This window comes from Microbacterium californiense (genome assembly GCF_047246625.1).
Taxonomy (GTDB): Bacteria; Actinomycetota; Actinomycetes; order Actinomycetales; family Microbacteriaceae; genus Microbacterium.
In genome coordinates this window covers 2,067,747-2,123,749 of the sequence record NZ_JBFOKQ010000001.1, presented here as the reverse complement: position 1 = coordinate 2,123,749, position 56,003 = coordinate 2,067,747, and the positions used below count along the sequence as shown (strand labels likewise).

At 70.4% G+C, this 56,003-nt stretch carries 54 protein-coding genes and 1 tRNA gene (1 of these 55 only partly in view); 22 read left to right on the top strand and 33 right to left on the bottom strand.

Translation table 11 applies throughout. From position 1 onward, the window contains the following. Positions 1-759, top strand: partial view of an IniB N-terminal domain-containing protein gene (locus tag AB3M82_RS10140; RefSeq protein WP_412957601.1) — the 3' portion only. The gene continues 42 nt to the left of window position 1, outside the view; the window shows 759 of its 801 coding nt (coding positions 43-801); the start codon falls outside the window, past its left edge; it ends in the stop codon at positions 757-759. Positions 760-1,297: 538 nt separating this feature from the next. Here AB3M82_RS10140 and AB3M82_RS10135 read toward each other — a convergent pair. From AB3M82_RS10135 to AB3M82_RS10115, 5 genes are all read right to left on the bottom strand, one after another. Then, a complete protein-coding gene (locus tag AB3M82_RS10135) occupies positions 1,298-2,878 on the bottom strand; it encodes a dynamin family protein (protein WP_412957599.1) in 1,581 nt (526 codons plus the stop codon). Further along, positions 2,875-4,725 (bottom strand): dynamin family protein, encoded by a 1,851-nt coding sequence (locus tag AB3M82_RS10130; RefSeq protein ID WP_412957597.1) that lies wholly within the window; start codon positions 4,723-4,725, stop codon positions 2,875-2,877. The genes AB3M82_RS10135 and AB3M82_RS10130 overlap by 4 nt, the downstream gene beginning before the upstream one ends. A 94-nt stretch (positions 4,726-4,819) precedes the next feature. Then, positions 4,820-5,041 carry a hypothetical protein gene (locus AB3M82_RS10125; RefSeq protein ID WP_412957595.1) on the bottom strand — a complete coding sequence of 74 codons (222 nt, stop codon included), beginning with the start codon at positions 5,039-5,041 and terminating at the stop codon, positions 4,820-4,822. Positions 5,042-5,177: 136 nt separating this feature from the next. Next, the gene (locus AB3M82_RS10120) at positions 5,178-6,179 is read right to left on the bottom strand and encodes a hypothetical protein (RefSeq protein ID WP_412957593.1); all 1,002 of its coding nucleotides are present in this window, start codon (positions 6,177-6,179) and stop codon (positions 5,178-5,180) included. Between the two features lie 212 nt (positions 6,180-6,391). Continuing rightward, the gene (locus AB3M82_RS10115; protein WP_412957590.1) at positions 6,392-10,573 is read right to left on the bottom strand and encodes a PQQ-dependent sugar dehydrogenase; all 4,182 of its coding nucleotides are present in this window, start codon (positions 10,571-10,573) and stop codon (positions 6,392-6,394) included. Positions 10,574-10,780: 207 nt separating this feature from the next. On the opposite strand from AB3M82_RS10115, the gene AB3M82_RS10110 reads away from it, so the two are divergent. Together AB3M82_RS10110 and AB3M82_RS10105 are read left to right on the top strand one after the other, a co-directional pair. Beyond that, entirely contained in the window at positions 10,781-11,026 is a 246-nt protein-coding gene (locus tag AB3M82_RS10110) for a ribbon-helix-helix domain-containing protein (RefSeq protein WP_412957588.1), read from the top strand. Further along, entirely contained in the window at positions 11,023-11,343 is a 321-nt protein-coding gene (locus AB3M82_RS10105; protein WP_412957585.1) for a type II toxin-antitoxin system RelE/ParE family toxin, read from the top strand. Before AB3M82_RS10110 ends, AB3M82_RS10105 begins: the two co-directional genes overlap by 4 nt. Positions 11,344-11,387: 44 nt before the next feature. Here AB3M82_RS10105 and AB3M82_RS10100 read toward each other — a convergent pair whose 3' ends face one another. From AB3M82_RS10100 to AB3M82_RS10060, 9 genes are all read right to left on the bottom strand, one after another. Beyond that, complete coding sequence (locus AB3M82_RS10100) at positions 11,388-12,506, bottom strand: glycerate kinase (RefSeq protein ID WP_412957583.1); 1,119 nt, start codon at positions 12,504-12,506, stop codon at positions 11,388-11,390. 64 nt (positions 12,507-12,570) lie between these two features. After that, complete coding sequence (locus AB3M82_RS10095; RefSeq protein WP_412957581.1) at positions 12,571-13,455, bottom strand: sugar phosphate isomerase/epimerase family protein; 885 nt, start codon at positions 13,453-13,455, stop codon at positions 12,571-12,573. Beyond that, entirely contained in the window at positions 13,452-14,654 is a 1,203-nt protein-coding gene (locus AB3M82_RS10090) for a DUF993 family protein (protein ID WP_412957579.1), read from the bottom strand. Before AB3M82_RS10090 ends, AB3M82_RS10095 begins: the two co-directional genes overlap by 4 nt. Before the next feature lie 5 nt (positions 14,655-14,659). Next, on the bottom strand, positions 14,660-15,856 hold the full coding sequence (locus AB3M82_RS10085) for a Gfo/Idh/MocA family protein (RefSeq protein WP_412957578.1): 1,197 nt from the start codon (positions 15,854-15,856) through the stop codon (positions 14,660-14,662). Positions 15,857-15,923: 67 nt separating this feature from the next. Continuing rightward, entirely contained in the window at positions 15,924-16,667 is a 744-nt protein-coding gene (locus tag AB3M82_RS10080) for an ABC transporter ATP-binding protein (RefSeq protein WP_412957577.1), read from the bottom strand. Beyond that, entirely contained in the window at positions 16,657-17,409 is a 753-nt protein-coding gene (locus AB3M82_RS10075) for an ABC transporter ATP-binding protein (protein ID WP_412957576.1), read from the bottom strand. The genes AB3M82_RS10080 and AB3M82_RS10075 overlap by 11 nt, the downstream gene beginning before the upstream one ends. After that, complete coding sequence (locus AB3M82_RS10070; RefSeq protein ID WP_412957574.1) at positions 17,406-18,551, bottom strand: branched-chain amino acid ABC transporter permease; 1,146 nt, start codon at positions 18,549-18,551, stop codon at positions 17,406-17,408. The genes AB3M82_RS10075 and AB3M82_RS10070 overlap by 4 nt, the downstream gene beginning before the upstream one ends. Then, entirely contained in the window at positions 18,535-19,419 is an 885-nt protein-coding gene (locus AB3M82_RS10065) for a branched-chain amino acid ABC transporter permease (RefSeq protein WP_412957572.1), read from the bottom strand. Before AB3M82_RS10065 ends, AB3M82_RS10070 begins: the two co-directional genes overlap by 17 nt. A 10-nt stretch (positions 19,420-19,429) precedes the next feature. Continuing rightward, positions 19,430-20,668 (bottom strand): amino acid ABC transporter substrate-binding protein, encoded by a 1,239-nt coding sequence (locus AB3M82_RS10060; RefSeq protein WP_412957570.1) that lies wholly within the window; start codon positions 20,666-20,668, stop codon positions 19,430-19,432. Positions 20,669-20,795: 127 nt separating this feature from the next. On the opposite strand from AB3M82_RS10060, the gene AB3M82_RS10055 reads away from it, so the two are divergent. The 3 genes from AB3M82_RS10055 (at position 20,796) to AB3M82_RS10045 (ending at position 23,123) form a co-directional block, all read left to right on the top strand. Next, on the top strand, positions 20,796-21,809 hold the full coding sequence (locus AB3M82_RS10055) for a LacI family DNA-binding transcriptional regulator (RefSeq protein WP_412957569.1): 1,014 nt from the start codon (positions 20,796-20,798) through the stop codon (positions 21,807-21,809). A 98-nt stretch (positions 21,810-21,907) separates the two neighbouring features. Further along, complete coding sequence (locus AB3M82_RS10050) at positions 21,908-22,567, top strand: alpha/beta fold hydrolase (RefSeq protein WP_412957566.1); 660 nt, start codon at positions 21,908-21,910, stop codon at positions 22,565-22,567. 43 nt (positions 22,568-22,610) lie between these two features. Beyond that, positions 22,611-23,123: an O-acetyl-ADP-ribose deacetylase gene (locus tag AB3M82_RS10045; RefSeq protein ID WP_412957564.1), complete on the top strand. Its 513-nt coding sequence runs from the start codon at positions 22,611-22,613 to the stop codon at positions 23,121-23,123. A 130-nt stretch (positions 23,124-23,253) separates the two neighbouring features. Here AB3M82_RS10045 and AB3M82_RS10040 read toward each other — a convergent pair whose 3' ends face one another. Then, entirely contained in the window at positions 23,254-23,655 is a 402-nt protein-coding gene (locus AB3M82_RS10040; protein WP_412957562.1) for a thiol-disulfide oxidoreductase DCC family protein, read from the bottom strand. A gap of 1 nt (position 23,656) precedes the next feature. Continuing rightward, entirely contained in the window at positions 23,657-24,352 is a 696-nt protein-coding gene (locus AB3M82_RS10035) for an SOS response-associated peptidase (RefSeq protein WP_412957560.1), read from the bottom strand. Positions 24,353-24,461: 109 nt separating this feature from the next. Between AB3M82_RS10035 and AB3M82_RS10030 the strand changes: the two genes are divergently transcribed. The 3 genes from AB3M82_RS10030 (at position 24,462) to AB3M82_RS10020 (ending at position 28,262) form a co-directional block, all read left to right on the top strand. Further along, positions 24,462-25,334, top strand: a complete 873-nt coding sequence (locus AB3M82_RS10030; protein WP_412957558.1) for an alpha/beta fold hydrolase — start codon at positions 24,462-24,464, stop codon at positions 25,332-25,334. 183 nt (positions 25,335-25,517) lie between these two features. Continuing rightward, a complete protein-coding gene (locus AB3M82_RS10025; RefSeq protein WP_412957556.1) occupies positions 25,518-26,966 on the top strand; it encodes a basic amino acid/polyamine antiporter in 1,449 nt (482 codons plus the stop codon). A 39-nt stretch (positions 26,967-27,005) separates the two neighbouring features. Then, positions 27,006-28,262, top strand: a complete 1,257-nt coding sequence (locus AB3M82_RS10020) for an arginine deiminase (RefSeq protein ID WP_412957553.1) — start codon at positions 27,006-27,008, stop codon at positions 28,260-28,262. Positions 28,263-28,317: 55 nt separating this feature from the next. Here AB3M82_RS10020 and AB3M82_RS10015 read toward each other — a convergent pair whose 3' ends face one another. Further along, entirely contained in the window at positions 28,318-29,241 is a 924-nt protein-coding gene (locus AB3M82_RS10015) for a PASTA domain-containing protein (RefSeq protein WP_412957551.1), read from the bottom strand. A 580-nt stretch (positions 29,242-29,821) separates the two neighbouring features. On the opposite strand from AB3M82_RS10015, the gene AB3M82_RS10010 reads away from it, so the two are divergent. The 5 genes from AB3M82_RS10010 to AB3M82_RS09990 all read left to right on the top strand — a co-directional run bounded on the left by AB3M82_RS10010 (position 29,822) and on the right by AB3M82_RS09990 (position 32,205). Further along, the gene (locus tag AB3M82_RS10010) at positions 29,822-30,262 is read left to right on the top strand and encodes a hypothetical protein (protein ID WP_412957550.1); all 441 of its coding nucleotides are present in this window, start codon (positions 29,822-29,824) and stop codon (positions 30,260-30,262) included. Positions 30,263-30,339: 77 nt separating this feature from the next. Next, complete coding sequence (locus AB3M82_RS10005; protein WP_412957547.1) at positions 30,340-30,609, top strand: type II toxin-antitoxin system VapB family antitoxin; 270 nt, start codon at positions 30,340-30,342, stop codon at positions 30,607-30,609. Next, positions 30,606-31,010 (top strand): PIN domain-containing protein, encoded by a 405-nt coding sequence (locus AB3M82_RS10000; RefSeq protein ID WP_412957545.1) that lies wholly within the window; start codon positions 30,606-30,608, stop codon positions 31,008-31,010. Before AB3M82_RS10005 ends, AB3M82_RS10000 begins: the two co-directional genes overlap by 4 nt. A 24-nt stretch (positions 31,011-31,034) precedes the next feature. Beyond that, the gene (locus AB3M82_RS09995; RefSeq protein WP_412957543.1) at positions 31,035-31,718 is read left to right on the top strand and encodes a DUF1345 domain-containing protein; all 684 of its coding nucleotides are present in this window, start codon (positions 31,035-31,037) and stop codon (positions 31,716-31,718) included. 58 nt (positions 31,719-31,776) lie between these two features. Then, the gene (locus tag AB3M82_RS09990) at positions 31,777-32,205 is read left to right on the top strand and encodes a hypothetical protein (RefSeq protein ID WP_412957542.1); all 429 of its coding nucleotides are present in this window, start codon (positions 31,777-31,779) and stop codon (positions 32,203-32,205) included. Positions 32,206-32,287: 82 nt separating this feature from the next. On the opposite strand, the gene AB3M82_RS09985 is transcribed toward AB3M82_RS09990, so the two are convergent. Both AB3M82_RS09985 and AB3M82_RS09980 read right to left on the bottom strand, forming a co-directional pair. Continuing rightward, positions 32,288-33,334, bottom strand: coding sequence for an NAD(P)-dependent alcohol dehydrogenase (locus AB3M82_RS09985; RefSeq protein ID WP_412957541.1), 1,047 nt, complete (start codon positions 33,332-33,334; stop codon positions 32,288-32,290). 197 nt (positions 33,335-33,531) lie between these two features. Then, complete coding sequence (locus AB3M82_RS09980) at positions 33,532-34,047, bottom strand: putative immunity protein (RefSeq protein WP_412957539.1); 516 nt, start codon at positions 34,045-34,047, stop codon at positions 33,532-33,534. 47 nt (positions 34,048-34,094) lie between these two features. Between AB3M82_RS09980 and AB3M82_RS09975 the strand changes: the two genes are divergently transcribed. Next, the gene (locus tag AB3M82_RS09975) at positions 34,095-34,436 is read left to right on the top strand and encodes a hypothetical protein (RefSeq protein ID WP_412957537.1); all 342 of its coding nucleotides are present in this window, start codon (positions 34,095-34,097) and stop codon (positions 34,434-34,436) included. A gap of 169 nt (positions 34,437-34,605) precedes the next feature. On the opposite strand, the gene AB3M82_RS09970 is transcribed toward AB3M82_RS09975, so the two are convergent. Together AB3M82_RS09970 and AB3M82_RS09965 are read right to left on the bottom strand one after the other, a co-directional pair. Next, a tRNA-Ser gene (locus AB3M82_RS09970) sits at positions 34,606-34,696 on the bottom strand. Positions 34,697-34,753: 57 nt separating this feature from the next. Beyond that, positions 34,754-35,800 carry a hypothetical protein gene (locus AB3M82_RS09965; protein WP_412957535.1) on the bottom strand — a complete coding sequence of 349 codons (1,047 nt, stop codon included), beginning with the start codon at positions 35,798-35,800 and terminating at the stop codon, positions 34,754-34,756. A gap of 109 nt (positions 35,801-35,909) precedes the next feature. Here AB3M82_RS09965 and AB3M82_RS09960 point away from each other — a divergent pair, with 109 nt between their 5' ends. Continuing rightward, complete coding sequence (locus tag AB3M82_RS09960; protein WP_412957534.1) at positions 35,910-36,686, top strand: hypothetical protein; 777 nt, start codon at positions 35,910-35,912, stop codon at positions 36,684-36,686. A gap of 138 nt (positions 36,687-36,824) precedes the next feature. Here the strand turns inward: AB3M82_RS09960 and cydC are convergent, their stop codons facing one another. The 5 genes from cydC to AB3M82_RS09935 all read right to left on the bottom strand — a co-directional run bounded on the left by cydC (position 36,825) and on the right by AB3M82_RS09935 (position 43,316). Further along, complete coding sequence (cydC, locus tag AB3M82_RS09955; protein ID WP_412957532.1) at positions 36,825-38,525, bottom strand: thiol reductant ABC exporter subunit CydC; 1,701 nt, start codon at positions 38,523-38,525, stop codon at positions 36,825-36,827. Next, positions 38,522-40,147, bottom strand: a complete 1,626-nt coding sequence (cydD, locus tag AB3M82_RS09950) for a thiol reductant ABC exporter subunit CydD (RefSeq protein ID WP_412957529.1) — start codon at positions 40,145-40,147, stop codon at positions 38,522-38,524. The genes cydC and cydD overlap by 4 nt, the downstream gene beginning before the upstream one ends. Next, the gene (gene cydB, locus AB3M82_RS09945) at positions 40,144-41,172 is read right to left on the bottom strand and encodes a cytochrome d ubiquinol oxidase subunit II (RefSeq protein ID WP_412957526.1); all 1,029 of its coding nucleotides are present in this window, start codon (positions 41,170-41,172) and stop codon (positions 40,144-40,146) included. The genes cydD and cydB overlap by 4 nt, the downstream gene beginning before the upstream one ends. A 14-nt stretch (positions 41,173-41,186) precedes the next feature. Then, on the bottom strand, positions 41,187-42,602 hold the full coding sequence (locus AB3M82_RS09940; protein WP_412957525.1) for a cytochrome ubiquinol oxidase subunit I: 1,416 nt from the start codon (positions 42,600-42,602) through the stop codon (positions 41,187-41,189). 87 nt (positions 42,603-42,689) lie between these two features. Further along, positions 42,690-43,316: a helix-turn-helix transcriptional regulator gene (locus AB3M82_RS09935; RefSeq protein ID WP_412957524.1), complete on the bottom strand. Its 627-nt coding sequence runs from the start codon at positions 43,314-43,316 to the stop codon at positions 42,690-42,692. A 192-nt stretch (positions 43,317-43,508) separates the two neighbouring features. Between AB3M82_RS09935 and radA the strand changes: the two genes are divergently transcribed. Then, positions 43,509-44,879 carry a DNA repair protein RadA gene (radA, locus tag AB3M82_RS09930; protein ID WP_412957522.1) on the top strand — a complete coding sequence of 457 codons (1,371 nt, stop codon included), beginning with the start codon at positions 43,509-43,511 and terminating at the stop codon, positions 44,877-44,879. A 27-nt stretch (positions 44,880-44,906) separates the two neighbouring features. Here radA and AB3M82_RS09925 read toward each other — a convergent pair whose 3' ends face one another. From AB3M82_RS09925 to AB3M82_RS09910, 4 genes are all read right to left on the bottom strand, one after another. Next, complete coding sequence (locus AB3M82_RS09925) at positions 44,907-45,308, bottom strand: SseB family protein (protein WP_412957520.1); 402 nt, start codon at positions 45,306-45,308, stop codon at positions 44,907-44,909. A 341-nt stretch (positions 45,309-45,649) separates the two neighbouring features. Beyond that, the gene (locus AB3M82_RS09920; protein ID WP_412957518.1) at positions 45,650-46,303 is read right to left on the bottom strand and encodes a hypothetical protein; all 654 of its coding nucleotides are present in this window, start codon (positions 46,301-46,303) and stop codon (positions 45,650-45,652) included. A gap of 9 nt (positions 46,304-46,312) precedes the next feature. Continuing rightward, the gene (locus tag AB3M82_RS09915; RefSeq protein WP_412957517.1) at positions 46,313-46,816 is read right to left on the bottom strand and encodes an amino-acid N-acetyltransferase; all 504 of its coding nucleotides are present in this window, start codon (positions 46,814-46,816) and stop codon (positions 46,313-46,315) included. Positions 46,817-47,029: 213 nt separating this feature from the next. Next, positions 47,030-49,555 carry an ATP-dependent Clp protease ATP-binding subunit gene (locus tag AB3M82_RS09910; protein ID WP_412957516.1) on the bottom strand — a complete coding sequence of 842 codons (2,526 nt, stop codon included), beginning with the start codon at positions 49,553-49,555 and terminating at the stop codon, positions 47,030-47,032. A gap of 194 nt (positions 49,556-49,749) precedes the next feature. Here AB3M82_RS09910 and AB3M82_RS09905 point away from each other — a divergent pair, with 194 nt between their 5' ends. Together AB3M82_RS09905 and AB3M82_RS09900 are read left to right on the top strand one after the other, a co-directional pair. Beyond that, complete coding sequence (locus AB3M82_RS09905) at positions 49,750-50,367, top strand: hypothetical protein (RefSeq protein ID WP_412957514.1); 618 nt, start codon at positions 49,750-49,752, stop codon at positions 50,365-50,367. After that, positions 50,364-50,600: a helix-turn-helix domain-containing protein gene (locus AB3M82_RS09900; protein WP_412957512.1), complete on the top strand. Its 237-nt coding sequence runs from the start codon at positions 50,364-50,366 to the stop codon at positions 50,598-50,600. Before AB3M82_RS09905 ends, AB3M82_RS09900 begins: the two co-directional genes overlap by 4 nt. Before the next feature lie 15 nt (positions 50,601-50,615). Here AB3M82_RS09900 and AB3M82_RS09895 read toward each other — a convergent pair whose 3' ends face one another. Next, the gene (locus AB3M82_RS09895) at positions 50,616-51,029 is read right to left on the bottom strand and encodes a YbjQ family protein (RefSeq protein WP_412957511.1); all 414 of its coding nucleotides are present in this window, start codon (positions 51,027-51,029) and stop codon (positions 50,616-50,618) included. A 107-nt stretch (positions 51,030-51,136) separates the two neighbouring features. Between AB3M82_RS09895 and AB3M82_RS09890 the strand changes: the two genes are divergently transcribed. Then, complete coding sequence (locus AB3M82_RS09890; RefSeq protein WP_412957509.1) at positions 51,137-51,484, top strand: hypothetical protein; 348 nt, start codon at positions 51,137-51,139, stop codon at positions 51,482-51,484. Between the two features lie 150 nt (positions 51,485-51,634). Beyond that, a complete protein-coding gene (locus tag AB3M82_RS09885; RefSeq protein WP_412957507.1) occupies positions 51,635-53,059 on the top strand; it encodes a dicarboxylate/amino acid:cation symporter in 1,425 nt (474 codons plus the stop codon). 160 nt (positions 53,060-53,219) lie between these two features. On the opposite strand, the gene AB3M82_RS09880 is transcribed toward AB3M82_RS09885, so the two are convergent. Both AB3M82_RS09880 and AB3M82_RS09875 read right to left on the bottom strand, forming a co-directional pair. Beyond that, complete coding sequence (locus AB3M82_RS09880; protein ID WP_412957506.1) at positions 53,220-54,950, bottom strand: cation:proton antiporter domain-containing protein; 1,731 nt, start codon at positions 54,948-54,950, stop codon at positions 53,220-53,222. Between the two features lie 27 nt (positions 54,951-54,977). Next, a complete protein-coding gene (locus AB3M82_RS09875) occupies positions 54,978-55,256 on the bottom strand; it encodes a MerR family transcriptional regulator (protein ID WP_412957503.1) in 279 nt (92 codons plus the stop codon). Between the two features lie 124 nt (positions 55,257-55,380). Between AB3M82_RS09875 and AB3M82_RS09870 the strand changes: the two genes are divergently transcribed. Further along, positions 55,381-55,803, top strand: a complete 423-nt coding sequence (locus AB3M82_RS09870) for an Hsp20/alpha crystallin family protein (protein WP_412957502.1) — start codon at positions 55,381-55,383, stop codon at positions 55,801-55,803. Positions 55,804-56,003: the final 200 nt, after the last annotated feature.

Below are 56,003 nucleotides of genomic sequence, written 5' to 3'. Positions count from 1 at the left end.
TTCATCCTGAGCCTGCTCCGTGATCCGGACGCGGCCGCGGAGTTCGAGGAGGATCCGCAGGGCGCGCTGGCCGCGCGAGGGCTCAGCGACGTCTCGCACATGGACGCCTGCGCCGTGGCGCCGATCGTGATCGATCGTCCCGACGTCGTGCCGCGCGTCGCCGATCCGGGACCGGCCGCGGTGACGGTGGTGCGCCCGACGACCAACACGGCGGTCAACGAGATCCAGAACATCGTCAACAACTTCGCGTGGCTGACGAACCACTCCACCGTCGTCGACCAGTCCACGAACCAGAACATCTGGGCGGGCGGCGACGTCACGCAGATCTTCGACCAGGAGGCCAACGTCGCCTCCGGCGAGGACTCCATCGCCGCGGGCGACGACGTCTCTATCGAGCAGACGCAGAACGACACCACGAACATCAACGCCGGCGACGACGTCAACATCGGCAACGACACCGACGTCACCGTGATCGACGACTCCTACAACCAGACGACCGACAACTCGCAGACGACCGACGCCTCCGAGACGACGACGGTCACCGACTCCGGCAACACCACCACGACCACGACCACGACCGCGGATGCCGGGGGCGACGACACCGCCGCCTCCTCCTCGGCGGCCCCGGTCGAGCCCATCGAGGCCGCTCCCGAGCCGGTGCCGGCGTACACCGAGACGCCGGTCGAGTCGTCGACGGACGACGCCGTCGAGGGCGACCTGGCGATGTCCGGCGAGATGCCGGTCGATGATGACATCTGACATCGCGCGCAACGAGCCGGCGGCGGATCCGCTGCCGACGCCGGTCTCGGCTGCCGACGCAGCCGCCCGCACCGCCACGGGCAGCACGCCGACCGGACGCAAGGCCCCGGCTCCGCCGCGCCCGTCGCTGGCGGGCAAGCCGGCGGCGCCGGTGATCGTGAAGAAGCCGCCGCCGTTCTCGGTCGGGGTCACGATGGTCTGCTGGGTGTCGAGCCTCGTCGCCGGCGCGGGCGCCGTGATCTACCTCATGGTGATCCGCACGGCCCAGCTCCCCGAGATCTCGAAGATCGTCGAGGGCGTCGACGCCGAGCGCGCCGAGGGCACCTACGAGACCGCTGCGGACATCGTGTTCTGGAGCATGTTCGGGGTGCTCGTCGCCGCGCTGCTCCTGCAGATCGCCTTCGTCGTCGCATTCGCGAACCGTCGCCCGAACATGCGCTGGTGGATGTTCGGCAGCCTGCTGCTCCTGGCCGTGGTGCTGCTGCTCGGGCGGGAGCTGGTGACGGTCGGCGAACGCGGCAGACCCGTCGAGATCCTGCTACTGGCGGAGGTCGGCCTGCTCGCGCTCGGCCTCCTGCTGAGCGTGCTGCCGCCGGCTCTGCGCTGGTCGGCCCGACGTCACGACGTCCGCCGCGGGGCGGACGCGGGCGTCGGCGGCGAGCTCTGACGCCGCCCCTTCGATGCTGCGGACGACGACGCCGCACTGCTCCGCCGTCGCGCGCGTCGCGAGCGGCGAGGCGGCGAGCGAGCGCCAGTGCGACAGCAGGTCGGCGACCCGGTCGCGGACCGCGTCGGCGCTGACGGCGTCACCCAGGTCGAGGCGGATGAGCGGGTCGGTGCCCGAACCGCCGATCAGCCGCTGCGCCTGCAGGGCGTCGGCCGCCGAGAGCGACGGGGCGCTCGTGCGCATCGCCGCCAGCAGCCCGAGCTCACGGAGCTCGTGCGCGCGCAGGATGCGCCGCTCGACGTCGCCGGCCAGCTCGCCGCCGCCCACGACCGGCCGCTCGCGCAGCAGCGCCTCGAGTCCGTGCAGGACCGCCCGCCCCTTCAGGACGGCGGCGCGGGCGCGGAACTGCGTGCCGACGAACGTCTGCAGCCGGAGGATGCCGCTCTGCTGCACCATGCGCTCCGAGAGGTCCGGCGCCGTGAGCGCGCCTCCTCGCACCAGCATGGCGCCGAGGCGCACGCCGAACATGCCGAACCGGGCCAGCAGCGCCCGGCGGTCGGCGACGCCCACCTTCAGCTCGTCGCCGCCACGCACGAACCGGTCGACCGAGACCAGCATCCGTTCGCGGGCGTCGCGCTCCAGATCCGCGATCGCACGGAACGCCGCGAACTCGCTCTCCCGGAGGGTGCGCGCGCCCTGCGCCAGGAGCCCGGCCACCGGGAGCACGTCGAGGGCCAGCGACCGCAGCTCGCCGTCGCGGCGGTAGCGGTCGGCGATGCGCGCGGCCGACAGCAGCGAGTCGATGCGCCCGGATCCGATCTCGTCCGCCCGCGACAGCACCGCGAGCGCGTTGACCGTCTGCGAGGCGCCGGCGGCGGTGTCGCGGAACGCCTCGAGGAAGTTGAGGTCGGAGGAGTGCACGTGCCGCAGCAGGTAGATGATGGCGTCGGCCTGGCTCGACGTGTCGTCCGGGACGAGGAACGAGCGCGACGTGGCCGAGGCGTGCGCGGTGAGCGAGGCGATGCCGGGGGTGTCGATGAGCACGGTGGAGCGCAGGTACTCGGCCGGCCAGCGCACGTCGATCCACGCCACCTCCTCCGCGGAGCGGCTGCCGAGATCGAGCACCAGCCTGCCGCGGTCCCGGCGCACCGGCATCCGCACCTCGGCGCCGTCCAGGAGGTGGATCGTGATCCGGGGCGAGCGGGCGTACCGGTACCAGGTGATCGTGCGGGTGCACTCCCCCGCGTCGGTGGGCGCGATATGCTCACCCAGCAGCGCGTTGAGCAGCGTCGACTTGCCCGCCTTCACCATGCCGGCCACCGCGAGGCGCAGGGGGTCGCGCAGACGGGCGGCGTGTGCGTCGAGCTGGGCCGTCGCGATCGGATCGTCCGCATACAGCGCACGCGCCCGCTCGACGAGGTCGGCGCTCTCGACGAGATCGGCGCGCTTCACGGCCGCGCCACCGCCACCGTGGAGGGGGTCTGGACGAGCACCCGCGGGATCTGCTCGCGCATCCGCTCGATGTGCGCCAGCTGCGCCTGCAACTGACGGATCCGCGCCTCCCGGTCGCTCTCGAAGGTGGCCGCGGCCTTCTTGGCGCCCAGCACGGATTCCGAGAGCGATCGGTGCAGCTCCTCCGCGATGCCGCCGAAGTAGTCGCGGCCGGTGCGCTGCACGAGCCGGAGCCGGTCCTTGAGCTGCTTGCCGACCTGGAAGATCACGTCCTCGATGTGGCGACGCACGAGGTTCTTCGCCTCCATCTGCCGCCGGAGGAGCCGCGACGACATGTCCTCGCGGTACGCCCGGCGTCCGACGAAGACGCCGGCCAGCAGCGACAGCGGATTGATGAGGCCGAGCCCGATGAGGCTGCTCGCCAGGCCGACCATGAGCACGCCGCCGTACGAACCGCGCACCCCGATGTAGATCTTCTCCGCCGAGCTGAGGCGGCCTTCCTCGAGCACCCGCAGCTGCTCGACCGAGTCGAGCACGCCCTCCGTGCGGCTGACGTCGATCACGGGAAGGTCGATCGCTCCGACGGCGAACTCCTCGGCGACCTGCTCGCACAGCCACTTCGAGCGCTCATCGGTCCACACGAACGTCTCCGACACCGCGGTCGCCACCCTCTGGTCGAGCCATTCCGCGATCTGGTCCCAGATCGGCCCCGGGTCGCCCTCGTCGATGGAGTTCTCCGCCTCCCGCTGCACCTTGCGCAGCCGGTCGCGCAGGTCGTGCTCGGTGTCGGCGATCAGATCGGCGATGCCGTCGCCGAGGGCCACCTGCCACCGGGACGAGCGGCCGCGGAACTCCTCCGCGCGGGCGCGCGCATCCTCCAGCCGCGCGATCATCTCGGGCGTCTGCTCGGGATTGCGGAGGGCGCTCAGCTCGGACTGCGCGGCGAGCGCCAGGTGATCGGCGACCGAGAGCAGGTCATGGGCGGCCGCGCGCTGCTGGACGAGCTCCGCCTGGCCGATGACATCGCGCCGCAGGTGACGCACGAGGCCGGGGAAGCCGGACTCGTCGTTCAGCTCGCCGTCCTGCTGCGTGGCGGCGAGCAGGCGGAGGTCGCTCGACACGGAGAACAGGGGGATCCCGCCGACCTCGTCGAGGTGGGCGCGGTCGATCTGCTCGATCGCGCGCCACTCCGGGTACACGTCGGTCTTGGAGAGCACGGCCGCCACGTTCGGGCACACCCGCATCGCGTGACGGAGGAACTGCATCTCGGGCTCGGTGTACTCCTGCGAGGCGTCCGACACGAGCAGCACGGCATGCGCGGAGGAGAGCGCCGTGAGCGTGCTCAGAGCGCGGGTGGACTCCAGCCCGCCGACGCCCGGGGAGTCGACGACCCGCAGTCCGCCCTTGAGCACCTCCCGCGGGAGCAGCACCTCGGCCTCGATCAGCTCGGGGATCTCGGCGACCGCGTCGTCGCGGCGCCGGTCGAGCTCCTCCAGCGAGATCGTGATGCGCTTCGCGGTCGGCCCGCCCGGGCCCTCCTCGCGCACGATCAGCGCGGCGGAGGCCTGCTCCGCGTAGCCCACCGACGTCGGGATGCTGGTGGCCAGGTCGTCGTCGACGGCACAGGCCGGCGCGTTGATGAGCGCGTTGACGAGCTTGCTCTTGCCCTGCTTGAACTGCCCGACGACGATGACGCGGATGTTCGGATCCTCGAGGCGGCTGCGCGTCTGCTCCAGGCGCTGCGTGAGGTCCTCCCGTCCGAGCTGCCGGGTGAGCGCCGTCGTCTGTTCGACGAGCGCGGCCAGATTCCGCAGGTCGGATGCCGTCGCGGTCAGCGCATCGGTCACCGGATCACCCCCAGGAGGCCGCTCCCATACGGCCTGGTGGTCACGGTACTCTCCTGCACCCGCCGACGAGAAGAGCGGATGCCGTCGACGCGGGTCACAGCGGCAGCTCGTCGTCCGACGGACCGAGGTCCGTGTCCATCGACGGCATGTCCTGTTCCGCTCCCCAGATGATGTCGGCGTCGACCGCCCAGTCGCTGGCGTCGATGCCGGCGAGCTCGTCCCCGAAGGCGTTCAGATCGATCGGCGACGTCAGTGCGTCGTCGGGGTCGGTGCCCGCGCCGGCATCCGGGTCGGGTCCGGAGAAGTGAGCGTCCACGATGGGGTCTTCCTGTTCGGATCACGGCGGGAGGCGCCCGCCGGCGATGATGTCCGGGAGAAAGGACTCCCGGTGGTCAGGACTCTGGCCCGGCCGCTCCGTCGAGTGGCCGGGCCGAGCACCGGACGTTCCCCCGTCAGAAGCTGACGTCCCCGTCGACGTCGGTCGCGGTGTTCCCCAGCACCGCGTCCAGGTCGACAGCCACATCGACGTCAGTGTCGAACGTCGCGGTGTCATTGAACGAATCCGTGACGGTGGTGTCGTAGTCGTCGTTGAACGAGTCCACGGCGATGTCATCGATGTGCACGTCCATCTCCTGGTTGTAGGAGTCGTCGATGTCCGTGTACGTCGAGTTGTCGGTGTTCACCGAGCTGTCGGTCCAGGTGTTGTAGGAGCCGACCACGTTGCTCACGTCGAACGTGCTGTTGAGGTTCAGGTCCCCACCCGCCGTCATGTTCGTCGTCTCGGTGAGCGTCGTCGTCTGTGTGACGTCTCCGGCCGCCGCGATCGAGTCGGTTCCCGACGCGATGACGGAGTTGCTGTGCTGGGCGAGGCTGACGTCTCCCCCACCGGAGAAGTTGTTGTTCGACGACTGGTCCGCGACCGTGTTGTGCACCTGGATCGATGCGGCCCCCGCCGCCGCTGCCGCGCCCGCGCCGCCCGAGCCGAAGTCGATGCCCGCGTTGTACGTGCGCATGCCGGCGCTGACCGAGTGGTCGTCCACGGAGTTGTCGTTGAACGAGTCGGAGAGGCTCACGTCGATCGAGTTGTCGGTCGTGGAGTTGTCGCTGTTGTCCGAGTTGTCCGAGTTGTCGCTGTTGTCCGAGTTGTCGGAGTTGTCCGAGTTGTCGGTCATCGAGTTGTCGGAGTTGTCGGTCATGGAGTTGTCGGAGTTGTCCGAGTTGTCCGTCCAACTGTTGTCCGTCGTGCTGTTGTCGCTGTTGTCGGAGTTGTCCGAGTTGTCGGTCGTCGAGTTGTCGGAGTTGTCGCTGTTGTCGCTGTTGTCCGTCGTGCTGTTGTCCGAGTTGTCCGAGTTGTCGGAGTTGTCCGAGTTGTCGGTCCACGAGTTGTCGGAGCTGTCGTTCAGCGAGTCCGCGATGGCGCCCGAGTTCTCGGCGTCGGTCAGTTCGATAGCCATTTCAGTGATCCCATCCCGGGGCTCGGCCCCGACTGATTGTGTGATGGGTACAGCCTCGTCTCGGCATCCGCCTCACGCATCGGGGACGCATCCGGGTATTCCCGCACCACCCTTAGGGGGAAGACCCCCTGCCGGGTGACCCGCCCCGGCAGGCACGGACGCAGGGAGCCCCCGGTCTCCCGGGGACTCCCTGTCGGTGGCGGCAGGCCGGCCTACTGCGCGGCGCCGGCCAGCGTGAACGGCACGGTCGTGGCGTTGCCGGCCACGTCGTACACGACCAGCGTGTTCGCCCCCGCCACGGCCCCGAACGCGCCCGGTGCGACGGCGTTGAGGTCCGACCAGACGTTGTCGGTCAGGTCCTTCGCCACGCCGTTGACCGTGAGCCGGTCGATCCGGTTCGCGTCGTGGAGCTTGAACGACACCCGGGCGTAGGCGCCGTCGGCGGCGGTCGACGAGCCGTCGGTCTTGACCGTCACGGTCGGCGCGGTCACGTCGAGCGTGAAGCGCACGGTCGTGGCGTTGCCCGCCGCGTCGTAGACCACCAGGGTGTTCGCACCCTCGACGGCTCCGAGCGACCCGGGAGCGACGCCGTTGAGGTCCGACCAGACGGCATCCGTCAGATCCTTCTCGACGCCGTTGAGCGTGAGCCGGTCGACGTCGCCCGCGTCGTTCAGCTTGAACGACACCTTCGAATAGACGCCGTCGCGGCCGACCGTCGCCCCCGGCTCGGCCTTCACCGTGACCGCCGGGGCGGCGGTGTCGGTCGCGGCGGCGGTGACGGTGAGGTCGCGCAGGCGCCCGAAGTTGTCGAACGAGCCGAAGCCCACCCGCCCCTCGGGGAACGTGGTGTCGTTCGCGGTCAGGAGCGGAGCATCGAGTCCGTCGACGTAGACGGCGATGTCCCCGGTCTCGGCGCAGCGGACGACGCGCACGTCGTGCCACTCCTCGTCGGTGACGGCGGGCGGCGCGCCGACCGTGCCGTCCCACTGGTCGTCGATCCGCTCGCGGTCGGCGTCGTCCACCTTGAAGATGCCGTTGTGCGGGTAGATCGTGTTGTCCTTCGACAGGTGCGCGTAGTAGTACTGCGTGTCGGACTGCCAGCCGAAGACGATGATGACGTCGCGGTTGTTGACCGACGCCTTCTCGTCGAGGCGCACCTGCGCGTCGAGGGCGAACGACCCGAGCACCGGCCCCTCGGTGAGCACGGCGTACTCGAACGGCCGGCGGATGCCGTCGTCGGGGTTCGTGCCCGGTTCGGTGAGCACGATCTCGTCGCCGGGGAACTCCCACTTCGACGGCGTGCGCGGCGCCCAGTCGTCGGCCGCCATCACGTCGGTGACGACCTCGCCGTCGGGCGTGCAGGCCGCGGGCGCGGGCGGCTCGACCGGAGGCACGGCGTACAGGGCGTACTGGGCGGCGATCTGCTCGGCGGTCGGCACCGTGTCGAGCAGCATCACGTCGTCCATCCGTCCGTGGAAGGGGTTCGCCTCCCGCGTGTTCTGCGGGAAGCTGCCGCCGATCTTGATGCCGGCCGGAGCGGTGTCGCTCGTGGCCCCGGCGCCCCACGGGTTCGAGGTCGTGTACTCGCCGGCGAGCTCGGCGCCGTTCATGAACAGCTTCATCTCGCCGCCCGCGAAGTCGAAGGTGGCCGCGAGGTGCACCCACTGCCCCTTCTTCAGGATCTCGTCCCACGGCAGGTCGGCGGCGAACGTCCAGGAGCCGGCGCCGTCGACGCGGCGTCCGAGGGCGACGAGCTTGAGCTCGCCGTCCACCGTGATCACCTCGAGCAGTGCCCGCACCGCGTGCCCGTCGGAGGTGCCCGTGAGCACGCCCGCCAGCCCGATCGCGTTGTAGACGTCGTCCGGGTTCGCGGTGCCGGAGTTCAGCGCCGGGTGGTCGCCCGTCGGCTTGAACCAGCCCATCACCGAGATCTCCTCGGCTCCGGCGAAGTCACCGAGCGTGTCGACGCCCGAGGCGTCGTACACCCCGGCCTTCCAGTCGTCGTTCGACGCCGTGGTCGGGCTCATCTGCTGGGTCTGCAGCGCCTTGCCGGCGCCCGGGTACGCGCGATCCGCGACCCGCTGCTCGACGCCGCCGTTGATGAGCGAGATGTCGGTGCCCGAGAGCCCCTGGTCGAGCTCGACCTTCGGATCGGCGGCCGGGTGGTCGAAGTCGTAGTGCGTCACCAGGTTCCGTGCGAGCTCCGGCAGCACGAACGGCGAGGCCGGTCCTGCCTCGCGGGCGCCGGTGACCTTCCAGATCTTGCCGTTCGCCTTCGACACCAGGTACAGCTCGCCGTCGGCATCCGACCCGAACCGCAGGTCGACGCGCGTGTCGCCGACCAGCTCCGGGAACGTCGTCTCGACCCCGTCGTGGAACACCCGGAGCTGCTCGATCGTGGCGAGGTCCTCGATGTCGCCGTCGCCTCGCACCATCTCGTCGGCCTGCGTGGACAGCACCCACCCGCGCACCAGGTCGGTGAACAGGTAGCGGCCCTGCAGCGCCTCGATCTCACCGCGGTACACGAACCCGCCGTTCACGGCCACGCCCGCGTCGCCGGTCTGCCCGGGGTCGCGATTGTGGTCGTAGGCGGCCACGGGGTACGTGAAGCCGTTCTCGGCGTCGTCCTCCGGCAGCGGGAAGATCTGCCGGTTGTCGGCGAGGAACGACCCCTCGCGCACCGACCATCCGAAGTTGTCGCCCGCCTCGACCGCGTAGATCGACTCGACCTGCCATTCGCCGATGTGGGCGAGGTACATGGTGTGGTCGCCCTCGGGGTCCCAGCTGATCCGGTGCGGGTCGCGCATGCCGACCGCGTAGATCTCGGACAGCGCCCCCTCCTCGTCGACGAACGGGTTGTCGTCGGGCACGCCGTACGCGCCGTTCTCGCTGTCGTCACCGGTGGGGTCGATGCGCAGGATCTTGCCCTGCGGCGTGGCGAGGTCCTGCGGGTTGCCGTTGCCGACCCCGTTGCCGCCGTCGCCGACCAGGATGTAGAGGATGCCGTCGTCGGCGCTCCCCGGCTCGGCGGTGGGGTTGAACGCGATCTGCTGGACGGTGTGCACGCGCCCGCCGAACGGGATGCGCATGACCTCGCGGTGCGAGCCCGCGAAGGTCTCGGCCGAGGGGTCCGACGCCTTCCACTCCGTGATGACGCTGTGGAACTGCGTGTTGCCGTAGGCGGGGAAGTCGGGGGTGTCCTGGGTCAGGGCCGTCCCGCCCTCGGTGTGCACGGTGTAGAACAGCCCGTTGTCGGCGAAGTCGGGGTGGAACTCGGCGGCACCGAGTCCCGTGCCCAGTCCGGCGCTGTTGTGGAAGTTGTCGACGAACTCGTCGCGGACGTTCAGGTAGGGCACGTGCGCGCCGGTCTCCTTGTCGACCAGGTAGAGGATCGCGTTGTTGTCGGGCACCATCAGGCGCCCCGAGCCGTCGGGGACCTCGTCGAGGTGGGTGATGCGGTTGTGCCGCACGAGCCGCGGGTCCTGCGTGGCCGGGGTCGTCTGCGACGCGGGCAGCTGTGCGAGCTCGGTCACCTCGATGCCGAGCGTCGCGAGCGCGGGATCGGGGAGCGGGTTCAGCAGCGGCTGCGCGGGGGTGTCGCCCGCCGCGCAGTCGCCGGCGTTGCCCGTCGCGATCGCCAGGTTCTCGCCCGAGGTGTCGACGGCGACGTCGTCGAGCAGCAGGCGTCCGGCGCTCGATGCCCCGTTCTTCCAGAAGAAGCGATCCAGGTCGCCGTTCACGGCCTGGCGGAACCCGAACTGCTGCTCGGTCCCCTCGGGCAGACGCGTGATCTCGTCGTAGGCGCCGCCCTGGCTGTAGACGGCGACCTTGTCGGTCGCGTTGTCGGCGACGATCCAGACGCACTGCCACGCGTCGCGCGACCAGACGCCGGCGGGCTTGAACGAGCCGCCGTCGCGCACGCGCAGCACGTCGTCGTTCTGGTTGTTGACGTAGGCGCGGCTGTGCACGTAGTCGTTCGGGGCGTCGACGTCGGTCAGCCCGAACGACGTGTCGACGCTCCCGATGCGGAGGAAGCGGAAGAAGAGCGTGCCCGTGGTGCCCTCGGCGATCGCCGGGATCGCGCGGACGGCCTGCTGACCACCGCCTACCGACTCGACGACCTGGTTGTTGCCGTTGAGCGGGTCGGCGACGACCTGTGGAGCAGCGGATGCCGTCCAGCCGTCCTGCCCGTTCAGAGCGGTGCGCGTGTACTGCTCGAAGTCGATCACCTCGGTGAACGGCTCGTCGGCGGCGGCCGGGGCAGCGGCGAACAGCGCCCCGATCATGGTGGTCGCGATGACGGCCGCCGTGGCCCTCCGCCGTCGTCGACCTGGGCGCGGAACGGCATCCGTCCGCCGGCTCGCCTTCGTGGACCGCTCGATTCGTTCCTGCATCAGAGACCTCTCAACGTCATCGTCGTGTGGTGTCGTGCCGATGTGGTGTCGCGCTCCTCCCCGGGGCGGCACTGCAGAGGAGAGGACGATCAGCGGCGCGTTCATTCGTGCGTAAGCGCTTTCGCAACCGCTTTCGTAGCAATGTAGCCCGTGACCACCGTGGGGGCAAGGGTTGGCAAACTTTGTCAATCGCCGTACCGTTGATACATGAGCACCATGAACATCTCGCTTCCCGAGTCCATGAAGGACTTCGTCGAAGAGCAGGTGGAGGCGCGGGGCTTCGGCACGAGCAGCGAGTTCGTCCGAGACCTGATTCGCACCGAACAGGATCGGACTGCTCTCCGCGCTCTGGTCGTCGACGGAATGAGATCCGGGCCGGGATCGGAGCTGGACGACGACTACTTCGAGCGCCTGCGACAGCGGGTTCGCTCGAACGAAACGCCCGCGGAGTGACAGCCCGTCGGGTCGTCACGTCCCGCCAGGCGGACGACGACATCGACTCGGCGCTGGACTACCTCCTCACCGCAGGACGCCCTGAGACGGTCCGCGCCTTCATCGACGAGTTGCAGCTCCTCCGCGATCTCCTTGCGGAGTTCCCCTCGATCGGATCCTCCCGCTTCGCGCTCGAAACCCACATCCCCGGGCTGCGTGACATCGCCATGAAGCGGTTCGACTATGTGATGTTCTCCACCGACGACGAGGACGCCGTTCGGGTGCATCGACTGTTGCACAGCAGCCGGGACATCCCCGCGACGCTCTCCGGCCGGTGAGACTCGGACGATCGGCTCGAGTCGTCCGCCCAAGTCGTTGACGGTCAGCGCGCCGCGAAACCGTGGGCGAGCACGGCGCCGGCGGCCTGCAGCCACTGTGCGGGATGGCGCATCGCGGCCTCGCCCGACCCCGCGAGTCCGGTGAGCGAGGCGACGGCGGCGAAGGCGCCGGTGTCGGCATCGGCCGCGATACGCCCGGCCGCGAGGAACGCGGGCACCTCGGCGGCGGCCGCCGCCGTCGCGACGTACGACGGCACCTTGCCGGCCCCCGACTGCCCGTCGAACGCCCCCTCTCCCGTGACGACGACCGCGGCATCGGCGAGCGCAGCGGGGAGGCTCACGAGCTCCCCCACCTCGCGCGAGCCGGCGACCAGCCGGGCGCCCCAGGCCAGCAGACCGAACCCGGTGCCGCCTGCCGCGCCCGCCCCCGGCGTGGCGGGATCGGCGGAGAGCAGCGCGGCGAGGCGTGCGAGACCCGCGTCGGCGCGCTGCACCCCTGGAGCATCCAGCCCCTTCTGGGGGCCGAACACCGCGGCCGCGCCGCTGGGCCCGAGCAGCGGGTTGGTGACGTCGCTCAGCACGACCACGCCACCCGGCGGCAGAGCATGCAGCCCGCTCGGATCAACGGATGCCGCGTGCCGCAGCCCCCGCGACCCCAGCGGGATCGGCGCACCGGCGTCGTCGAGGAAACGCGCGCCGAGGGCCGTGAGCATCCCGGCTCCTCCGTCGGTCGACGCACTCGACCCGATGCCGAGCACCAGCCGCGAGACCCCCGCGTCGAGGGCCGCGGCAACGGCCTGCCCGAAGCCCAGAGTGTGCGCGTCCTCCCCCAGGCGCCGGTCACCGAGCAGCTCGATGCCGCTCGTCGACGCGAGCTCGGCGACGCCCGTCCCCCCGGGCGCATCGGGCGTCGCGGGCAGGCGCAGCCACGCGGCATCCGTCGGCGCCCCGTCGGGTCCTGTCACGGTCACCGGCACGCGCACCGCGCCGTCGACGGCCGCGGCGAACGCGTCGAGCGTGCCCTCTCCCCCGTCGGCCAGGGGCCGCAGCACCCGCCGGTCGCCCGGTCGCACCGACGCCCACCCGGCGGCGAGCGCGGCCGCGGCGTCGGCGGCGGCGATCGTGCCCTTGAAGCTGTCGGGGGCGAAGACGACCGATGTCACGGTCACCACGCTACGCGCGCGCCGACGCCGCGCGGGCTCGCGCGGGCCGCGACCGGCGTCGCGGTCATGCGCGCGCCGCGGCGGGGGCGAGGAAGGGCGACACGCTGCGTCCGAACGCCTCGGCCGTCTTCCGCACGACCGCGGCCGGATCGTCGGCCCAGATGTCGGCGTGGAAGATCTCGACCTCGATGTCGCGGTCGTAGCCGGTCGCGACGACGGCCTCCGTCAGTGTCCGCAGGTCGATGACGCCCTCGCCCGGGTAGTGCCGGCTGAGCAGCACGTCGGCGGGCAGCGGCGTCTTCCAGTCGCACACCTGGTAGGTGGCGATGCGCCCCTCCCGGCCGGCGCGGGCGATCTGATCGAGCACCTGCGGGTCCCAGAAGATGTGGAAGGTGTCCACGGCGGCCCCCACCACGTGCGGGTCGAAGTCGGCGGCGATGTCGAGCGCCAGGCCGAGGGTCGAGACGACGCAGCGGTCGGTCGCGTACATCGGATGCAGGGGCTCGATCGCGAGGGTCACCCCGGCGGCCTCGGCGTACGGCGCCAGGTCGCCGATCGCATCGCGCACCCGCTCCCGGGCGCCCGCGATGTCGCGCGACCCCTCCGGGAGGCCGCCGGCGACGAGCACCAGCACGGCCGTCGACCCCGGCGCCCCGGCATCCGCCAGCGCCGCCGTCTCGTCGATCGCTGTCCGGTTGTCGTCGAGGGACGCCTGCCGCTGCCGGTCGTCGGATGCCGTGAAGAACCCGCCCCGACAGTGCGTGGTGAAGCGCAGCCCCGAGTCGGAGAGCATCGCGGCGGCGGTCGTCAGCCCGACGGCGTTGACCGGCTCGCGCCACAGCCCTATCGCCTGGATCCCCGCCCCGCGCGTGACGTCGAGCGCCGTCCGGAGGTCGGCGTGCTTGATCGTCGCCTGATTGATCGAGAGCCGGGGGTCGGGGGCGTTCATGCGATCACTCCGTTCAGCCGCAGCATCGCGTGCCAGCGCTCGGCGGCGAGTTCGGGCTGCTCCAGCGCGCGGGCCGCGTTGGCGAGCTCGACGATGCGGGAGAGGTGCGGAAGGCTGCGCGCCGAGTGCAGGCCGCCCACCATCTGGAAGGCCGTCTGATGGCCGTTGAGCCAGGACATGAAGGCCACGCCGGTCTTGTAGTAGAAGGTCGGCGCCGCGAAGATCTGCCGGCTGAGCGCCTCGGTCGGGCCGAGGATCTCGAGGTACCGGTCGGGGTCGCCGGCATCCAGCGCCTGGATCGCGGCGGATGCCGAGGTGGTGAGCGCCGCGAACGCCCCGAGGAGCGCGTCGGAATGGCTGCGCGGCGTCGCCGACGCGCTGACCGGCTGCGTCGCGGCGGGAACCTCGGCGCCGCCGATCAGCCCGACGTAGTTGAAGTCGTCGCCCGTGAACATGCGCACACCCTCGGGCAGCCGGTCGCGCACCGCCACCTCGGAGGCGGCGTCCAGCAGGCTCATCTTGACTCCCGCCACCCGGTCGGGGTTCTCCTCGATGATCTCGAGCAGCACGTCCGAGGCCAGACGCCAGTCGTCCGAGCCGAAGTAGCCCACCAGCTGCGGGTCGAACGCGGTGCCCAGCCAGTGCAGCACGACCGGGGTGGTCGCGGCGCCCAGCACCTCGCGGTACACCCGGCGGTAATCGTCGGCCGACTGCGCCGCGCGCGCCAGATGCCGCGAGGCCATGAGCACCGGACCCGCGCCCTGCTCCTCCGTGAAGTGGAGCTGCGACTTGTACGCGTCGATCACGGCATCCACGGAGATGTGCTCGTCGTCGATGTGATCGGTGTTGACCCCGACCACGACCGAGCCGCCCTCCTCCCGCGCGACCTCGGCCGAGCGGGCGATGAGCTCGCGGGTGGCCGCGGCATCCAGGCCCATGTTCCGCTGGGCGGTGTCCATGGCGTCGGCCACCCCCAGCCCCCACGCGTAGGCGTGGCGGCGGAAGGCGAGCGTGGCGTCCCAGTCCACGTCGGCCGGGCGCCCCGGCGTGTTGTCGCCGGAGGTCTTCGGCACCACATGGGCGGCCGCGTAGGCGACGCGACTGCGCAGGGCGCCGTCGGGTCGCGCGTACCCGGGCGCTTCCGCCAGGTCCGCCTCGGACGTCGTGCCGTCCGCGGCGAGCAGTGTCAGTCCGCGCATGCCGGTCACTCCAGCGCGAGCGGGGTCAGCTCGATCTTGCGGCCCTCACGCGCGGATTCCAGGCCGGCCTCGGCCAGCTGCACGCCGCGGGCGCCCGCGAGCAGATCGAACGCGTAGTCGGTGCCCTGCACGTACGACTCCAGGAACTCCTCCCACTGCTGGCGGAACCCGTTCTGGAACACGTCGTTCGTGGGCACCTCCGCCCAGTCCGCGTCGTAGTCGTGGTCGTCGGCCAGGTCGGGGTTCCACACCGGCTTCGGGGTCGCGTTGCGGTGCTGGATCTTGGCGCCGAACAGCCCGACGACCGCCGAGCCCAGGGTGCCGTCGACGTGGAACTCGACGAGCTCGTCGCGGTTCACCCGCACGGTCCACGAGGAGTTGATCTGCGCCACGATGCCGCCCTCGAGCTCGAAGATGCCGTAGGCGGCGTCTTCGGCGGTGGCGGTGTAGTGCTCGCCGTTCTCATCCCACCGGTCGGCGATGTGCACCGCCGCCTGCGCGTAGACGGTCTCGACCGTGCCGAACAGGTTCTCGAGCACGTAGTTCCAGTGCGGGAACATGTCGACGATGATGCCGCCGCCGTCTTCGGTGCGGTAGTTCCAGCTCGGCCGCTGCGCCGGCTGCCAGTCGCCCTCGAACACCCAGTACCCGAACTCGCCGCGCACCGAGAGGATGCGCCCGAAGAAGCCGGAGTCGATGAGCCGCTTCAGCTTCTGCAGGCCCGGGAGGTACAGCTTGTCGTGCACCACGCCGGTCTTGACGCCGGCCTCGCGGGCCAGCCGCGCGAGCTCCAGCGACTCCTCCACCGACTCGGCGGTGGGCTTCTCGGTGTAGATGGTCTTGCCGGCGGCGATGGCCTTGCGCAGCGCCGCCGCCCGGGCCTTGGTCACGAGGAAGTCGGCGTAGATCTCCCAGCGCGGATCGGCCAGCGCGGCGTCGAGGTCGGTCGTGTAGTCCTCGATGCCGTGGCGCTCGGCGAGCTCGGCGAGCTTCTGCTCGCTGCGTCCGACGAGCAGGGGGCGCACGGTCACGCGCGTGCCGTCCGAGAGCTCGATGCCGCCCTGGTCGCGGATCGCGAGGATCGAGCGCACGAGGTGCTGCCGGTAGCCCATGCGTCCGGAGACGCCGTTCATGATGATGCCGATCTCCCGCGTCTTCGCGGGAGCGGGCGCCTCGGTCGAGGCGGTGGTGGTAAGGGACATCTCGTTCCGTTCTTGCGTCGTGGATGTGCGGTGCACGGTGTCGGGGGTCCGCGTCGTGAGCGGGAGCTCAGCGGGCCGCGGGCTTGCCGCCCAGGTAGAGCGCGGCCAGGGTCGGATCGGCGAGCAGCTCGGATGCCGGGCCCGAGATGTGCACGCGTCCGAGGTCGAGCACGCAGCCGATGTCGGCGGTCTCGAGCGCGCGCCGCGCGTTCTGCTCCACGAGCAGCACGGCGGTGCCGGCATCCCGCATGCGCACGACCTGCTCGAAGACCTTCTCGGTCGTCTTGGGGTCGAGGCCCATGGAGGGCTCGTCGAGCAGCACGACCTTCGGGCTCACCATGAGCGAGCGCGCGAACTCGACCTGCTTCTGCTGGCCGCCCGACAGGAGTCCGGCGAGCTGCTTCCACCGCTCCCCCACGATGGGGAAGAGGTTCTGCACGAACTCGACGCGCTCCTGGATCACCTTCTGGTCCTTCAGGGTGAAGGCGCCGAGCATCACGTTCTCGCCGATCGTCATCTCGCGGAACACGCTGTGGCCCTGGAGCACGTGCGCGAGGCCGTTGCGCAGCATCGACTGCGGACCGTCGCCGGTGATGTCGCGCCCGTCGACGCGGATGCTGCCCGACCGGGGCTTGAGCATGCCGCTGGCGACCTTGAGCACGGTCGACTTGCCCGCGCCGTTCGGCCCGACGAGGCAGACCACCGATCCCGGGGGCACCTCGACGGTGAGGCCGCGGAGCACGAGCGCCGCTCGGCCGTATCCGGCTTCGATGTCGCGCAGCTCCAGCAGGTACTTCGCTTCAGACTCCAAGGTAGGCCTCCAGGACTCGCGGGTCTTGCTGGATGATCTCGGGGGTTCCTTCGGCGATCGGACGGCCGCGGTCGAAGACGACGACGTGGTCGCAGAGGCTCATGACCATCTCCATGTTGTGCTCGACGATGATGAACGTCTTGCCCTCCTCGTTGAGCTCGCGCACGAGGGTGGCGATGCGCCCGATGAGGGCGGGGTTCACGCCGCCCGCCGGCTCGTCGAGCATGATCGTGTCGGGTTCGCCCATGAGCACGCCCGCGAGTTCCAGCAGCTTCTGCTGGCCGTAGCTGAGGTTGCGCGCCTCGGCGTGCTCGAGGTGGTCGATGCCGACGCGGCGCAGCCATCCGCGCGCCCGCTCGAGCTCGTCGGGGTCGTGGGCCGAGCGCAGCTGACGGCGGATGCTCGTGCTGCGGACGGCGACCAGCAGGTTCTCCATCACGGTCATCCGCGGGAACACCCGGCACAGCTGGAAGCTGCGCCCGATCCCGGCCCGCGCGATACGGTCGGGCGACTTCCGGGTGATCTCCTGGCCGCGGTAGCGGACCTCGCCGGAGTCCGGCTTGATCATGCCCGTGACGCAGTTGAAGAAGGTCGTCTTGCCCGAGCCGTTCGGCCCGATCAGTCCATTGACCTTGCCCTCGTGGAAGGCCACCGAGGCGCCGTCCACCGCGGTGACCCCGCCGAAGGACTTCGTCATCGAGGCCGTGCTCAGGCTCTCGAGCGTGGTGGTGGCGGCGTTCATGATGACCTCTCCTCGGTCGAGGCATCCGCTGTTCGCGTCGATGCGGGGACGGTGGCCCGACGCGACTCGTTCTGCTCGAGCAGCTCGGCGGCGGTGATCTCGCGGATGGACGCCTGGTCGGACTTGCGGCGCAGCAGCGACATGACCGACGGGATCACGCCGTCCGGCATGAACAGCACGACGATGCCGAGCAGGATGCCGGTGGCGATCAGGTGGAACTGGGTGTCGCCGAACTCGAGCTTGAAGTACTCCAGCGCGACGCCCACGACCACGGCGCCGAGCAGCGGACCGAACAGATTGCGCACACCGCCCAGGAGCGCCATGAGCACCATGTACGACCCGATGAGGATCGAGAACTGGAAGATCGGGTCGAGGTCGCCGAACCACAGCGCGTAGAGCCCGCCGCCCAGCGCCACGAAGAACGCCGAGAGGATGTACGCGATGAGCTTGTAGCGGGTGGTGGGCACGCCCAGCGACTGGGCCTTGTCCTCGTCCTCGCGGATCGACTTCAGGGCGGTGCCGAACTTCGACCGGTCGATGATCCACCACGTCAGCAGCGCGATCGCGAGGATCAGCACGAACAGGTAGAAGAAGATCCGGTGGTGGTCCGGGCGGAGCATCCCCGGGAAGGGCCGGGGGACGTTGAGCCCCTCGGAGCCGCCGGTGACGTCGCGCCAGCTCTGGAACACGAGCAGCATGATGAGCACGAAGGCGATCGAGACGATCACGAACGAGGCTCCGCGCACCCGGAGGGCGGCGATGCCGATCGGGATCGCGACCACCGCGACCAGCACCGTGGCGAGGATCCAGGCGACGAAGCCGGGGAGCGCCAGATACTTGATCAGCAGGCCCGTGCCGTAGGCGCCGAGCCCGAAGTAGGCGGCGTGTCCCAGGGAGATGTACCCCGTGAACCCCCCCATGAAGTTCCACCCCGTCGACAGGACGGCGTAGTTCAGGATCACGACGCCGGCCGACAGGATGTACGGGTTCGGCGCGATCGTCGGGAACGACAGGATGAGGGCCGCCCCGATCAGGATCAGGACGATGCGCACCCAGGTCGTCGAACGTCGACGCACGGGCGCGGGCGGCGCGACCACCACCGTCTCGGTGGGGATCGGCTCTCTGCTAGAAACGCTGGGCAAGACGACCTCCGAAGAATCCCTGCGGGCGGAACATGAGCGTGGCGAAGAGGGCGACGTAGAACACCGTCTGCGCCCACGTCGGTCCCAGCGGCAGCTGGAGCAGGCTCTGCGCGATCCCGAGGACGAGGGCCGCGATGGCCGCGCCCGGGATGCTGCCGAGACCGCCGACGACGATGATCGCCATGAGCGGGCCGATCCAGTGCCAGTGCAGCGAGGGGTAGATCGTGGCGTCGAGCGACAGCGCCGTGCCGCCGATCGCCGCCGTGGCGAGACCCAGTCCGAAGCCGTAGCCCGCGACCCGGTCGGTGTTGATGCCGACCAGGCGAGCCGCCTCGGGATGCTGGATGGTCGCCCGCAGCGCCTGGCCGAACCGCGTGTACTTCAGCAGGACGAAGAGTCCTGCCAGAGCCACGGCGGCGAGACCGAACGCGATGAGCTTGACGACCGGCACCTGCGCGCCGAGCACCTCGAGGCTCGCACTGGCGTACGGCAGCGGGATGCGGCGCTGGGTGCCCGAGAAGAAGAACCCGAGTGCGCCCTCGATGATGAGCGCCACCGCGAAGGTGAGCAGCACCGACATCATCGTGAGCGTCAGGGGCTTCAGCCGCGAGACCAGCAGGCGCTGCATCACGACGCCGGTCAGGAAGAACAGCGGCACGGTGACGACCAGCGACACCAGGGGGTCGATCCCCGTCTCCCGGTTGAACCACCACGCGAGGTACGCGGCGAGGATCAGGAAGGCGGAGTGCGCGATCATCACCACGCGCATGATGCCGAAGTAGAGGGTGAGGCCTGCGGCCAGGAGGGCGTAGAGCCCTCCCAGCAGCACGCCGAGGATCAGGCTTTGGAGGAGGAGAGAACCGCTCACGATACGCGGATCACCACGCCGGCTTCGGGAAGAGGAAGTCGGTCTCCTTGACGTCCTCGGGGAGGACGATGCGGATCTCGCCGCCGACCCACTGCTGGATGAGGTGGGCGCCGGTGGGCTTGCCCGTCTCGTCCCAGCTCAGCGGACCGACCACGGTCTCCACCTCGTTGTCGCGGAGCCAGTCGATGAGCTTCTGCTGGCACTCGCCCTGCTCGGCGCAGCCGACGGCCTCGACGGCGGCGGCCACGACCTGGCCGGTCGTGTAGGCGTTCGCCTCGTCCTCGGCCGGCGGGTTGCCGTGCATCTCGGTGTACTTCTCGACGAACTCGATGTTGCTGGGGAACTGCGAGTCCGGCGAGTACCCCGTGGGGGCGAGGATGCCCTCGGTGGCCCCGCCGATCGCGGAGGCGAACTCGGGGTTGGTCGGGGCGGTCGAGAACGCCGCGAGCTCCGGCTGGTAGTTCAGCTGCTGCAGCGCGATGATGAGGTTCACGGCGTCCTGGTACTGGGTGCCGCCGATCACGATGTCGGCATCCGACTGCGCGATCTTCGCGGCGATCGTCGAGAAGTCCGTCGTGTTCGGCGGGTACACCTCGTCGACGAGGATTTCGACGCCCGCCTCCTCCAGCTTGTCGCGGAGCCCGTAGGCGGTGCCCTGGGCGAACGGGTCGTCCATCGCGGCGACCGCGGCGGTCTCGGGCCGCTGGTCCTCCGGCAGCGCGAGCAGGTAGTCGGCCAGGTTGTTGTAGTGGTCGTTCGCGATCGCGGGCGCCGCGTAGAAGAGGTTGTCGAAGCCCTGCTCGAACACCTCGGCGGCGGCGCCGGCCGGCTCGACGAAGAGCATGCCGTACTCCTGCGCGACCCGGGCGGAGGGAACGACGAGGCGCGTCGAGAAGGGGCCGAACACGAGGTCGACGCCGTCCTGGGCGATGAGCGACTCGTAGTCCGAGACCACGCGGTCGGCGTTGGACTGGTCGTCGAGGATCTTCAGCTCGACCTGCCGGCCGAGCAGTCCGCCGTTCTCGTTGACGATGTCGCGCCAGGCCTCGTAGCCGCGCTCCACGCCCTTGCCCGGTTCTGAGAAGTCGCCGGTGAGCGGCAGCGAGATGCCGATGACGATGGGGTCGTCCGAGCCACCCCCTTCCCCCGACTGGTCTCCGGTTCCGGAACAGGCCGAAACCGTGAGGGCGGCGATCGTCAACGAGCCGATCGCTGCGGCAATCCGTCGACCTTGGCGGCGTGCAGTCATCCGAGTCTCCTACGTCATCGTAGCGAAAGCGCTTTCGTAAGCGCTTCCGCCACTATAGTAGGGGGCGGATACGAGAGCAACCCACAGCGCGATCAGCGTCGATTTTGCTCCAGGGGGAAGGTTCTTCGTGAAGCGTACTGGCACGCCACGACTCGTCGACGTGGCCGAGGCCGCGGGCGTCTCGCTGGCCAGCGCGTCCCGCGCGATGAGCGGCGGCCCCGGCATCTCCCCCGAAGTCGCGGCGCACGTGCGGCGCATCGCGCAGCAGCTGGGTTACGAGCCGAACCTCCATGCCCGCGGGCTCGCCGGCGGGCTCGTCCCGACCATCGGTCTCGTGGTGCACGAGATCGGCGACCCCTACTTCTCCGAGATCGCCAGCGGCGTGATCCGCAGCGCGACCGTCGAGAACCGGTCGGTGCAGATCGCGCAGGCCGACCGTACCCCCGGCAGCGAGCTCGCGCAGGTGCAGGCCCTGCTGCGCCAGCGCGTCGGCTCGATCATCATCGCCGGCTCGGGGTACGCCGACGCCCGCCACGAGGAGGGCATGGCGGCGGCGCTGACCGACTACACGCTCGCCGGCGGCCGCGCGGCCGTCATCGGCCGCCACCATCTTCCCGTCGACGCCGTGCTGCCCGACAACCACCGTGCGGGCATCTCGGTCGGCCGCCACCTCGCCGAGCTCGGACACCGCCGCATCGGCGTGGTCGCCGGCCCCCTCGACCTCAACACGGTCTCCGACCGCATCGCCGGGCTGCGCGAGGGGATCGCGGATGCCGACGTCGAGCTGACCGTCGTGTCGAAGGCGTTCACCCGCGAAGGCGGCATTGCCGGCGCGCGCGAGCTGCACGGACGCGGGGTCACCGCCATCGTCGGCCTCAACGACGCCATGGCGATCGGCATCCTCAGCGAACTGCGCACCGAGGGCATCCGCGTACCCGACGAGGTCTCGGTCGTGGGCTTCGACGACATCGCCGTCGCGGCCGACGTCGCCCCCGCCCTCACGACCGCGCGCATCCCGATGTTCGACATGGGGCGCCACGCCGTCGAGCTGATCCTCCGGCCGGCGAGCGACGAGCCGCGGACGATCGCCACCAGCCACGAGCTGATCGTGCGCGGATCGTCGGGGCGCCCGCGCCGCTGACGGAGCCCCTGGCCGGGCCCGCGCGACCGGGCTATCGTGTGTCGCGTGGTCCCGGCGCCGGTGCCGGGACGGCGCGACGACATCCCTCGGAGGCCATCATGGCGACGTTCGCACTCATCCACGGCGGCGGCTCGAGCGGCTGGGACTGGCACCGCGTCACCCCGCTCCTGGAGCGCCTGGGCCACGAGGCCGTCGCGGTCGACCTGCCGACGGAGGACGCGGATGCCGGGTTGGACGACTACGTCCGCACGGTGGCGGATGCCGTCGGCGACCGCGGCCGCGTCATCGTCGTCGGCCACTCCCTGGGCGGCTTCACCGCGCCGCTCGCCGCCGAGGCGCTGGGCGCCGACGGCCTCGTCTACCTCTCGGCCATGATCCCACTGCCCGGGGAGGTCTTCATGGACTGGTGGGAGAACACCGGGCACGACCGCGAGGACGTCCCCGACGACCCGGAGGCCGTGTACTACAACGACGTCTCCGCGGAGCTGGCCGCGGAGGCGCGCGCCCACGAGCGCGACCAGCAGGGCACGTGGCTGTCGGAGCCGTGGCCCGGCGAGCGCTACCCCGACGTCCCGACGATGGGGATCGTCTGCACGGAGGATCGGTTCTTCCCTCCCGAGTTCATGCGCCGGCTCATCCGCGGACGGCTGGGCATCGAACCGGTCGAGATGCCCGGCGGGCACTACGCCGCGCTCACGCAGCCCGAGGCGCTGGCTTCGCTGCTGGACGACTTCGCGCGCAGGGTCGGAGCCGGCTGACGCATCCGGCCCCCTCGCCCGGCAGGTGTGCGACGCTGGACGCATGGTCGAGGTCACCGCCGTCCTGGGCGACATCACGCAGCAGCACGTCGACGCGATCGTCAACGCCGCCTCCCCGCAGATGCGCGGAGGGGGCGGGGTCGACGGCGCCATCCACCGCGCCGGCGGACCCCGCATCCTCGCGGACTGCATCGCCCGCTTCCCGCACGGCCTGCGCACCGGCGATGCCGGGTGGACGACCGCCGGCGACCTGCCCGCGACCTGGGTGATCCACACGGTCGGCCCGAACCGCACCGCGGGCCAGACCGATCGCTCGCTCCTCGAGTCCTGCTACCGCCGCTCGCTCGCCGTCGCCGACGAGCTCGGCGCGACCACCGTCGCGTTCCCGCTCGTCAGCGCCGGCATCTACGGCTGGCCGCTCGACGACGCGATCGACGCCGCCGTCACCACGATCCAGGAGACACCCACGCGCGTCGAGAGCGTCCGGCTCGTCGCGTTGAGCGACGACGTTCATCGGCGCATCGAGGCGGCTGTGCTGCGACAGTTCCCGGAGTGACGCCCCGCTCCGACGCCCGTCCTGTGGGCGCACCACGGCGTGCGAGAACGGAGACGAGGCGCGGAGGGATCGGCGTGTCTCGGGGACGCCTCGCCGACGGATGCCGGGATCGTCTCTGTTTTCCGACGGGTCAGACGGGTCGCGGCAGGGCGCACGCCGCCGTGCCGCCGGGAAGACGGTGCCGGAAGCGGGCGATCAGCGCGTAGCCGACCGCGGCCGCCCAGGAGAACGGCGGGGTGACCAGCAGCTGTCCGGCGAACCGCACCACCCCCTGAGGCTGCATCCGCAGCATCGCCGCGAACGCCGCGTGCCCTCGGTAGCGCTTCCCGCCCGCCAGCAGCCAGACGTAGCGCGTGACGTCGCCCCGGGTGAGGCCGAGCGCCTCGACGTCGGTCCACTGCGAGGGCTGCGCCTCGGGGAACCGCGACAGAGTCCGTTCGAGCCGCCCGACCCACGTGGTGCAGAAGCCGCAGTCGCCGTCGAAGACGAGGAGTGGCCGCGCAGCGGGGGTCGCGGTGCCGACGGTTCCCATGTCAGGCCACCGGCTCGAGGATCGACGGGTCGGACGGGTCGACCGTGCGGGAGTTGTTGACCTTGCGGTCGACGACGTACTCGTGGATCGTCGCGGCGACATCGGCCGAGGTGTGGTCGAGCATCGCCAGCGTGTCGGTCTTCACCTGACCCGTCAGCTTCTCGGGCGTCAGCCAGGCGTCCCACGTGTCGGGGGTGAGGAACGCCGGCATCCGATCGTGCACCTCGCCCCCGGCATCCCGCGCCTGCCGGGTGATGACGACGAAGCAGCGCGACCGCTCCCCGTTCGGCAGCTGCATCGACCACGTGAGCCCCGCGGCCGACAGCATCCCGTCGCCGTGCAGGAAGTGGGGCGTCTTGTCGCCCTTCTCGCCCGTCCACTCGAAGTAGCCGCGCATGGGCACGATGCAGCGGGCCGCCGAGAACGCCGGCGCCCAGAACCCCGTCGCGAGCTTCTCCGCGCGGGCGTTGATGATCGGGGCGCCGCTCGGTCGGTTCGCCGGCTTCTCCCAGTCCCAGCGGACGAGTTCGAGGATGCGCCCCTCGCCACGGTCGCGCACGATCGGGGCGCTCTCGGTCGGCGCGATCGAGTACGCCCCCGCCCACGACTTCCACCAGTCCTCGGGCTTGCCGCCCTCGGCGACATACTCCTGGATCAGCTCGTCGGTCTGGGCGTCGTTCGCGAATCGGCCGCACATGGCTTCGACCCTACGCCTCCGCAACGACACCGGGGCGGGCGCGAGGACGGAGGCCCGCGGGCATCCGGCACGGCGGATACAGTGATCGACACGGACGAGAGGTGGACGCGTGGCAGATCAGACGGACTCCCGCGCCGGCGCACGCCCTCTGCGGCGAGCCGGAAGCACCCCGCTGGTCACCGACGACGGGGTGCGGCTGGTGTACGCGGAGTACGGCGATCCCGACGGGCGGCCCGTCGTGCTCCTGGCCGGATTCACGGCCGCCGCGACGAGCTGGCGCTACCAGATCCGTCCGCTCACCGCGGCGGGCTACCGTGTGATCGCCCTCGACGTGCGCGGCCACGGCGCGAGCGATCATCCCGACACCGGCGTCGACATGGCACGGCGGGGTCGCGACCTGCAGGAGGTCATGGAGACGCTCGATCTCACGGATGCCGTCGTCATCGGCGCCTCGATGGGAGGCAACACCGTCTGGTCCTTCCTCGACCGGTTCGGAGCCGCACGGGTGGCCGCGGTCGTCATCGTCGACCAGACGCCGAAGATGCTCAACACCCCGGATTGGCCGCACGGCTTCTACGGCTACGACGAATCGAACGTCGACACCTTCTTCGCGACCGGGGTGCCCGACACCGGCGTCGGCACGCCTCTGCTGCGTCGCGGGCTGCGCCTGGTGCGGATGCTGCGGCTGCTGCGCAGCGCCGGCCGGGGCGACCTGACCCCCGGACAACTCGCGCTGCTGCACGACCACGCGACGCGCGACTGGCGTCCGGTCATCGCCCGCACGACTCTGCCGGTCCTCTTCGTGGCGGGGGCAGAGAGCGAGCTGTGGCCGAGCAGCCACGCCCGCGCCGCCGCGGCGCTCGCCCCTCGCGGCGAGTCGGCGGTGATCCTCGAAGACGGCCACGGGGCCAACATCGAGCAGCCCGCCGCGTTCAACCGCGGGGTGCTGGCGTTCCTCTCACGGGTCGCGCCCGCGAGGTGATCCGGGGCGGACACCCGCCCGCGCTCGACCTACCGCTGGGCCTCCGGCGGACACAGCCCGTTGCGCAATCGCGCGCGCTGTGCTCCCTTTGGTAGCGGAAGACGGTTTCTCCGTCGGGGAGCCGCCTCTCTGTTGCTCGCAGTCTGCATGCACGTCCGACCGGAGTGAGAAGCGGGGTCCGCCGTGACCGAAAGCACCGTGAGACCGGCGCAGCCGGCTGTCGCCACCGTGTCGCTGCTGACGCTGTCGGCGATGGTGGTGGGCTCCATGGTGGGAGCGGGGGTGTTCTCCCTGCCGCGCCGGTTCGCCCAGGAGACCGGGGTGGCCGGTGCGCTGACCGCGTGGCTGGTGGCGGGCGCCGGGATGCTCATGCTGGCGTTCGTCTTCCAGCGCCTCGCCGTGCGCAAGCCGGACCTGGATGCCGGGGTCTACGCCTACGCGAAGGCCGGGTTCGGGGAGTACACCGGCTTCTTCTCCGCCGCCGGGTACTGGGCGAGCGCCTGCGTGGGGAACGTGACGTACTGGGTGCTCATCATGTCGACGCTGGGCCAGTGGATCCCGGCGCTCGGCGCGGGAGACACGGTGCTGGCGATCGCGCTGTCGTCGGCGGGACTGTGGCTGTTCTTCCTGCTCGTGCGGCGGGGCATCAAGGAGGCGGCCGCGATCAACCGCATCGTCACGGTCGCCAAGGTGATCCCGATCATCGTCTTCGTGATCCTCGCGATCTTCGTCTTCGACCAGGCGGCGTTCGCCGAGAACTGGCAGGGCGCGGACTACGCCGGCACGCTGTTCGAGCAGGTGCGCGGCACGATGCTCGTGACGGTGTTCGTGTTCCTCGGCGTCGAGGGCGCCAGCGTCTACTCGCGGTACGCCCGGAAGCGCGAAGACGTCGGGCGCGCGACCATCCTGGGCTTCCTCAGCGTGCTGGCCATCTTCGCCTCGGTGACGATCGTCTCGTACGGCGTGATGCCGATGGCCGAGATCGCAGAGCTGCGGCAGCCGTCGATGGCGGGAGTGCTCGAAGCCGCGGTCGGCCCCTGGGGCAGCGTCTTCGTCTCGGTCGGCCTGATCGTCTCGGTGCTCGGGGCCTACCTGGCATGGACGCTGATGGCGGCGGAGGTGCTGTTCGTCGCGGCGAAGGACCGCGACATGCCGCGATTCCTGGCTCGCCAGAGCGACCGCGGGGTACCGGTGAACGCCCTGCTGATGAGTGCGATGCTGTCCCAGGTCGTCCTGGTGCTCACCTACTTCTCCGAGGACGCCTTCGACTTCGCGCTCGACATGACGGCGGTGATGACGCTCATCCCGTTCCTGCTCGCGGCGCTGTATGCGCTGCGGCTCCGCCTGACGCGCGAGACCTATGAGGGCGCGCGGTCGTCGACGCTCACCGTCGATCTGATCGTGGCGGCACTGGCCACGATCTACACCGCGTTCCTCGTCTTCGCCGCCGGCGTCGACCTCCTGCTCATCTCGTTCCTGTTCTACGCACCGGCCACGGTGCTGTTCGCCCTCACCCGCCGCGAACAGAAGCGTCGGGCCTTCAGCCCCGCAGAGCTCGCCCTGTTCCTCGTCGTGCTCGGCCTGGCGGTGCTCGCCGTCATCGGGCTGATCGCCGGCTGGGTGACCATCTGAGTCCCGCTGTCCCGCTCGCATCCGTCGAAAGGAACCGTCTTGACCACGATCACCGGCACTCCCCTGTCCCACGGCGTCCACTCCGAGGTCGGGCGTCTCCGAAAGGTGCTGGTCTGCAGTCCGGGACTGGCTCAGGAGCGGCTCACGCCGTCGAACTCCGACGACCTGCTGTTCGACGACGTGCTCTGGGTGGAGGCGGCCCAGCGCGACCACCTGGACTTCGTCAACAAGCTCACCAACCGCGGGGTCGAGGTCGTCGAGCTCCACGATCTGCTCGCGCAGACCATCGCCCTGCCCGACGCGCGCTCGTGGGTGCTGGACCGCCGCGTGGTCGCCAACCGCGTCGGCCTGGGGCTCGTGGACGACACCCGTGCGTTCCTCGAGGAGCTTCCCGCCCGCGACCTCGCCCGGTACCTCATCGGCGGCCTCTCGGTGCGCGACCTTCCGACGGACGTCCGCAGTGGATACCTGTCGCTCGCCCGTCACACCCCGGACTCCCGCGAGTACCTCCTGCCGCCGCTGCCGAACACGCTGTACACCCGCGACACGACGTGCTGGATCTACGGCGGCCTGACCCTCAACCCGCTGTACTGGCCGGCGCGGAAGGACGAGACGCTCCTGATGAAGGCGATCTACTCCTTCCACCCCGACTACGCCGATTCGACCGTCTGGTGGGGAGACCCGGAGCAGGACTGGTCGCAGGCCACGCTCGAAGGGGGCGACGTCATGCCCGTCGGCAACGGCGTCGTGCTGATCGGGATGAGCGAGCGGACCTCGCGCCAGGCGATCACCCAACTCGCCAAGAGCCTGTTCGACCAGGGGGCCGCGACCGAGGTCGTCGTCGCAGGGATGCCGAAGCTCCGCGCCGCGATGCACCTCGACACGGTGTTCACCTTCGCCGACCGCGACCTCGTCACGATCCACCCCGCCATCGTCGATGCCATCCACCCCTACGTCCTGCGTCCGAGCGACAGGAAGCCGGGTGTCGAGGTCACCGACGAGGAGGGGACGACGTTCGTCGACGTCGTCGCCCGGTCGATGGGGCTGTCCGCGCTGCGGGTCGTCGAGACCGCGGGCGACGTCTACGCGTCCGAGCGTCAGCAGTGGGACTCCGGCAACAACGCCGTCGCGCTCGAACCCGGCGTCGTCTTCACCTACGACCGCAACACCCTCACCAATGCCGCCCTGCGCCGGGCCGGCGTCGAGGTGATCACCATCGTCGGATCCGAGCTGGGTCGCGGCCGCGGCGGCGGGCATTGCATGACCTGCCCGATCGCCCGCGACCCGCTCGAGTGACCCGGGGCACGGATCCCGTCCTCGACGGCGGACGGGTCATGGAGCGGGTGCGCGACTAGCCCTCGTGGCAGATCCCGTCGCCGTCGCCGTCGCGGCAGTACGTTCCCTGAGTGCGGCGTTGCTCCTGCTCACGCCGGAATCTCTCCACGCTCTCGGCGCTGTCGACCGCGCGCCGTCGCCACTCCTCCGCCTCCGCTTCCGCCGCACGACGGCAATCTCCGGCGCCGGTGACGTAGTTCGCCGCCGTCTCTTCCGCCGCCGCCGCGAGAAGAGGCGCATAGTCGTCGCGGACGCTGTTCCCGCTCGCCTCGTACGAGTAGGGCTCGTACGAGGCAGGGGCGTTGTAGTCGCCGTACAGCCCGGGCCCGCCCGAGAGACCCTCGGGAACCCACCAGCCCGTGCGAAGGAGCTGCTCGTTCGCCGAGTCCGCCGGGCGAGCGACACCGGGCTCGTTCGCGCCGTCGGGCAGCACATGGACGAAACCGTCGTCGGTGTCGGGATCGCTCATCACCACCAGCACGCGCTGTCCGATTCTGAGTGTCGTCTTCAGCGCCCCCAGGGCTTCGACGATCTCCGTGGAAGAGGGGTCCGCGCAGAGCGGCGCCACCGGGGTGACGAGATCCAACTCGACCTGGCGGTCGTCGATGTAGACGGTGGAGGGTCCCTGCTGATCCTCCTCGCGATAGCCGGTGACCACGCCGGTGAACAGCCGCTCGTTCGTGTGCAGGAGCTCGTTGCGTCGACCGTCGGCGATCTCGGTCGTCACCTCGTCGTGCTTGAGGATGCGCAGGAACACCTGATCACCCTCCTGTGCGAACGTTCCCGGCGGCTTCTCCTGTGCCACCACCACCCAGTTGGACGCGATCCATACCGATCGATCCTCCTCGCTGGCGTCGTCCTCGTAGATGCGCAGGCCCAGGTCCTCCCCGGCCTTCTGCGCGTCCGGGAGAGTCATGCCCACGAACTGCGGTATGACCATCCAGCCTTCCCGTTCCCAGTGCTCCCGCACCGGCTCCACAGGAGGGGCGGAAGGGCTGTCGGCCATCTCGTCGGCGATCGCGCTCGTGCGGTCGTCTGGGCCACCGTCGGCCGAGGGGCGCGGTCCCGACGATCTGCGCGACCGTCATCGCGGAAGCCAGAAGCACGCTGACGCTCGCCAGAGCGACGCCCGTCACCCAGAGCCGTTTCGGCTGCCGCATCCGGGCTGCGATCAGATCGAGCACGAATGCCACGCCTGCCAGCACGACGCCGAAGAAGGGGATCACCCAGAGGATCGCAGACGAGACCGACAGCCCCAGCCCCCACCGGGCGGCACTTCCCGCACGCGGCCGGGCTCCGTCGGTCGGCGGCTTCGGGTCCCCGGGCGACGCGTCATGTGAAGGCGGGGGCGCCGAGGTGCTCATGAGGTCGATCCTAGAAGGCATCGGATGCTCGCCTTCGCCCGGCCGCCCGCCCGGCGCTGTGCGCGCTCCGTGCCAGGCGGCGGATCATCCTGACGACGGATGCCGGTACCTCCCCCGCCCGATGCCGTGCCCGCCCCGGCCGACGAGGCTGGACACATGAACGCACGAACGGCCCTCGCCGCCCCCGCCCTGGTCCTCGCGGGGATGCTGTCGCTGACCGGATGCTCCGCCTACGAGAGCCTCGTCCACAAGCAGGCGACCTCCACCTTCGACGATGCCGAGGCCTTCGCAGCCGGGGCGGAGGTCGACGCCGACTGGGTTCCCGCCGACGCCACGGAGATCACCGTGCGGACGTCGACGGTCGAGAAGGCCGCGGATGCCGTCATCCTCCTCACCAGCACCTCCGCGCTGCCCAACGACTGCGCCGAAGTGGAACGGCAGTCCGCCCCCGCGTGGGCACTCGAAAACGCCCCGGACCCCTACGAGGCCGCGATGGTCTTCGCCTGCGGCGACTGGAGCGTGATGGCCACCGGCAGCGGCTGGTACGGCTGGACCCCGAACTCCGACGGCGAGCGGAGCGCCGCCGCTCTGGGCTGACGCGACGGTCGGCCTGTTCCCGGGCCTTCCGGCGGCTATATAGTGGTCTATACAAGCCCCCGGATGAAGGAGGAACCGTGGCCGTCACGTCCATCGACATCGACCCCGTCGAGCTGAAGCAGGCCAAGGAACTCGCGGGCACGACCTCCAACCGCGAGACCGTGGACCTCGCCCTGCGCACCCTCATCGCCGTGCGTCGCCAGCCTGCCGCCGTGGAGCGCATCATCGGGCGTCGCTTCGGCGCCGACCAGATCGACTCGCCGACGATCACGCCACCCGCGACCACCGTGCCCAGCGGGAGCACTCCCCGCAGGCCCGCTGCACGCGGCACGAGCTCTGGCCGGTGACCACGTACCTCGTCGACAACAGCATCTGGCAGAAGGCGGGCAGGAGCACCGCGATCGCGGACCGGCTCCGAGCGCTCTCGCCGAACCACCTCATCATCACCTGCCCACCGCAGGTACTCGAGTACTGCCACTCCGCTCGCGACGCCAGAGAGTACGGCGAGCTGCGCGCGGACATGGAGGGGCTGCTGGCGGCGTGGGAACACCCCGATGAGCAGGACGCCCTCGACATCCAGCAAGCCCTCTGGGACACGGGGCTCCTGCGCGCCGCGGCAGCCTTCGACTGTCTCATCGCGGCGTACGCTGTCGCCAACGACGCCGTGATCCTCAATTCCGACCGCGACTTCGGCTACATCGAGCTGGCGACCGAAGGCAGGGTCCGCCAGGAGTACGTGGCCGCCTGAGCGCTCGAGCTATACCATCGAGCCATGCCGCCGGAGGTCCGCCGCACTCCCGCGCTCGCCCGCGAAGGCGTGCGCAATCTGGTCTCGCTCGGCATCGCCGCCGTCGTGTCGGTCATCGCGCTGTTCGGCTACAACGCGGTGCATCCGGTGCGGTTCTCCGGCGACACCGTCGCGCTCACGGCCTTCGTGTTCTGGATCGCGTACTCCCTGGCGTTCCTGATCCTCACCCAGACCACCTTCGGCCGGCTGGACGCCCCCACCCTCCGGGCCTGGCTCGGCGCGACGAACAGCCCCAACCGCAGCGCCGCGATCCCGACGCTCGCCGCCCAGTGGGCGCTCCTCGCGGTCTTCGCGGTCACCCTGGTCCTCCTCCTGCCCGGCCTGCTGGACAGCGTGCTGGCGAACGCGCTCAGCTTCGCCGTCGTCATCTCGGCCTGGCTCGTCACGGTGACCGCCTATGCGATGCACTACGCCCGGCTCGACACCCAGGAGCACTCCGTCGATCTGCCGGGCGAAGCCGGCGACGGCCCGGTCTTCGCCGACTACTACTACCTCTCGGCGCAGATCGCGACGACCTTCTCCTCTTCTGACGTCAGCATCCTCACCACTCGCGCGCGGGCCATCGTCACCGGCCAGACCTACATCTCCTTCGCCTTCAGCACGTTCATCATCGCGATGCTCATCAGCGTCCTCTTCCTCTCCGACTGACCCCGACGGATGCCGAGGCGACCTGTTCGTTCGGCCCGACCCGCCGTATCGTGAGCGCATGGATGCGGAACTCGTCACCGTCGTCTCCGCAGTGGTCTCGACGGCTGCGTCGGTAGGAGCCTTCGTCGTCGCTCTCATCGCGCTGCTGCGGACACGCCGGAACAAGGCCGCCGTGCTGGACGCCCAGGTCGAAGCCGACTTCGTCGCCCGCGTGCTGGCGAAGGTGCTTCGACTGCTGTCCGACGAGGCCCGGAGCGAGCAGCCGGGGGACGACGCGTTGCGGGACGACGAGCGGAGCCTGTCGGCGACCCTGGCTCGGGAGTCGGCGGCGCGTCCTGCACTTGCCGAGCTGAGGTCGGCGGTCACGGAGTGGGAGAAGCTCACCCCGCGGGAGCAGCGCATGCACGACGACGGACCCTGGGCCGGATACGAGGAGTCGCAGCGCCGCACGGATGAGAGATCGGACGAAGACCCCCGCCGCGGCTGAGGTCGAGACGGAGACGAGGAAACCCCCTCACGGAGAGGGGGTTCTCGAGGCGCGGGAGTCGTCCTCGCCTTTCGTCTGCGTGTCAGGGCACGATGACCGCACGGCCGCGGATGCTGTTCGAGGCGAGGTCCTCGTACGCCTTCGGGCCGTCGTCGAGCGAGTAGGTCTCGGTCTGCACGTGGATCCGGCCCGCCCGGGCGAGATCCAGCACCTCGATGAGCTCGGAGCGGGAGCCCCAGTACGGGATGCGGACGGTCGCGTCGAAGGCGATCGACCCGAAGCCGAGCGTCATGCTCCCGCCGCCGATGCCCACGATCGTGACGTCGGAGTCGAGGGCGGCGACGCTCTGCGCCAGAGCCATCGTCGGGTTGGCGCCGACGAAGTCGAACACGGCGTTGGCGCCGAGCCCGCCGGTGAGCTCGCGGATCTTGTCGGCGGCGGACGCATCGCTGATGAGCACGTGGTCGGCGCCCACCTCGGTCGCCAGGCGCAGCTTCTCGTCGTTCACGTCGAGGGCGATGACCGTGGCGCCCGAGATCGCCTTGAGGATCTGGATGCCGACGTGCCCGAGTCCTCCCGTGCCGATGACGACGGCGAAGGTGCCCGCGCCGAGCTTCGGGAGGGAGTTCTTGATCGCGTGGTACGGGGTGAGGCCCGCATCGGTCAGCGAGACGTTCTGGACGGGGTCGAGGTCACCCAGCGGCACGAGGTGGCGGGCGTCGTCGACGATCATGTACTCGGCCATCGAGCCCTGGCTGCCCAGCCCCGGAGGACGGATGCCTTCGGCCGCGGCGTTCGTGCAGTAGTTCTCCTTGCCCATCGAGCAGTTGTGGCAGCGGCCGCAGCCCCAGGGTCCGTAGACGGCGACGGCATCGCCGACCTTGAGCGTCGAGTCGACGCCCTCACCGATCTCGTGCACGATGCCGGCACCCTCATGACCGAGCGTCAGCGGCAGCGGATAGCCCTGCTCGAGATAGTCCTTCTCGGGCAGACCCATGACGTAGTCGTCGGAGTGGCAGACGCCGCCCGCGGTGATCTTGAGCAGGACCTGACCGGGGCCGGGCTTCGGAATCGGGATGTCGACGACAACCGGGGGCTTGCCGATCTCGACGTAACGGAGGGCTTTCATGGGGGTTACCTCTTTCTGACGCGGGGTGGTGTGCCGCGCGGTGCGGAAGGCGGGAGCATCCGATCGCGTCCCTTCGATTATCGGCCCGGTGGTCGGGAGGCGGCTCGGTTCCGCCGCCTCCCGCTGCCTCTTGACTCAGACCGGGCGCAGGTGCCCTCGACGTGTCAGGCCGCGTGTCGACGGATCACCGTCGCGCCTCAGGTCTGACCCCGGATCGCCACATCGAGCTCGGCCATGAGCCGCGAGAGCCGTGAGGACCCGCCAGGAGCCGCCGGGTACCTGCGGAGGACACCCGGCACCGGCTCCCTGGCCAAGACAGCGAGGGAGCCGACCTCCGGTGTGCCGGTTCGCAACTCGGAGACTCGCGCGGCGCACGCGGCGGCTCGAAGGATGTGGCCGACCTGCGTCGCCTTCGCGATCGGATGAAGATACGCGGCGGCAGCCGCATCGCCGCAGGCGAGCGCGGCGAGCTGCGCCGACTCGCCTTCCACTTCTTTCGCGGCTCGGTGCGCGGCGAAAGCCGAGACTCTCTGCAGATTCGATCGCGGGCTGCCCGCGGCGAACACACACGCCGCGTCGAGAGCTTCCTGCGGACGAGAGTCATCAGGGGCGGCGGCTTCGAACTCGGGCAGCAAGCGCTCCGCACATGCAGCCGCAAACCCGACGACCGCTCGCAGCTCGTCCGCCGTCAGATCGAAGTCACCTGCGCCCATGGACCCATCCTCTCGCTTCTGTCGGAGTCCTGTCGGAGGATGGATGCGTGCGCTATCTGACGATCGAGATTCCGGTGCGGTGGTGGCAGCGCGTCGACGGGTGCGTCGACAACTCGATCGCGATCGATGTCGTCGACGGGGTCATGGAGACGGTCATCGCCGGCTCGTGCGTGCGCGATGCGGGATGGCGGGCGGCAGCAGCGTACGAGGGTGAGCGCGACGGTTACGGCTGGCCTCCCCCGGAGCATCCACTGGCGATTACGCTGCGACTCGAGCACTGGGACTGGGTGTTGGCCCAGCTGGACCGCTGGGAACCTCATGCGAGCGACGGCGCCGCGGAGAACGCCGACGTTCGCGCCATCATCGACACTTCGCTCACCTCTGGATAGCTCCTTCCTCGGGAGGGAGTGGGTCCACAGGCATCCCCCACGGCAGCTCTCGACGCCATCGCGCGAACCCCACCGACACACGGTCGAGGTCGACGGAAGGGTGCGCCACAGATACACCACGTTCCACCTTGGGAACGGAAAAACCCCCTCACGAGGAGGGGGGTTTCCATGGCGGTGACGGTGGGATTTGAACCCACGGTAGGGGGTTACCCTACACAACTTTTCGAGAGTTGCACCTTCGGCCGCTCGGACACGTCACCGCGGAACAGCTTACGACACCGCGGCGTCGCGCGCGAATCGGCGGCAGCGCTCGCGGGTCACCAGGCGGCCGCGACCTCGGCGTGGGTGCGCAGGATGCCATCGGTCGAGCCGGCGGGGGCGCGACCGATGCCGCACTCGGTCGCGACGCCGAACGCGGCGACGTACGGAGCGGCGGCGGCGATGCGGCGGGCCGCTCCGTCGGCGCCGTCCTCGCGGTGCACGAGTCCGAGGTAGAGCTCGGCGACGGGGGTGAGCTCGGCGAGCGGGGCGAAGTACTCGAGGTCGTCCCGCTCGATCGGCACGGGCAGGTGCAGCCAGGTGAACGCACGCGCGGATGCCGCGGCCACGGCGTTCGCGTAGCGCACGAGGTTCCCGGCATCCGTCGGCTCGACGAAGTGGCGCTCACCGGCGTCGCCGTAGCAGAGGTGCACGCCCACCTCGACGTCGGCCGGCACGGCGTCGACCAGCGTCGCGAGGCGCGTGACGAGGCCGTCGAAGACGTCACCCTCCCACCAGGCGTCCATCAGCGCGCCATAGCCGGAGGCGCCTTCGATGATGCCCATCTCGCTCGCGACGTCCCACTGGATCGCGAGGTCGTCATGCGGGATGCCCGAGAGGATCCCATCGAGCTCGCGCAGCATCGCCGCCGTGTACACGGGCTCGAACGCGGCTCGGTCGTCGCCCGAGAAGAACGACGAGATCACGGCCACCGGCGTCGGGAGGGCGACCTCGAAACGGGTCCCCTCGGCGATCGCGCCCTCATCGCGCAGGCGGCGGAACACCGCGTACGACTCGAGGGCCGCGGCGGCGTAGCCCAGCGCGGGAACGCGGATGTCGGCGGCATCCGCACCGTCGGCGATGCGCAGCGGACGCGCGTCGAGCCCCGCACCGAACGGGATGGGCTCGTCGCCCACGCGCTCGATCCCCTCGGCCTGCCCGAGCACGTCGGGCTGGAACATGATCCAGTGGAACCGCTTGCCCACCTCCCCGTCGGGGATCCGGCGGAGATGCCCGCCCAGGAGCTCGGATGCCGTGCGCATCGTCGTCTCGGCATCGTCGAAGTTCACACTGCCCACGAGAAGGGCACCCTGCGGCTGCGTCATCCCCCCAGGGTAGCGGCGGCATCCGACACCGTTATGCACGGTCGGCGCCCGGGCGGCCGGCGGGCGCCCCGGTTAGGATGGCCTAAGAACCCCGAAGGAAGGGTGCACCATGGCGTTCCTCACCTCCGAAGCTCTGGCCGAGACGGGCTACGTCGTCCTCGACGATCGCGACGAGCCGGCCGACCCCGCCGAGTGGCTCGACCTGCAGTACATCGGCTGGCGCTCCTCGGGCATCACGCGCTTCGCCCCGCTGGCCAGCTACGCCGGAGAGCTGGAGTGCAACGGGTTCTGGAACCACACTCCCCCGCGCACCGACAAGGACGGCGTGTGGGTCGAGTCGCAGGTCGCGATCGCCCCGAGCCTGCAGCGCCGCGCGATGGAGCCCGGCGCGCCGATCGGCCGCTGCCGCGTCATCGAGCTGCAGCCCAACGACTACGCCGACGCCATCTACAACCTGCATCAGGACGACAACAACCGCCTCAACGACGAGGGCACCGGCTGGGTCGTGCGCGGGTACGAGAACCTCACCGACGACCGCGACTCGATGCTCATCCTGCGCGCCGACCGGTTCGACCCCGCCACCGAGACCCGTCTGCCGCTCGGCGCCGGATCGCGGATCGTCGTCGACACCCAGCGCTTCTGGCACGCGGTCTGGCACCGCGGCACGACCCCGCGCTATGCCCTCATCACGTCGTGGACCTCGGGCCCCGAGCTCGACGCCTACATCGCGGCGAACCACGGCGACCCGCATCCGCCGACCGTCGACCTCGACCCGGCATTCGTCGACGCCGCCCAGGTGGAGCTGCACCGCCGCATCGAGGAGCGCCGCCGCGCCTTCGAGGCGCAGGGCATCGTCATGGAGCCGCCGACCCCGCTCTACGGCTGACCCCGCACTCCGGTTGCTGAGCGAGCGCAGTGAGACGAAGGGCCACCGCGAGAGGTCATGACACGCCGCGACGTCGCCGCACCATACGGCGTGTCTTGACCCCTCGCGCCCCCCCCACCGCCCTCCCGGGAGACCCGCTCAGACGGTGCGGCCGCCCTCGATCCGCACGACGCGATCGACCGAGCCGGCCGGCGGTTCGACGTGCGAGATGAGCAGCACCGACTGCTCGCCCGCGGCGGCGAGCAGGTCGCGGAGCAGCACGTCGGAGGCGTCCGGATCCACACCCGCGGTCGGCTCGTCGAGCACGAGCACCGGGAAGCCGCGCAGCAGCGCACGGGCCAGGGCGATGCGCTGCGCCTGACCGCCCGAGACGAGCGCCCCGCGATCACCCACCCGCGCATCGAGGCCGCCGCGCGCCCGCACCCAGTCGCCGAGCCCCACCCGGTCGAGCACGGCGAGCAGTTCACCGTCGGTCGCGGTGTCGCGGGCGAACAGCAGGTTCTGGCGGATGTCCTCGTCGAACAGCTGCGGGCTCTGCTCGCACAGCCCCACGACGCGGCGCAGCGCCGGACCCGCGAGTGCCGTGGCGTCGATGTCGCCGAGCAGGTACGTGCCCTCGATCCGCAGGAAGCCGACGAGCGCGGCGGCGAGGGAGCTCTTGCCGGCGCCGCTGGGACCGGCGACGAGCACGCGCTCGCCCGGGTGCAGATCGAGAGAGACGCCGCGCAGCGCGGGCGCCCCGCCCGGCCATGTCGCGCGCACGTCGCGCAGCCGCAGCGCAGGGGTGCCGGCCACCTCGGTCGACGCGCCCTCGTCGTCGCGCACCTCGTCGGGCACGCGCGACGGCAGCACGTCGACGATGCGGGCGGCGCTCGAGCGCACGCTGCGCCAGGATGCCGCGGCGACGGGCACCGCGCCGAAGACCTCGAACACGACCATCGGCACGAGCACGACCACCGCGAGCCAGGGTCCGTCGATCGCGCCGGTCGCCAGTCCCGGGGAGGCCGCGGCGAGCGCCCACACGGAGGCCGCCCCGGCGACCGCCGACACGACGCCCGCGGCGACGGCCTGCGCGAGGGAGGCGCGGGTCACGACGCGGCGGAGCGCGGCATCCGCTCGGGCGATGCGATTGCGAGCCTCGGGCTCCGCGCCGTACGCGAGGAGCACGTCGAGGCTGCCGAAGTAGTCGACGAGCGCGGCGGAGAGGTCGGCGCGCCGCGCGGAGACCGCCGCCTCGGCACGTGAGCCGAACAGCCAGCCCATCCCGACCGCGGCGGCGCCGGCCACGAGCAGGCAGACCGCGAGCGTGAGCGCGGCGACGGGAGACACGAACGCCACGAAGCCGACCGCTCCGACGGCGACCAGCGCCGAGACGGCGAGCGGCTGCACGACCCGCAGCGGCAGGTTCTGCAGGTTCTCGACGTCGTCCACGAGCGCCGAGAGCACCTGCCCGCGGTCGGTGCGTCCGAGGCCGGCGGGCGACAGCGGGATCAGCCGGCGCACCATGTCGGCGCGCGTCGTCGCGAGCTGCCGCAGCGCGGCGTCGTGTCCGCTCAGCCGCTCGAGGTAGCGGGTGACCGCCCGCGACACGGCGAAGAACCGCACCCCGACGACGGCGATCGACAGCGGCACGAGCGAGTCGACGATCGAGGCGCTGACGATGAGCCAGCCGCTGACGGCGAGCAGGCTGACGGCTGCCGCGGCGGAGAGCACACCCCAGATCAGCCCCGGGGCGAAGCGGGAGGACGGCGGTTGGGCGAGGCGCAGGACCGCGCGGATGCGGTCGGTCCGGGTCGGATCGACGGAGCGGATGCCGTCAGCGCGGGTCGGGGCGGTCACACGCTCACCCCCAGCGCGACCACACGGTCGGCGATCTCGCGCGCCGAGCGACGGTGGGAGACGAGGATCACGGTCGCCCCGGCATCCGCCCTCTGCCGCAGGGACGCCCACAGCTGCGACTCGGTCTCCGGGTCGAGGGCGCTGGACGGCTCATCGAGCATCAGCACGCGGCGCGGATCGGTCGCGTGCCGGTACAGCGCGCGGGCGACGGCGACGCGCTGCGCCTGCCCGCCCGAGAGACCGCTCCCCTGCACGCCGAGCTCGAGCTCCGGGTCGAGGTCGGCACAGGCCGCGGCGAGCGCCGCCCGCACCCGCTCTCTGTCGGGCTCCGGGTCGCCCAGCGCCACGTTGTCGGCGATGCTCCCGCGGAGCAACCCCGGCGCCTGTCCCGCCCACGCGGTCCAGTCGGCCGGAGCGAGCGCCCGCACATCGACGCCGTCGACCCGGGCGCCGCCCTCGAACGCCGTCGCCCCGCGCAGCGCGGCCAGGAGGCTGGTCTTGCCCGAGCCGCTGGGCCCCTCGATGAGCGTGATCGTCCCCGGCTCGGCCGTGAACGACACGGGCGGCAGGTCGCGCACGCGCAGGCCGTCGACGACGAGGGCGGCCGCGGTCGCTCCGATCCGGAAAGCGCCGGGCTCCGAGGACTCGTGCCCCTCACCGTCGGCCCGCCCCGCATCCCGGGCCGCGTCCAGCACCTCGAAGATGTCCTCCGTGGCGGCCACGCCCTCGGCGGCGGCGTGGAACTGCACTCCGACCTGACGGATCGGGAGGAAGGCCTCGGGGGCGAGCAGGAGCACGAACAACCCGACCTCGAGCGAGAGGTCGCCCGACAGCAGGCGGAAGCCGACGGCGACCGCGATCAGCGCGACGGCGAGCGAGGACAGCAGCTCCATCGCGAACCCCGACAGGAACGAGAACCGCAGCACCTTCATGGTCTCGCGGCGGTAGGCGTCGGCCGTGACCTCGATGCGGTCGGCGGCGCGACGCTCCCGGCCGAACAGCCGCAGCGTCGCGAGTCCCTGCACCGTGTCGGCGAAGCGCACGGCGAGCTGCTGCAGCGTCTGCCACTGCCGGCGCTGCACCGTGCGGGTGGCGATGCCGATGAGGATGAGGAAGAGCGGGATGAGCGGGAGCGTGACCGCCGCGGTCAGGCCGCTCGGCCAGTCGAACCACCACATCACCGCGAGCAGCACCGGCGTCGCGATCACCGTCATCACGAGCTGGGGGATGTACCGCGCGAAGTAGGAGTCGAGCGCCTCGAGCCCGTGGCCCGCCGTCACGGCGAGTCCCGCCTGGTTGCGCTGCGCGAGCCATCCGGGGCCGAGGCGCCCGACCGCGCGGATCAGCGCCGCCCGCAGCTGCATGCCGGTCTTCGCGGCGGCCCGCGTGCCCGCGGCATCCGAGGCGGCGATGAGCAGACCCCGGAGTAGTGCGACCGCGAGCAGGGCGAGGAGAGACGCCGAGACGTCGCGCCCCGCGAGCGCCCCGGTCACGGCATCCGTCAGCAGCCAGGCGAAGACGATCACGACGGCGGTCTGGAGGATGCCGATCAGGGCGGATGCCGCGAGGAACCCCCTCGCGGCACCCGCGTAGCGCAGCAGTCTCGGGTCGACGGGTTTCACGCGTGCGCCGGCGCCCCCTCGATCGAGCTGCGGGTGACGCGCTTGCGGAAGACCCAGTACGTCCACGACTGGTAGGCGATGACCAGCGGGAGGGCGATCAGCGCGGTCCAGCTCATGATCTGAAGCGTATACGGCGTGCTCGACGCGTTCGCGATCGTGAGGCTGAACGCGGGGTCGATCGTCGACGGCATGACGAAGGGGAACAGCGCCGCGAAGAGCATGACCACCGCGAAGAGCACGGTGGCCGCGCCGGCGGTGAACGCCCGTCCGTCGCGACCGAGCAGCGAGAAGCCGACCGCGCCGATCAGCAGCACCGCAGCGATCCCGCCCGCGCCCACCACCAGCCACAGCAGCGGGGCCTCGCGGCTCATCGCGATGCCCACGGTCCAGACCACGGTCGCCGCGGCGGCGAGGATCGTGGGGCCGGCGGCCAGCTTCACGAGGCGCCGGGCGTCGTCGTGCACGGGACCGTCGGTCTTGAGCGCGACGAACAGCACCCCGTGCAGGAAGAACAGCAGCAGCGTCGTGACGCCCACGAGCAGCGGGTACGGGGCGAGGAGGCCGAAGAAGCCGCCCACGTAGATGTGGTCCTGGTCGAGCGCGACCCCCTGCACGATGTTGCCGAAGGCCACGCCCCACAGCAGCGCCGGCACGACCGAGCCGATCACGATCATCCGGTCGAAGCCCTGCTTCCACCGCCGGCTTTCGCGCTGGTGCCGGTACTCGAACGACACCCCGCGGAGGATCAGCGCGAGCAGGATCAGCAGCAGCGGCAGGTAGAAGCCGCTGAACAGCGTCGCGTACCACTCGGGGAACGACGCGAACAGCGCCGCGCCGGCCACGATGACCCAGGTCTCGTTGAGGTCCCACACCGGGCCGATCGTGTTGATGACCTGGCGGCGGGAGACGTCGTCCTTGCCGAGGAACGGCAGCGACATGCCGACGCCGAAGTCGAAGCCGTCGAGCACGAAGTAGCCGATGAAGAAGAAGGCGACGATCCAGAACCAGAGCGTTGCGAGATCCATGATGCTCCTCCTTCTCAGTACACGACCGACGGCACCTGGGCCGTCTCCTCGTGCGGTTGCTCGGCGGTGTCCGGGCCCTTCTGGGCGGCGCGGATGATGAGGCGGATCTCGACCACCGCGAGGGCGGCGTAGATCGCGGTGAACGCGATCAGCGAGATCAGCACGTCGACGCCGTTCACGCCCGGCGAGACGCCGTCGCGCGTCGACATCAGCCCGAACACGAGCCACGGCTGACGGCCCATCTCGGTGAAGACCCAGCCCATGATGTTGGCGGCGAGCGCGAGCGGGAACGACCAGATCGCGAGCTTCCACATCCAGGGCGCGGGCTCCCGCTTCGCGTTCTTGCGGGTCAGCCAGAGGCCGACGACGGCGACGAGCGCGGCGGCCATGCCCAGGCCGATCATCCAGCGGAACGCCCAGTACGTGACCCACAGGATCGGCGCGAAGTCGGTGATGCCGGTGTCGGCGTAGGTGGTCAGGTACTCGGCGTTCAGGTCGTTGATGCCGTGCACGCACGCGTCGAGGGAGTGCGTCGACAGCACCGACAGCAGGTACGGCACGCGGATGGAGAACAGCTCGGAGCTGCCGTCCGGCGTGCCGAGGGTGAAGAGGCTGAACGAGGCGTCATAGCCGCAGACCGTGTTGAACGTCGCCTCGGCCGCGGCCATCTTCATCGGCTGCGCGGCGTACATCGCGAGCCCGAGCTGGTCGCCCGTGAGCACCACGCCCGCGGTCGAGACGATCATGGCCCAGAGGCCGAACTTCAGCGAGACGCGCATGGTGTCGAAGTGCTGCCCGCGGGCCAGGTGCCAGGCCGACACCGAGATGACGACGCCCGCGGCGAACATGAGCGCGCCGAAGATCGTGTGCGGGAAGGCCGCGAGCGCGACGGGGTTCGTCAGCAGCGCCCAGAAATCGGTGAGCTCGGCGCGGTTCGTCTCGGCGTTGTAGACGTAGCCGACCGGATTCTGCATGAACGCGTTGGCCGCGATGATGAAGTAGGCCGACAGGATGCTGCCGATCGACACGCACCAGATGGTGGCGAGGTGCAGCTTCTGCGGGAGCTTGTCCCAGCCGAAGATCCACAGCCCGATGAACGTGGCCTCGAAGAAGAAGGCGAGCAGCCCCTCGAACGCGAGCGGGGCGCCGAACACATCGCCGACGAAGCGGGAGTAGTCCGACCAGTTCATGCCGAACTGGAACTCCTGCACGATGCCGGTGACGACGCCCATCGCGAAGTTGATGAGGAAGATCTTCCCGAAGAACCGCGTCAGGTGCAGGTACCGCACCTTGCCGGTGCGCACCCACGCGGTCTGGAAGATCGCGGCCACGAGGGCCATGCCGATCGTCAGCGGCACGAACAGGTAGTGGTAGACGGTCGTCAGACCGAACTGCCACCTCGACAGGACCAGCGGGTCAAGCCATTCCATGGACCACTCCTCTTCTTCAGCCCGGATGTCACGCTAACGATCGGCCTGTCGCCGCCGTCGGGTCGCAGGCCGTGAATAACGAGCGCTCTACGCGGCGCTCAGCTCCGCCCGTCGCAGCTGCACGGTGCAGTCCGCCGGGACGGCGGTCGTGCGCACGGCCTCGGCGGTGAGCGGGCCACCGGCTTCGGTGAGCACTCCCTGCATGAGGCCGAGGTGCACCTGGCACAGCATCGGGCGGTCTTCTGCGCGTCCGGCCGCATGCGGGCACGGGCTGAGGTCGACGGTCAGCTGCTCGTCGTCGACGACGGGCTCGAAGCCGCTCTCCTCCAGGTGTTCGATCAGGGCGTCGAGCTGGTAGGTCGCGTCGCGTCCGAGGGCGGATGCCGCGGCCGGCAGCACGCGCCGCAGCAGGTCCCCGCGGCGAGCGGCCGCCGTGACCTTGTCGCGGGCGATCGGACTCGACGCATCCGCCTCCCCGGTCGCGGCGCTGTACAGCGTGCGCGGGCGCCCGCGGGTGGTGCGGTGCTCCGTGGTCTGGACGACGTAGCCGCCCTCGATCAGGCGCTGCAGGTGCTCGCGCACGGTGTTCGCGTGCAGGCCCGTCGCCTCGCAGAGCTCTCCGATCGTCCGCTGGGGACGCGTCTGCACCTGGTGCAGCAGCTGCACCCGGGAGAAGCTCGAGATCGGCCCGCATACGGGCCCGGCGGTGGCCATGCATCCAGTATGGCTCGGCGCCCCGGGGGTCCGAGGCGGTGGGGCCGTGAAAAACCCCTGTTGACGATAGGGATGTCGGATGCCGGCGATAGCCGGTCCGCATGGGCCCGGGATTCCGCGGCTCCCGAGCACCACGACGAGCGGCGGTCGCGTCGCGCCGCCGATGTCGGATGCCGCGGATAGCCTTGCGGAATGGTCACCCGTCGTCCCGCCCCGCCCGCGTACGTCTGCACCGAGTGCGGCTGGACGACGGCGAAGTGGGTGGGTCGCTGCGGCGAGTGCCAGCAGTGGGGGACGGTGCAGGAGCAGGCCGTGCAGACCGGCATCGTGCAGCGCGTGAGCGCGCAGGCGCCGATGGCCGACCGGGCCGCGCGCCCGATCACCCAGATCACGACGACCGACGCCCCGCGCCGCACGAGCGGCGTCGGCGAGTTCGACCGCGTGCTGGGCGGCGGCATCGTGCCCGGCGCCGCGATCCTGCTGAGCGGCGAGCCCGGCGTGGGCAAGTCCACGCTCCTGCTCGAGGTCGCGGCGAAGGCCGCCCATGCGGGCCGCCGCGTGCTCTACGCCAGCGCCGAGGAGTCCCCCGCGCAGGTGCGGCTGCGCGCCGAGCGCACCGGTGCCCTGCACGACGAGCTCTACCTCGCGAGCGAGACCGATCTCGCGACGATCCTGGGGCACATCGACGAGGTGAAGCCGCAGCTCGTGATCGTCGACTCGGTGCAGACGGTGTCGTCGTCGCTCATCGACGGGGCGGCCGGTCAGCCGAGCCAGGTGCGCGAGGTCGCGTCGACGCTGATCCGCATCGCCAAGGAGCGCGATCTGCCGATCATCATCGTCGGCCACGTCACGAAAGACGGCCAGGTCGCGGGTCCGCGGGTGCTCGAGCATCTCGTCGACGTGGTCTGCCATTTCGAGGGCGACCGCCAGACGTCGCTGCGCTTCATCCGCGCGTTGAAGAACCGCTTCGGGCCGACCGACGAGGTCGGATGCTTCGAGATGACGGGCGACGGCATCGCCGAGGTTCCCGACCCCTCGGGCCTCTTCCTGTCGCAGGGCGCGACCGAGCCGGGAACATGCGTCGCGATCTCGCTCGAAGGACGCCGCGCCCTCCCCGTCGAGGTGCAGGCGCTCACGATCCCGAGCACGGCGCCGAATCCGCGGCGCATCGTGCACGGGGTCGACGCCTCCCGGGTCGCGATGGTGCTCGCCATCCTCGAACGCCGTGCCGGCATCGCCACGAGCAAGCTCGACGTGTACGTGTCGACCGTCGGCGGGGTCCGCTTCACGGAGCCGGCCGCCGACCTCGCGATCGCGATCGCGGTCGCCGGATCCATCCAGCAGCAGTCGGTGCCGCGCACGGTGGCCGTGGTGGGCGAGCTCAGCCTCGCCGGAGAGATCCGCCCGGTCACGCAGTCGACGCAGCGCCGCACGGAGGCGCGACGCCTGGGCTACGAGCAGGTCGTCGACGATCGCTCGAAGACCTTGCGGGCGGCGCTCACCGATGTGCAGGGCCGGAGCGAGGGCCGACGGCGCAGCGACCGCGACATCCCGCCGTTCTGACGCTCCGGCGTCACGTCCGACGCCGGGTCAGGCGTCGAGCGCCTTGAGGATCTCCTGCGGCGAGGCCTGCATGGGGTGCGGCCCGGCGATATCGAGGAACACCGTCGTGATCGGGTGCGTGCCGAGGAACTTCCGCAGCCACTCGGCGTTGTAGATGCCGACCCCGGGAGGCAGGTTGGCGGGCTTGTTCTTCGCGTCGCTGAAGAGCAGCAGTGCGAGCTCGCCGCTGTTCGGATCGCGGTAGGTCCAGACCTCGCCGGTGTCGAGGGGATTGTCGCGCGCCCCCGGCTTGACGAGCGGCACGACCGTGGTGCCGTGCCGGAGGGCGAGAGCCACGGCGGCGATGTCCTGCGCTTCGAGCGCCTTCGCCAGAGCCTCGGAGCGGAAGTCCTCGGGTGCCGGCTTCTTCTTCGCCTTCTTCGCTGCCATGCGTCCAGCCTAGGCGGGTGGGCCCGTCGCGGCATGCCGCCGCGGACGCCCGGCCGGTTCGGCCCGGAGACGGATAGGGGCCCTCTCGAGTCCCACATTGGGGACTGGGGTACTCGAGAGGGCCCGCGGGTTCTCGAGCGGCGATGTCGAAGCGCTGGGGACGCTGTGATTCGACGCCACTGGGGATGGCATAGTGCCGCCTGATCAGAGAACCACTTCTATGGTATCCCAAAGACGGGTGTGGTGTCAGCGCCTGACAGCGGATCCGTGATTTCCGAAGCCGTAAACCGAATAATCTTCGCTTTTTGTCGAGAAGGGCGCCGCACGCGGCGTTTTCCGCATCAGAACAGCAGGATCTGCTTCGTGGTCGCGCTGGTGAAGCCGCCGATCGAGACGCCCACGTGATACGAGGCCCCGCCGCCCGGGGCGCGCTGGCGGTTCTCCTGCCCACAGGTCTCGACGCTCGATCGCGTGCGGTCCCAGGTGACGGGCTCCTTGCTCGTGACCGTGGTCCCCGCCTGCAGTGTCGCGATCATGCTGCTCGGGTTCTGCTGGCAGTCGGTGGACCGCCACCACACGTCCGTGCCGCTCGAGATCGTGAACGACTGCATCGTGGAGCCGACGTCGAGCGTGCAATCCGTCGGCCCGTTGTTGGTCAGCGAGATCGAGAGCTGAGGCAGCACCCCCTCGGGGTAGCTGTCGGCATCCGTCACCGCGGTCACCTCGAGGTCCCGCGCGTCGCATGCCGCGAGCGCCGGGGTCTCTTCGACGGAGGGCACCGGAGCGGGGGTCTCGGCGTCGGTGCTCGGCGTCGTCGACGGCGTCGCGGCGGGAGTCGTCGCGACCGGGCTCGGCGTGCTCTCGGCGGCCGATCCGGCCCAGGGCTGAGCGATGAGGAGCCAGATGCCGACGCCGAGGGCCGCCAGCACGACGATCGCTCCGCCGATCACGACGATGCGCCGACGGCGGTAGACGGCGGCGGACTGACGAGGCATGGGTCCAGGCTAGTTGAGGCGCTTCAGCATGCGCGTGTTGCCGAGCGTGTTCGGCTTCACATGGGCCAGATCGAGGAACTCCTCGACGCCCGCATCACCGCTGCGCAGCAGCTGCGAGTACACGTCGGGGTCGACGACCTGCTCGCCGATCGGGGTGTAGCCGCGGCGGCCGAAGAACTCGACCTCGAAGGTCAGGCAGAACAGGCGCGACAATCCGAGGCCCACCGCGTTCTCCTCGAGCCGGTCGACGATCGCGCGGCCGACGCCGTGGTGCAGCCACTCCTCGGAGACCAGCAGCGTGCGCACCTCGCCCAGGTCCTCCCAGATGACGTGGAGCGCCCCGCATCCGATCAGCTCGCCGTCGGCCTCCGCCACGACGAACTCCTGGACCGATCCGTAGAGCACGGCGAGGTCCTTGCCCAGGAGGATGCGCTTCTCGACGAGCGGCTGCAGCAGGGTGCGGATGCCGACCACATCGGCGCTGCGCGCCGGCCGGACGATGTACTCGCTCACCCGTCCAGCCTAGAACCCGCCCGCTCCGCAGGCCCTGAACCCCCAGGAGCGTCCCGTCTCGCGAGGCTGCCGCACGCGAGGGGTCAAGACACGCCGTGGCTCGGACGGCGGATGCGGCGTGTCGTGACCGCTCGCGGCAGGCGGGCACGCGGGTCCGGCATGAGAGAAGGGGCGGATGCCGAAGCATCCGCCCCTTCCGGGATCACTGCGAGGTCACTCGCCGCTGGCGACCGCCAGGTCGGGCGTGCCGGCGATGGCACCGCCGGTGTTCACACCGACCGAGACCTTCTCGCCGCGCGGACCGTGCTCGAACAGGAACTCGCCGTCCTTCGCATCGACCTTCACGTGGTCGCCGGGGTTGAGCTCGCCGTGCAGGATCTTCTCCGACAGACGGTCCTCGACCTCGTGCTGCATCGCGCGACGCAGCGGCCGGGCGCCGAGGGCCGGGTCGAACCCGATCTCGATGAGGCGCTCCTTCGCGGCGAGCGACAGCTCGATCGTCATGTCGCGGTCCAGCAGACGCTCGCCGAGGCGCTTGGTGAACAGATCGACGATCTGCACCAGCTCCTCCTTGTTGAGCTGCGGGAACACGATGATGTCGTCGACGCGGTTCAGGAACTCGGGCTTGAAGTTGCGCTTCAGCTCCTCGTTGACCTTGCCCTTCATCCGCTCGTACGTCGTCGCGTTGCTGCCCTCGATCTGGAAGCCGACCGGACCACCGGCGATGTCACGCGCACCGAGGTTGGTGGTCATGATGATGACGGTGTTCTTGAAGTCGATCACGCGGCCCTGACCGTCGGTCAGGCGACCCTCTTCGAGGATCTGCAGGAGCGAGTTGAAGATGTCCGGGTGGGCCTTCTCGATCTCGTCGAACAGCACCACGCTGAACGGCTTGCGACGCACCTTCTCGGTGAGCTGCCCGCCCTCTTCGAAGCCGACGAACCCGGGAGGGGCGCCGAACAGACGCGAGACGGTGTGCTTCTCGCCGAACTCACTCATGTCGAGCGAGATGAGGGCGGCCTCGTCGTCGAACAGGAACTCCGCGAGCGCCTTGGCGAGCTCGGTCTTTCCGACGCCCGTGGGGCCGGCGAAGATGAACGAGCCCGAGGGGCGCTTCGGGTCCTTGAGACCGGCGCGCTGACGACGGATGGTCTTGGACAGGGCCGCGATGGCCTCCTCCTGACCGATGACGCGCTGATGCAGCGCCTTCTCCATGAAGACGAGTCGGCTGGACTCCTCCTCCGTCAGCTTGAACACGGGGATGCCGGTGGCCTGAGCGAGCACCTCGGCGATCAGGCCCTCGTCGACGACCGCCTGGGTCGCGACGTCGCCCGCGCGCCACTGCTTCTCGAGGCGCAGGCGCTCGGCGAGCAGGCTCTTCTCCTCGTCGCGCAGGGAGGCGGCCTTCTCGAAGTCCTGCTCCTCGCTGGCGATCTCCTTCTGCTCGCGCACCTTGGCGATCTTCTCGTCGAACTCGCGCAGCTCCGGCGGGCTCGACAGGATCGACAGACGCAGGCGGGCGCCGGCCTCGTCGATCAGGTCGATGGCCTTGTCGGGCAGGAAGCGGTCCGAGACGTAGCGGTCGGCGAGGTTCGCCGCGGCCACGATCGCGCCGTCCGTGATCTGCACCTTGTGGTGCGCCTCGTAGCGGTCGCGCAGACCCTTGAGGATGTTGATCGCGTGCGGGAGGCTCGGCTCCTGCACCTGGATCGGCTGGAAGCGGCGCTCGAGCGCGGCATCCTTCTCGAAGTGCTTGCGGTACTCGTCGAGCGTCGTCGCACCGATCGTCTGCAGCTCGCCGCGGGCGAGGAGCGGCTTCAGGATGCTGGCGGCGTCGATCGCGCCCTCGGCGGCACCCGCACCCACGAGGGTGTGGATCTCGTCGATGAAGACGATGATGTCGCCGCGCGTGCGGATCTCCTTGGTGACCTTCTTCAGGCGCTCCTCGAAGTCTCCGCGGTAGCGGGAGCCGGCGATGAGCGAGCCGAGGTCGAGAGAGTACAGCTGCTTGTCCTTCAGCGTCTCGGGCACGTCGCCCTTGACGATGGCCTGGGCGAGACCCTCGACGACGGCGGTCTTGCCGACGCCCGGCTCGCCGATCAGCACGGGGTTGTTCTTGGAGCGGCGGGAGAGGATCTGCATGACCCGCTCGATCTCCTTCTCGCGCCCGATGACGGGGTCGAGCTTGTTGTCGCGCGCGGCCTGGGTCAGGTTGCGGCCGAACTGGTCGAGGACCTGCGACCCGCCCTGCGCGCTCGGGGTGTCGTTGCTCTGGGCGCCGACGGCGGCGGGCTCGCGGCCCGGAGCGCCCGAGAGCAGCTGGATGACCTGCTGGCGGACCTTGTTCAGGTCGGCGCCGAGCTTGACCAGCACCTGCGCCGCGACGCCCTCGCCCTCGCGGATGAGTCCGAGCAGGATGTGCTCGGTGCCGATGTAGTTGTGGCCGAGCTGCAGGGCCTCGCGGAGGCTCAGCTCGAGCACCTTCTTGGCACGCGGGGTGAAGGGGATGTGGCCGGTCGGCTGCTGCTGGCCCTGGCCGATGATGTCCTGCACCTGCTCGCGCACGGCGTCGAGGGAGATGCCGAGCGACTCCAGCGCCTTGGCTGCGACGCCCTCGCCCTCGTGGATGAGGCCGAGCAGGATGTGCTCGGTGCCGATGTAGTTGTGGTTGAGCATCTTCGCCTCTTCTTGGGCGAGGACGACCACTCGACGGGCTCGGTCCGTGAATCTCTCGAACATAGTCAACTCCTTGGTTCGCACGGTCCCCGGGTGCATTCCACACGGGTGCGAAGCGCTTGTACATCGAGAGTAACGACCGTGGATGCCGTGTATGCCCGTGTTCGCCGTGGGCATACCGCTGCTTGACGCGGGTATCGAGAGTCGTTATGTTAACGACTCTCGATATTAACGATCACCGATAAGGAGCATGGCATATGAGCATCTCTCCGGACACGAAGCTCTCCCGGGGCGACGTCACCGGCATAGTCGCGTTCGTCGCCGCCGGGGTCGTGATCGCCGTCGGGGTGGGCGTCCGAGCGGTCGCGCGCATCGTCGAACTGGTGCGCGGCACCGACGTCCCCGTGGGGATCGAGTTCGCGCACGGGACCGCCGAGGTGCCCCTCACCGACGGCTCGGGCGCCGTGCCCATCGCTCTCGACAGCGGCGTCCTCGTCGCGCCGCGGCTGACCGCCATCGCGATCGCGCCCGGGGTGATCGGCCAGATCGCGCTGATCCTCACCGTGCTCACAGTCGTCGGGTGCCTGGTCCTGCTGTCGCGCCGCATCATCGGAGGACGGGTCTTCGGGCGCGCCAACACCGCGCTCGTGTCGACCGCCGGGATCACCGGCCTGATCGGGTTCGCCGCCGTGCGGTTCTTCGACAACATGCTCGCGAACGCCACGGTCTCCCTCGTGACCGACAACCGCCTCGACAATGCCGTCCTCACCGTCGAGCCCTTCACGTTCGTGCTCGCCGCGTTCGTCGTCGCGGTCATCTCGACCGCCTTCGCCGTCGGCGCGCGGCTGCAGCGCGAGACCGAGGGCCTCGTATGACCCCGGCCGAGAGCGACGAGGAGGCCACCGGCATCCACTGCCGGCTCGACGAGCTGCTCGCCGAGCGCGGCATGACGCTCACGGAGCTGAGCGGCCGCGTGGGCGTCAGCATCGTCAACCTGTCGGTGCTGAAGAACGACCGTGCCCGCGCCATCCGCTACTCGACGCTGCGCGCGATCTGCGACGCCCTCGACTGCGAGGTGGGAGACCTGCTGGTGCGCATCCGGCCCTGACGTCGCCCCGCGGGACTAGAGGCCGGGCGCGAGCGGGGGCTGGGACGGGGGCGGCTGCTGCCCGAACTGCTGCGGCGCCGGCGGCGACGGCTGAGGCGCGATCGGCTGCGGCGCGATCGGCTCCACCACCACCGCGGTGCCGTAGGCGCAGATCTCGGTGAAGTTCTGGATCGATCCGGCGTCGAAGCGCATTGCGACGATCGCGTTGGCGCCGCGCTGCTGCGCCTCGGCCCACATGCGCCCCATCACGACCTGCCGCGCCTCGTACATGACCTGCGTGTACTCGGGGATCTCGCCGCCGCCGAGCGACCGGAATCCGGCGGTGAACCCCTGCCCGAAGTCGGTCGACCGCACGGTCAGCCCCATCACCTCGCCGAGCACCTGCGTGATCCGGTACCCCGCGATGTCGTTCGTCGTCACCATGAACATGGGGCCATCGTGCCAGAGCGGGAGGCTTATATCAGGAAGCGGGCCATGGGTAAATCTCCCCGCCCGGATATTCCTATCACTGGGCTGTGAGCCGATAACCTGACTGCATGATGAACTTCGACCGGAAAATGCGCACCCGCTCCCGTCTGCTGCTGGCCCTGCCGGCCGCGGCCCTCGCCCTGTCCCTGGCAGCCTGCGGCGGCGCGAGCCGCCCCTCCCAGGAGCAGGTCTCCACCGGCCTGACCAAGTACTTCGAGTCCGCCGGTCAGGCCGACATCTTCAACGAAGAGGCCGCCGACTGCTTCGCCGGCTACCTGGTCGACTCCGACCTCAGCAACGAGACGCTCAACTACCTCGCCAACGGCGAGGACAAGCAGGCCGACCAAGAGGACAAGGACCTCACCACCAAGATCCTCACCGACAACATGCAGGAGTGCATGGGCGTCAGCGAGTGACCTGACGGTCTCGTCGTCTCGAAGGGTGACGGGTGCTCCGGCATCCGTCATCCTTCGTCATTTCCGCCCAGGGAATTCTCAGACGCCCCTAGCGTTAGGCGTTATGGCGTGCAGACCGCACGCGACCGATTTTCCTGGAGTCCCCCACTCATGAGCACCACCGCACGCGCCCGGAAGGCGCCTGACACCCGCGGCCCGGTCCGGAAGCTGCTGACGTCGTTCGGCTTCCAGATCCTCGCCGCCCTCGTCCTCGGCGTCGCCGCCGGCCTCATCGCCCGCCAGCTGGGCGCGACCGCCGACAGCCCCAACGGCCTCTCCGCCACGCTCGACACGATCGGCAGCTCGTACGTCACGCTGCTTCGGGCAGCCGTCGTCCCGCTGATCTTCACCGCGATCGTCGCGAGCATCTCGAACCTCCGCCGCGTGCAGAACGCCGCGCGCCTCGCCGGGCAGACGCTGCTCTGGTTCGCGATCACCGCGTTCATCGCCGTCGTCATCGGCATCACCCTCGGCCTCGTGATCCAGCCCGGCAACCGCGCCGGCGAGGGCCTCGAGACCGGCGACCCGTACACCGTCGGCACGTGGTGGAACTTCCTCCTCGGCCTGATCCCGCAGAACTTCCTCGGCATCGGCGTGAGCAGCTCCTTCGACGCCGACGCGGGCTCCGTGTCGTCGAGCGTGAGCTTCAACATCCTGCAGGTGATCGTCGTGGCCGCCGCGGTCGGCATCGCCGCCCTCAAGGCCGGCAAGAAGGCCGAGCCGTTCCTCGCCTTCACCGAGTCGCTGCTCAAGGTCATCCAGCGGGTCCTGTGGTGGATCATCCGCATCGCCCCGCTCGGCACCTTCGGCCTCATCGGCGCGGCGGTCGTCAAGTACGGCTGGGAGAAGCTCGCCTCGCTCGGCTGGTTCGCGATCGCGGTCTACGTCGGCCTCGCCCTCGTGCTGTTCGTCGTCTACCCGATCCTGGTGAAGACGCACAACCTGTCGATCAAGCAGTACTTCTCGGGCGTGTGGCCCGCGGTGCAGCTCGCCTTCGTGAGCCGCTCCTCGATCGGCACGCTGCCCCTCACCGAGCGTGTCACCGAGCGCAACCTCGGCGTGCCCCGCTCGTACGCCTCCTTCGCCGTCCCGTTCGGCGCGACCACGAAGATGGACGGCTGCGCCGCGATCTACCCGGCCATCGCCGCGATCTTCGTCGCCCAGTTCTTCGGCATCGAGCTCAACGTCGTGCAGTACCTGCTCATCGCGCTGGTGTCGGTCGTCGGCTCGGCGGCGACCGCCGGCACGACCGGCGCGGTCGTCATGCTCACGCTGACGCTGTCGACCCTGGGCCTGCCGCTCGAGGGCGTCGGCCTGCTGCTCGCGATCGACCCGATCCTCGACATGGGCCGCACCGCGGTCAACGTCGCCGGCCAGGCACTGGTCCCGACCATCGTCGCCAAGCGCGAGGGCATCCTGAACGAGGAGCTCTACAACGCGCCGCGCGAGGGCCTGCCCTTCGCCGACGACAGCGACGACGAGACGGATGCGGATGCCGTCGCCGACGGCGACAAGGAGCCCGCAGCCACGCGCTGAGCGCCCCACGTCGCACCAAGCGCCCCGCCCTCTCCCGGGCGGGGCGCTTCGTCGTTCCGGCATCCGCCCCCGTCGAGCCACCCCGTTGTGCGCGATCCACCCCGTTTCGTGACGCACACGAAGGGGTGGCTCGACGCGAAAGGGGTGTCTCGGCGTCGGGCTACGCGCGGGCGCCGGGACGGGTGGCACCGCGGGTGTCCATCGCCAGCTCCTCGGCATCCATCGCGGAGATCAGCTCGCGCATGACCTCCTCGTCGAGGTTGCCCGCATCGCGCTCCTGGAGGAGGATGCTGCGACGCACCTGCAGCCACCCCTTCGACAGGGCGAGCAGGTCGTCGTACGAGGGCTTCGCGACGGCATCCTCCACCTCCTGCGCCTCGTCGGTGTCGCGCTCGACCCTGGTCATGCGCTTCGCGAAGGCGTCGAAGACGGTCAGGTCGACCTCGCCGTACTTCTTCTCCCACTCGACCCGCTGCTGCGCGAGATACTCCTTGCCCGCCTGACGGCTCTTCTCCTTGACGGCGGCGAGGGCCTTCTCGTCCTCGACGTGGTCGACGTCGCTCGCGATGCCGAGGCGGCGGATCAGCAGCGGCAGGGTCAGTCCCTGCAATAGGAGCGTCCCGACCGTCACCACGAACGCCACGACGACGATCGCGTGCGAGGCCTGCTCGTCGAGGGCCGCCAGGTCGGCGGCGGCGAGCGCGGTCGCCAGGGTCACGACGCCGCGCATGCCTGCCCAGGAGATGACCGCGTTGTCCTTCGCCGTGAGCTGCAGCCCGGCCATACGCTCGCGCACGATCTGCCGTCGCAGCTCGTCGGGCGAGTGCTGGCCCCAGCGCCGCGACCTCTGCTGACGTTCCCGGAACGCCCCCGACGCCACGCCGCGGTCCCAACGGGCGAGGCGCCGCCGGTCGCGGAAGTTCGCCCAGGCGCTGGTCGGGTAGATGAACAGCGGTCGCACGACCAGCACGACCACGAGCACCGCTCCGGACAGCAGCAGGATCTCGCCCACCGACTCCGCCCCCAGGTCGCTGATCACGCGCGGGAACTGCAGGCCGATGTACGCGAACACGAAGCTCTCGAGCAGGAAGTCCGCCGACAGCCACAGCGGCGCCTCCTGCTGCCTGGTCGTGTAGTCGGTCTGCGGCGCGTGGAATCCGACGTAGAGACCCATGGCGACCACCGCCAGCACGCCGGACCCGCCGAGGTGCTCGGCGATCGCGTAGGCGCCGAAGGGGGCGAGCAGCCCGAAGGTGCCGATCACCACGGGGTCCGCGATCCGCATGCGCAGCTGGTGCAGCGCGACGCCGAACACGAGCCCGATCAGCACGCCGACGACCACCGCGACGACGAACTGCCACACGCCCTCGCCGACGCTCACGGCCGTGCCGGCGATGATCATCGCGAACACCCGGTACAGCGTCAGCGAGGTCGCGTCGTTGATCAGGCTCTCGCCGGAGAGCACGGTCATGATGCGGCGGGGCAGACCGAGACGGCGGCCGATCGCGGCGGCGGACACCGCGTCGGGCGGGGCGACGATCGCCCCGAGCAGCAGGGCGCCCGGAAGGGTGAGCGAGGGGAAGATCCACCAGGCGACCAGGCCGACGGCGAGCGCGGTGAGGAGCACGAGACCGACGCCGAGCCGCCGGATCTGCGGAAGGCTGCGGCGGAAGCTCACGAACGAGACGTCGAGCGCGGCCGAGTAGAGCAGCGGCGGCAGCACCAGGTTCAGCAGCAGGTGGCCGTCGGCGTTCAGTTCGGGGACGAACGGCAGGAAGGATGCCGCGATCGCCACGACCGTGACGAGCAGCGGCGCCGGCCACCCGCGCCTCCGGGCGATCGCGGCCACGACGACGGCACCGACGAGGACGTAGAAGATCTCGGCATCCATGCTGGAAGCGTAGCGCCGGGGTCGGCGTCACTCCTCGTCGAGGGCCTCCCGCAGGCCGGCGTTCTCGTCTTCGAGGTCGAGCACGCGGGCGATGCCGACGATGTTGAGGCCGTCGTCGCGCAGCCGGGCCGCCCGTCGGAGCCGGTCGATGTCGTCGTCGCTGTAGCGGCGGGTCCCCCCGTCGCTGCGGGCCGGGGTCAGCAGCCCCTTGCTCTCGAACAGCCGCAGGGTCGCCTCGGGGAGGTCGACGAGCTGCGCGGCCACGGCGATGCCGTAGAGGGGCGTGCGGGAGTCGCGTGCGGCCATCCGGGATTTTCCTTCGCTCGACTTGACGATCTCGTGCATTCGTCCTATAACAAATCTATAGCACGAGATGCAGATAACCTGCATCACATCATCGCCCTTCAGGGCCGCACGAAAGGAGACACCCATGGCACTCACCTTCGATCCGTTCAGTCAGCTCGACCGCTTCGCCGCGAGCGTGCTGGACTCCGTTCGCGCACCCCGGCTGATGCCGGTGGACCTGTACCGCGACGGCGACCGCTACATCCTCCACGCCGATCTGCCGGGCGCCGACCCGGGATCGATCGACGTCGATCTCGACGGCTCGCAGCTGACCATCCGCGCACAGCGCACGGCCGACACCCGCGAGGGCGTGCGGTGGCTCGCCCGGGAGCGGGGCGCCGGCGCCTTCCTCCGCCAGTTCACGTTGGGCGAGGGCGTCGACCTCGACGGCATCAGCGCCTCGTACGAGAGCGGCGTGCTGTCGGTCATCATCCCCGTCAGCGAACGGGCGAAGCCGCGCAAGATCAGCGTGGAATCCACGGAGCAGCGCCAGGCCATCGACGCCTGACGCAAGCTCGGAGGGGGGTGGGGTGCGCCGGCCGGCGCGCCCCCCCCCCCCCCCCCCCCCCCCCCCCCCCCCCCCGGGGGCCCCCCCCCCCCCCCCCCGGGGGGGGGGGGGGGGGGGGGGGGGGGCGGCCGGGGGGGGGGGGGGGGCGCGCCGGCCGCGGGGGGGCCCGGGTGGGCGCCGCCCGGGGCGGCGGCCGGCCC

Bases quoted from the DNA above. Each gene is read 5' to 3' on its own strand.
- AB3M82_RS09880 (WP_412957506.1), bottom strand. From the start codon at position 54,950: ATGGATGCCGAGATCTTCTACGTCCTCGTCGGTGCCGTCGTCGTGGCC.
- AB3M82_RS10050 (WP_412957566.1), top strand. From the start codon at position 21,908: ATGGCGACGTTCGCACTCATCCACGGCGGCGGCTCGAGCGGCTGGGAC.
- AB3M82_RS09870 (WP_412957502.1), top strand. From the start codon at position 55,381: ATGGCACTCACCTTCGATCCGTTCAGTCAGCTCGACCGCTTCGCCGCG.
- AB3M82_RS10010 (WP_412957550.1), top strand. From the start codon at position 29,822: ATGAACGCACGAACGGCCCTCGCCGCCCCCGCCCTGGTCCTCGCGGGG.
- AB3M82_RS09985 (WP_412957541.1), bottom strand. From the start codon at position 33,334: ATGAAAGCCCTCCGTTACGTCGAGATCGGCAAGCCCCCGGTTGTCGTC.
- AB3M82_RS09935 (WP_412957524.1), bottom strand. From the start codon at position 43,316: ATGGCCACCGCCGGGCCCGTATGCGGGCCGATCTCGAGCTTCTCCCGG.
- cydB (WP_412957526.1), bottom strand. From the start codon at position 41,172: ATGGATCTCGCAACGCTCTGGTTCTGGATCGTCGCCTTCTTCTTCATC.
- AB3M82_RS09910 (WP_412957516.1), bottom strand. From the start codon at position 49,555: ATGTTCGAGAGATTCACGGACCGAGCCCGTCGAGTGGTCGTCCTCGCC.
- AB3M82_RS09980 (WP_412957539.1), bottom strand. From the start codon at position 34,047: ATGGGCGCAGGTGACTTCGATCTGACGGCGGACGAGCTGCGAGCGGTC.
- AB3M82_RS10090 (WP_412957579.1), bottom strand. From the start codon at position 14,654: ATGCGCGGACTGACACTGCTCGCCGCGGACGGCACGACGTCCGAGGCG.
- AB3M82_RS09965 (WP_412957535.1), bottom strand. From the start codon at position 35,800: ATGACGCAGCCGCAGGGTGCCCTTCTCGTGGGCAGTGTGAACTTCGAC.
- AB3M82_RS09895 (WP_412957511.1), bottom strand. From the start codon at position 51,029: ATGTTCATGGTGACGACGAACGACATCGCGGGGTACCGGATCACGCAG.
- AB3M82_RS10045 (WP_412957564.1), top strand. From the start codon at position 22,611: ATGGTCGAGGTCACCGCCGTCCTGGGCGACATCACGCAGCAGCACGTC.
- AB3M82_RS09890 (WP_412957509.1), top strand. From the start codon at position 51,137: ATGATGAACTTCGACCGGAAAATGCGCACCCGCTCCCGTCTGCTGCTG.
- AB3M82_RS09900 (WP_412957512.1), top strand. From the start codon at position 50,364: ATGACCCCGGCCGAGAGCGACGAGGAGGCCACCGGCATCCACTGCCGG.
- AB3M82_RS10085 (WP_412957578.1), bottom strand. From the start codon at position 15,856: ATGTCCCTTACCACCACCGCCTCGACCGAGGCGCCCGCTCCCGCGAAG.
- AB3M82_RS10110 (WP_412957588.1), top strand. From the start codon at position 10,781: ATGAGCACCATGAACATCTCGCTTCCCGAGTCCATGAAGGACTTCGTC.
- AB3M82_RS10060 (WP_412957570.1), bottom strand. From the start codon at position 20,668: ATGACTGCACGCCGCCAAGGTCGACGGATTGCCGCAGCGATCGGCTCG.
- AB3M82_RS09905 (WP_412957514.1), top strand. From the start codon at position 49,750: ATGAGCATCTCTCCGGACACGAAGCTCTCCCGGGGCGACGTCACCGGC.
- AB3M82_RS09885 (WP_412957507.1), top strand. From the start codon at position 51,635: ATGAGCACCACCGCACGCGCCCGGAAGGCGCCTGACACCCGCGGCCCG.
- radA (WP_412957522.1), top strand. From the start codon at position 43,509: ATGGTCACCCGTCGTCCCGCCCCGCCCGCGTACGTCTGCACCGAGTGC.
- AB3M82_RS10095 (WP_412957581.1), bottom strand. From the start codon at position 13,455: ATGAACGCCCCCGACCCCCGGCTCTCGATCAATCAGGCGACGATCAAG.
- AB3M82_RS10075 (WP_412957576.1), bottom strand. From the start codon at position 17,409: ATGAACGCCGCCACCACCACGCTCGAGAGCCTGAGCACGGCCTCGATG.
- AB3M82_RS09925 (WP_412957520.1), bottom strand. From the start codon at position 45,308: ATGGCAGCGAAGAAGGCGAAGAAGAAGCCGGCACCCGAGGACTTCCGC.
- AB3M82_RS10115 (WP_412957590.1), bottom strand. From the start codon at position 10,573: ATGCAGGAACGAATCGAGCGGTCCACGAAGGCGAGCCGGCGGACGGAT.
- AB3M82_RS10040 (WP_412957562.1), bottom strand. From the start codon at position 23,655: ATGGGAACCGTCGGCACCGCGACCCCCGCTGCGCGGCCACTCCTCGTC.
- AB3M82_RS09960 (WP_412957534.1), top strand. From the start codon at position 35,910: ATGGCGTTCCTCACCTCCGAAGCTCTGGCCGAGACGGGCTACGTCGTC.
- AB3M82_RS10015 (WP_412957551.1), bottom strand. From the start codon at position 29,241: ATGGTCATACCGCAGTTCGTGGGCATGACTCTCCCGGACGCGCAGAAG.
- AB3M82_RS09995 (WP_412957543.1), top strand. From the start codon at position 31,035: ATGCCGCCGGAGGTCCGCCGCACTCCCGCGCTCGCCCGCGAAGGCGTG.
- AB3M82_RS09920 (WP_412957518.1), bottom strand. From the start codon at position 46,303: ATGCCTCGTCAGTCCGCCGCCGTCTACCGCCGTCGGCGCATCGTCGTG.
- AB3M82_RS10120 (WP_412957593.1), bottom strand. From the start codon at position 6,179: ATGGCTATCGAACTGACCGACGCCGAGAACTCGGGCGCCATCGCGGAC.
- AB3M82_RS09940 (WP_412957525.1), bottom strand. From the start codon at position 42,602: ATGGAATGGCTTGACCCGCTGGTCCTGTCGAGGTGGCAGTTCGGTCTG.
- AB3M82_RS09875 (WP_412957503.1), bottom strand. From the start codon at position 55,256: ATGGCCGCACGCGACTCCCGCACGCCCCTCTACGGCATCGCCGTGGCC.
- AB3M82_RS09990 (WP_412957542.1), top strand. From the start codon at position 31,777: ATGGATGCGGAACTCGTCACCGTCGTCTCCGCAGTGGTCTCGACGGCT.
- AB3M82_RS10035 (WP_412957560.1), bottom strand. From the start codon at position 24,352: ATGTGCGGCCGATTCGCGAACGACGCCCAGACCGACGAGCTGATCCAG.